46 protein-coding genes and 1 pseudogene (2 of these 47 cut by a window edge) are annotated in these 57671 nt (G+C 55.3%); 7 read left to right on the top strand and 40 right to left on the bottom strand.

Going from position 1 to position 57671, the window contains the following annotated elements:
• Both FHU12_RS26055 and FHU12_RS26050 read right to left on the bottom strand, forming a co-directional pair.
• Positions 1-752 carry the 5' portion of a TIGR03756 family integrating conjugative element protein gene (locus FHU12_RS26055; RefSeq protein ID WP_260440761.1) on the bottom strand. It extends 184 nt beyond the left edge of the window, so only the first 752 of its 936 coding nucleotides appear in the window; it begins with the start codon at positions 750-752; the stop codon falls past the left edge of the window.
• 73 nt (positions 753-825) lie between these two features.
• Positions 826-1230, bottom strand: coding sequence for a TIGR03757 family integrating conjugative element protein (locus FHU12_RS26050; protein ID WP_099818033.1), 405 nt, complete (start codon positions 1228-1230; stop codon positions 826-828).
• Positions 1231-1405: 175 nt separating this feature from the next.
• Here FHU12_RS26050 and FHU12_RS26045 point away from each other — a divergent pair.
• A pseudogene (locus tag FHU12_RS26045) lies at positions 1406-1705 on the top strand (IS1 family transposase); the annotation flags it as partial.
• A gap of 122 nt (positions 1706-1827) precedes the next feature.
• Here FHU12_RS26045 and FHU12_RS26040 read toward each other — a convergent pair.
• The 4 genes from FHU12_RS26040 to FHU12_RS26025 all read right to left on the bottom strand — a co-directional run bounded on the left by FHU12_RS26040 (position 1828) and on the right by FHU12_RS26025 (position 15673).
• A complete protein-coding gene (locus tag FHU12_RS26040; RefSeq protein WP_260440760.1) occupies positions 1828-2283 on the bottom strand; it encodes an Imm63 family immunity protein in 456 nt (151 codons plus the stop codon).
• Positions 2244-13253 carry a hemagglutinin repeat-containing protein gene (locus FHU12_RS26035; RefSeq protein ID WP_141972661.1) on the bottom strand — a complete coding sequence of 3670 codons (11010 nt, stop codon included), beginning with the start codon at positions 13251-13253 and terminating at the stop codon, positions 2244-2246. The genes FHU12_RS26040 and FHU12_RS26035 overlap by 40 nt, the downstream gene beginning before the upstream one ends.
• 67 nt (positions 13254-13320) lie before the next feature.
• Positions 13321-14961: a ShlB/FhaC/HecB family hemolysin secretion/activation protein gene (locus FHU12_RS26030; protein WP_260440789.1), complete on the bottom strand. Its 1641-nt coding sequence runs from the start codon at positions 14959-14961 to the stop codon at positions 13321-13323.
• Between the two features lie 343 nt (positions 14962-15304).
• Complete coding sequence (locus FHU12_RS26025) at positions 15305-15673, bottom strand: hypothetical protein (protein WP_141972657.1); 369 nt, start codon at positions 15671-15673, stop codon at positions 15305-15307.
• 380 nt (positions 15674-16053) lie between these two features.
• Between FHU12_RS26025 and FHU12_RS27590 the strand changes: the two genes are divergently transcribed.
• The 5 genes from FHU12_RS27590 (at position 16054) to FHU12_RS26005 (ending at position 23731) form a co-directional block, all read left to right on the top strand.
• Complete coding sequence (locus tag FHU12_RS27590) at positions 16054-16326, top strand: restriction endonuclease (protein ID WP_304413825.1); 273 nt, start codon at positions 16054-16056, stop codon at positions 16324-16326.
• A gap of 26 nt (positions 16327-16352) precedes the next feature.
• A complete protein-coding gene (locus FHU12_RS27585; protein ID WP_376698871.1) occupies positions 16353-16535 on the top strand; it encodes a restriction endonuclease in 183 nt (60 codons plus the stop codon).
• Positions 16536-16699: 164 nt separating this feature from the next.
• Positions 16700-19291 (top strand): type I restriction-modification system subunit M, encoded by a 2592-nt coding sequence (locus FHU12_RS26015; protein ID WP_141972655.1) that lies wholly within the window; start codon positions 16700-16702, stop codon positions 19289-19291.
• A 1-nt stretch (position 19292) separates the two neighbouring features.
• Positions 19293-20531, top strand: a complete 1239-nt coding sequence (locus FHU12_RS26010; protein ID WP_141972653.1) for a restriction endonuclease subunit S — start codon at positions 19293-19295, stop codon at positions 20529-20531.
• Between the two features lie 14 nt (positions 20532-20545).
• The gene (locus FHU12_RS26005; protein ID WP_141972651.1) at positions 20546-23731 is read left to right on the top strand and encodes a type I restriction endonuclease subunit R; all 3186 of its coding nucleotides are present in this window, start codon (positions 20546-20548) and stop codon (positions 23729-23731) included.
• Between the two features lie 127 nt (positions 23732-23858).
• Here the strand turns inward: FHU12_RS26005 and FHU12_RS26000 are convergent, their stop codons facing one another.
• The 34 genes from FHU12_RS26000 to FHU12_RS25835 form a co-directional block, all read right to left on the bottom strand.
• Positions 23859-24263 carry an acetyltransferase gene (locus tag FHU12_RS26000; RefSeq protein WP_141972649.1) on the bottom strand — a complete coding sequence of 135 codons (405 nt, stop codon included), beginning with the start codon at positions 24261-24263 and terminating at the stop codon, positions 23859-23861.
• Positions 24260-27118 (bottom strand): conjugative transfer ATPase, encoded by a 2859-nt coding sequence (locus tag FHU12_RS25995; protein WP_141972647.1) that lies wholly within the window; start codon positions 27116-27118, stop codon positions 24260-24262. The genes FHU12_RS26000 and FHU12_RS25995 overlap by 4 nt, the downstream gene beginning before the upstream one ends.
• Positions 27118-27543, bottom strand: coding sequence for a TIGR03751 family conjugal transfer lipoprotein (locus FHU12_RS25990; RefSeq protein ID WP_141972645.1), 426 nt, complete (start codon positions 27541-27543; stop codon positions 27118-27120). Before FHU12_RS25990 ends, FHU12_RS25995 begins: the two co-directional genes overlap by 1 nt.
• Positions 27544-27692: 149 nt before the next feature.
• Positions 27693-29189 carry a TIGR03752 family integrating conjugative element protein gene (locus FHU12_RS25985; RefSeq protein ID WP_141972643.1) on the bottom strand — a complete coding sequence of 499 codons (1497 nt, stop codon included), beginning with the start codon at positions 29187-29189 and terminating at the stop codon, positions 27693-27695.
• A complete protein-coding gene (locus FHU12_RS25980) occupies positions 29182-30090 on the bottom strand; it encodes a TIGR03749 family integrating conjugative element protein (RefSeq protein WP_141972641.1) in 909 nt (302 codons plus the stop codon). Before FHU12_RS25980 ends, FHU12_RS25985 begins: the two co-directional genes overlap by 8 nt.
• Complete coding sequence (locus tag FHU12_RS25975; RefSeq protein WP_060558313.1) at positions 30087-30758, bottom strand: PFL_4703 family integrating conjugative element protein; 672 nt, start codon at positions 30756-30758, stop codon at positions 30087-30089. Before FHU12_RS25975 ends, FHU12_RS25980 begins: the two co-directional genes overlap by 4 nt.
• Positions 30755-31120 (bottom strand): TIGR03750 family conjugal transfer protein, encoded by a 366-nt coding sequence (locus FHU12_RS25970; RefSeq protein ID WP_049209666.1) that lies wholly within the window; start codon positions 31118-31120, stop codon positions 30755-30757. Before FHU12_RS25970 ends, FHU12_RS25975 begins: the two co-directional genes overlap by 4 nt.
• An 11-nt stretch (positions 31121-31131) precedes the next feature.
• Complete coding sequence (locus FHU12_RS25965; RefSeq protein ID WP_141972639.1) at positions 31132-31497, bottom strand: TIGR03745 family integrating conjugative element membrane protein; 366 nt, start codon at positions 31495-31497, stop codon at positions 31132-31134.
• Between the two features lie 63 nt (positions 31498-31560).
• Positions 31561-31803, bottom strand: coding sequence for a TIGR03758 family integrating conjugative element protein (locus FHU12_RS25960; RefSeq protein ID WP_141972637.1), 243 nt, complete (start codon positions 31801-31803; stop codon positions 31561-31563).
• Positions 31803-32132, bottom strand: a complete 330-nt coding sequence (locus tag FHU12_RS25955) for an integrative conjugative element protein, RAQPRD family (protein ID WP_141972635.1) — start codon at positions 32130-32132, stop codon at positions 31803-31805. The genes FHU12_RS25960 and FHU12_RS25955 overlap by 1 nt, the downstream gene beginning before the upstream one ends.
• A 238-nt stretch (positions 32133-32370) precedes the next feature.
• The gene (locus FHU12_RS25950) at positions 32371-32556 is read right to left on the bottom strand and encodes a hypothetical protein (protein ID WP_141972634.1); all 186 of its coding nucleotides are present in this window, start codon (positions 32554-32556) and stop codon (positions 32371-32373) included.
• A gap of 223 nt (positions 32557-32779) precedes the next feature.
• Positions 32780-33538, bottom strand: coding sequence for a TIGR03747 family integrating conjugative element membrane protein (locus tag FHU12_RS25945; RefSeq protein ID WP_049209670.1), 759 nt, complete (start codon positions 33536-33538; stop codon positions 32780-32782).
• The gene (traD, locus tag FHU12_RS25940) at positions 33519-35633 is read right to left on the bottom strand and encodes a type IV conjugative transfer system coupling protein TraD (protein WP_141972632.1); all 2115 of its coding nucleotides are present in this window, start codon (positions 35631-35633) and stop codon (positions 33519-33521) included. Before traD ends, FHU12_RS25945 begins: the two co-directional genes overlap by 20 nt.
• Positions 35630-36403 (bottom strand): hypothetical protein, encoded by a 774-nt coding sequence (locus FHU12_RS25935; protein ID WP_141972629.1) that lies wholly within the window; start codon positions 36401-36403, stop codon positions 35630-35632. Before FHU12_RS25935 ends, traD begins: the two co-directional genes overlap by 4 nt.
• Complete coding sequence (locus tag FHU12_RS25930) at positions 36400-37035, bottom strand: restriction endonuclease (protein WP_141972627.1); 636 nt, start codon at positions 37033-37035, stop codon at positions 36400-36402. The genes FHU12_RS25935 and FHU12_RS25930 overlap by 4 nt, the downstream gene beginning before the upstream one ends.
• A complete protein-coding gene (locus tag FHU12_RS25925) occupies positions 37032-37556 on the bottom strand; it encodes an integrating conjugative element protein (RefSeq protein WP_141972625.1) in 525 nt (174 codons plus the stop codon). The genes FHU12_RS25930 and FHU12_RS25925 overlap by 4 nt, the downstream gene beginning before the upstream one ends.
• Before the next feature lie 2 nt (positions 37557-37558).
• Positions 37559-38251, bottom strand: coding sequence for a transglycosylase SLT domain-containing protein (locus FHU12_RS25920; RefSeq protein WP_141972624.1), 693 nt, complete (start codon positions 38249-38251; stop codon positions 37559-37561).
• Entirely contained in the window at positions 38230-38940 is a 711-nt protein-coding gene (locus FHU12_RS25915; RefSeq protein ID WP_141972622.1) for a TIGR03759 family integrating conjugative element protein, read from the bottom strand. Before FHU12_RS25915 ends, FHU12_RS25920 begins: the two co-directional genes overlap by 22 nt.
• Positions 38941-38950: 10 nt before the next feature.
• Entirely contained in the window at positions 38951-39694 is a 744-nt protein-coding gene (locus FHU12_RS25910) for a hypothetical protein (RefSeq protein WP_141972620.1), read from the bottom strand.
• Entirely contained in the window at positions 39691-40335 is a 645-nt protein-coding gene (gene pilL2 / locus FHU12_RS25905; protein WP_141972618.1) for a PFGI-1 class ICE element type IV pilus protein PilL2, read from the bottom strand. The genes FHU12_RS25910 and pilL2 overlap by 4 nt, the downstream gene beginning before the upstream one ends.
• A 138-nt stretch (positions 40336-40473) precedes the next feature.
• The gene (locus FHU12_RS25900; RefSeq protein WP_084827542.1) at positions 40474-40908 is read right to left on the bottom strand and encodes a DUF29 domain-containing protein; all 435 of its coding nucleotides are present in this window, start codon (positions 40906-40908) and stop codon (positions 40474-40476) included.
• 78 nt (positions 40909-40986) lie between these two features.
• Positions 40987-41472 (bottom strand): single-stranded DNA-binding protein, encoded by a 486-nt coding sequence (locus FHU12_RS25895; RefSeq protein ID WP_141972616.1) that lies wholly within the window; start codon positions 41470-41472, stop codon positions 40987-40989.
• 72 nt (positions 41473-41544) lie between these two features.
• The gene (locus tag FHU12_RS25890) at positions 41545-42012 is read right to left on the bottom strand and encodes an STY4534 family ICE replication protein (RefSeq protein WP_141972613.1); all 468 of its coding nucleotides are present in this window, start codon (positions 42010-42012) and stop codon (positions 41545-41547) included.
• A 667-nt stretch (positions 42013-42679) separates the two neighbouring features.
• Entirely contained in the window at positions 42680-44719 is a 2040-nt protein-coding gene (locus FHU12_RS25885; RefSeq protein WP_141972611.1) for a DNA topoisomerase III, read from the bottom strand.
• 13 nt (positions 44720-44732) lie between these two features.
• The gene (locus FHU12_RS25880; protein ID WP_060558273.1) at positions 44733-45305 is read right to left on the bottom strand and encodes a hypothetical protein; all 573 of its coding nucleotides are present in this window, start codon (positions 45303-45305) and stop codon (positions 44733-44735) included.
• The gene (locus FHU12_RS25875; RefSeq protein ID WP_141972610.1) at positions 45302-46045 is read right to left on the bottom strand and encodes a PFL_4669 family integrating conjugative element protein; all 744 of its coding nucleotides are present in this window, start codon (positions 46043-46045) and stop codon (positions 45302-45304) included. The genes FHU12_RS25880 and FHU12_RS25875 overlap by 4 nt, the downstream gene beginning before the upstream one ends.
• Positions 46046-46449: 404 nt before the next feature.
• The gene (locus FHU12_RS25870; RefSeq protein ID WP_141972608.1) at positions 46450-47724 is read right to left on the bottom strand and encodes an STY4528 family pathogenicity island replication protein; all 1275 of its coding nucleotides are present in this window, start codon (positions 47722-47724) and stop codon (positions 46450-46452) included.
• A gap of 113 nt (positions 47725-47837) precedes the next feature.
• Entirely contained in the window at positions 47838-48101 is a 264-nt protein-coding gene (locus FHU12_RS25865) for a ParE family toxin-like protein (RefSeq protein WP_043143926.1), read from the bottom strand.
• Complete coding sequence (locus FHU12_RS25860; RefSeq protein WP_141972606.1) at positions 48098-48727, bottom strand: DUF2857 domain-containing protein; 630 nt, start codon at positions 48725-48727, stop codon at positions 48098-48100. The genes FHU12_RS25865 and FHU12_RS25860 overlap by 4 nt, the downstream gene beginning before the upstream one ends.
• A 205-nt stretch (positions 48728-48932) precedes the next feature.
• Positions 48933-49655: a DUF2786 domain-containing protein gene (locus FHU12_RS25855; protein ID WP_141972604.1), complete on the bottom strand. Its 723-nt coding sequence runs from the start codon at positions 49653-49655 to the stop codon at positions 48933-48935.
• On the bottom strand, positions 49655-51391 hold the full coding sequence (locus FHU12_RS25850) for a ParB family protein (RefSeq protein WP_141972602.1): 1737 nt from the start codon (positions 51389-51391) through the stop codon (positions 49655-49657). The genes FHU12_RS25855 and FHU12_RS25850 overlap by 1 nt, the downstream gene beginning before the upstream one ends.
• A 2-nt stretch (positions 51392-51393) precedes the next feature.
• Positions 51394-52743, bottom strand: a complete 1350-nt coding sequence (dnaB-PI, locus tag FHU12_RS25845) for an SPI-7-type island replicative DNA helicase (RefSeq protein WP_141972600.1) — start codon at positions 52741-52743, stop codon at positions 51394-51396.
• Positions 52736-53401, bottom strand: coding sequence for a hypothetical protein (locus tag FHU12_RS25840; RefSeq protein ID WP_141972598.1), 666 nt, complete (start codon positions 53399-53401; stop codon positions 52736-52738). Before FHU12_RS25840 ends, dnaB-PI begins: the two co-directional genes overlap by 8 nt.
• Positions 53398-54315 (bottom strand): ParA family protein, encoded by a 918-nt coding sequence (locus FHU12_RS25835; protein WP_141972596.1) that lies wholly within the window; start codon positions 54313-54315, stop codon positions 53398-53400. The genes FHU12_RS25840 and FHU12_RS25835 overlap by 4 nt, the downstream gene beginning before the upstream one ends.
• 2238 nt (positions 54316-56553) lie before the next feature.
• Between FHU12_RS25835 and FHU12_RS25830 the strand changes: the two genes are divergently transcribed.
• Positions 56554-57671 carry the 5' portion of a lysine N(6)-hydroxylase/L-ornithine N(5)-oxygenase family protein gene (locus tag FHU12_RS25830; RefSeq protein ID WP_141972594.1) on the top strand. Its footprint extends 178 nt past the window's final position, so only the first 1118 of its 1296 coding nucleotides appear in the window; it begins with the start codon at positions 56554-56556; the stop codon falls past the right edge of the window.

The following is a 57671-nucleotide window of genomic DNA, read 5'->3' as shown; positions in this document are numbered from 1 at the left end:
TCCTGAACGGCCCCTGGTGGCCAGTAACCTTCCGAGCGCTGGCCCATCAGGGGCTGGTAGACGTGCGGCTGACCAGAGCGCGTGATGATGTCCGCCACCCGCTGTGCCACCAGAGCCCCCGCCTTGTCGTCATCGACCTGAGTCACAAATCCCGAACGGGGGTAGACGTTGCCCCACATATTCGCGGCCGCCTGACTGCCGACCTCACGCTGACCAGGCACCAACGCTTCGGGATAGAGGGATTCCGGCATACCAGTACGCCATGCCAGGCTGTCCAGCGTGCTGAGGAAATACGGCACAAAAGGGGTCGCAGCACTGCGGCACGAATAGCCGGCAATGCTGCCGCCAATCAGGGTCGTCGCCGGATGACCAATGGCATCGGCATACTTGAAGTGAAGGTTGGTTTTACGCTGCCCGGGGGTTTTCAGCTCATTGTTGCCACCGCCGGCAGCAACACCGCCCAGTGCGCTGGTGATACTGCTTTCGAGTCCGCCGGCGGCCTGACTGACCATCGACATCTCACGCCACGGATTGCCTCCCGGGGTGTTATACGCCGACACCACCGCCTCCGGGATGAAATGGGAAACTTTGACCGAGGTTCTGACGGTGCATCCGCCCCAACTGCAGAACAACCAGTAGCAAATGCCGCTGACTCGCCAGCTGATGCAGGACTGTGACACGGCACTGGCAACAATCTGCGCGCTGTTGAGCGCGGCATTCGCCGCCGGCACACCGGCCGCAGACAGCATCATGGCCACACCGAAGGATTTAAGGGTCAGCCGGGGTTGTCCGGGTGATGCCAACTGCAAAGGAGATCGTTGCATATCACTGGCCCTCCAATGACTTCACGCGCAACGCGGTGGCCCGGGCGATATCGGCGGTGCCATACACCACATCTCGATCGTCAAACACGACCGCGGGGACTTTTTTGACGCCCAGTTCCCACGCGCGCACCACCGCGCGGTAAACCGTGGCCAGCTCCTCTTCATGCGCCTGCCATTGTGGTGACTGCAGTACGGCTTGCGCCTGCCGCTGCGCTTCATCCGGGTTCGACGACAGTGCGCCGAAGAGCTGCGTCTGCAACTGCTCCGGACCGTCAAGATAAATCACGGTCACGGAAGCATCATTATTCGTCGGGGGATGGTGGGAATCGGTATACAGTACCGTGCCGGCAAGCACCGATGCCGGCATCAGCAGAGGGAACAACGTCAGCAACGTGCTGATTTTCATGGCGTACACTCCTGCGTGGATAGAATCCACACAGGATGCTATGGAGCGCTCAGAAAGACAGCAAAGAAGTCTTTATTGGATTGCGATAATTTCCCTACCAAACGGCGGAATGAAGCTCTGCCATAGCTCACTCTCAAAGGCTATTGACTTGTACAGCTTGAATTTTCCAGCGGACAATGTACTGGCCCAGACTTTTGGCCCACGAACCAACGAAACCTGCCGCGAATTACTGACGCTGCTCAAGCCTTTTAACATTGGGATGATAACCAGCGACGACTGGGGGAGTTATGCCAGAAAGGTGCCGAAGGAAAAGCATCTGACCGGCAATATTTTTACTCAACGCATTGAGCGCAACAACCTGACGCTGAGAACCCGAATCAAACGCCTGGCCCAAAGAACCATCTGCTTCTCACGCTCTGTAGAGCTTCATGAAAAAGTCATTGGGGCCCTCATCGAAAAATACATGTTCTACTAATTGGAGTCATTACCAAAAATACATTGATTAAACTTACTGATTAGTAAATTAAACCATTTATCTACGGCGTCAGGGCCTTAGATATAGGAATCCCGGTCACATTGGCCGGGATTTTGTTACTTTTATTTAAGAGTATCGGTATACGGATTTTTAGCGAGGATATCATCAATTTCATCCTGAGCCTTTAATCTCCATTCATCACTAATAACACCCATAAGATCAAGCACTTTATTAAATGCAACTCGCCGCCCATCTCTGTTCTCAACATGATTTTCCAGTTCATATTGAAAGGCAACTTTATAAATAAAGTCAGACATAATCCAAAAAAGCAACTCATCTTTTGAATTCGTTGTTTTTCTAAAAAACTCCACCCCTCTCTCAGAGTATATATAATTGTACAACCCACCATCATAGGAAATATGTGGCCTACCATCACCAGGTGATGATGAGAAAATGTGCAAATCACTTTCAGGAATCCCCACACTCTTCCCTAGATCGTTTACCTTTTTTTGTATCTCAGAAAAAGAAAGCAGCATAATTACTTTATCTCCCGTAGATATCCATTTTTCACCAGCCAATCAACATTCACTCGTTCTTGCATGTTAGGTAATATTTGAATCCCCCCACCTGGTTCACCAAAAGCAGGAGCAATTTTTCCTTGAATGGCAGGCAATGGTTTTACTACCTCATATTCATAATATTTTTCAGCTTTAGCACCAGGCGCAAGTGCACGTTGTTCGTAAGGTGTTCCTTTTGGTGCAAGGAAAGAACCACCAGGCTCACCATATCTATCCAAGCGAGTGCCTACAGGTATTGTGGTTTTGATAGGATCCCCTTCAAATCCTAAATTCTTAGGCCAATCCCATCCCCCATTGGCATTCTTGAATTGATCATAATAAGAATACCCGCCAGCCTCAACATCGGTAACGGCACTTGAACTATTGGGGTTATTAGATGGTTTTTTAAGGTTTGGTGATTCAACTTTGCCAACAACATTGGCCGATGCTCCCTCTGAAGGAAGGATCTTCGCTGAAATTAGAGCGCCTGATAATACCCCAGCAAAACTCTCCAGTGCCTTCTGATCGCCATTGGCCGCTTTAATGGTTGTGGATTTAATCCCTTCCCACGCATCGCCATTCATGATGGCAGTCAGTGTGGCTGCCGCTCCTGCATCTTTTTTCGCTAAATCACTTTGGGCCTGACCGCAGTAGCTGCCTCCGGTTGCACAGGTCGCCAGTGCTGCTGTCAAATCGAATGCAGTATCCCCACCGAGCATCACGAAGTCACTGGTTTCACTGCTGGCATTAATCAAACCATTGACAAGCTGGGACGCGATATTTTCCCCCAGTTTATCCCTGACCTGAGTTTTCCACCATTCTGCGCTTTGTTTAACTGACTCCCGCGCTTTGTCCCCGGCCAGCGAGTTATTCTCAACCGCATTCTTGCCGGTCTGCGCCGCCGTCATGCCTCCTGCAGTATCGCCCGTCGCCAGCCCGCCTGCAAGTCCTGCCGCCAGTTGACTCAGGGCGCTCACCTGCTGTTTCTGCACGTCGCTCAGTTGCTCCGCCGTCTTGCCCGGGAACAGCTGGCCGCCTATGTAGCGCGCCGCCAGTTCACCACCGCCGGCACCCAGCCCACCGGCCAGCGCCGACTGGTTATTCAGTTGCGCGGTCACCGCGCCCAGAACAGCGTGCGCCATTGTGTTGGCAGCAACGTCGACTTCACCGGTCAGCGGATTGGTAGTCAGTTTCTTGATTTCCGTCGCCAGGTACGGCGAGGCCCCGCTCGCCAGCGCTCCCGCCAGGTTGTTGCCCGCCAGTGCCGTCAGCGCCCCCGTCACCGCCTGCGCCGCCTTCTGCAGGTCGCTGCCGGTGCCGTACTCCTTCATCGCCTTTTGGTAGGCGTCGGTCTGCTTCAGCGCCGTCTCGTTGCCCTTAAGCTCGGGATGCGCCTTCAGGGCCTCTTTAAGCCCCGCAAGGTCGCCCTGCGTGCGGATAACATCCATCGCCTGACCGCCGATTTCTCCTATCAGCTGCGCCTGTTTGAGCCGGTTCTGCTCCTTTTCCTTGTCAAAGATGGGGCTGATGCTGCCGGCGTTGGCGTTATCCGTATCCCGGTTAAGCTGCGCCACATCCTGCTGCTGTTTGTCGGTGTCGCGGATAAGCAGTGTACCCTCACTGACGCCGGCCTTGGTCGTGCCTTCGGCATGCCCGCTGTTGTTGGCGCCCGACAGCATGCCGCCGGCCATATTGGTCAGCAGGTCTTTGCCCACCGGTCCGCCGGTGCTGAGACTGCCGCCGCTGTGCTTCGCGCTGTAGTCCGCCTGGTTGTGGATGTCCGTCCAACCCAGCGTACCAGTCTCCAGACGGTTCTTGTCTTTTTCCGCGGTACTGGCTATCACCGCGCCATCAAGCTGGGTGTGTTCTTTAACCTTGATGTCATAGCCGCCCTTGCCTGCAAACAGCCCGGTCTGCTCTTTCACCGAGTCGAAGTTGCTGTGCAGCTTGTCCTGGCTGGCACTCAGGTTGACCGAGCCGGTCCCGGCGCCAATCGGCACACTGACGCCGCCACTGACGCTGCTCTGCTTCGCATCATAGCGGTCGCTGTCCTGCCGGCTGCCGAGTGTCAGGTTGCCGCCGACGTCGGCAGTAATTTTCTCCCCGCTGACCTGGGCGCCGGCAAGCGTGGTATCCCGCCCGCTGTGCAGCGTCACCGAGCCGCCGCTGTCCACGGTCGTCTCGTTCCAGGTGGTGCCGTTGCCACTCTCGCGCCCCTGGCCCTTGTTGGCGTTGGCGAACACGCTCACGCCGCTGTTCTGACCCACCCCGACGCTCACGCCCACGCTGCCACCCCGGCTACTGTTGCTGCCGTCGGTCTTTTGCGTGTCGTCCGCAGCCGTGAGCCGCAGGTCACGATGTGCGTCAAGCGTTGTCTCCCCGCCGGCCTTGAGCTGGCTGCCGGTAATGTGAATATCACCACTTTGCCCGGTGTGGTTCTTTCCGGTGGCGGTAACCGACAGGCTCTGCCCGGCGGTGAGCGTACTGCCCTGCGACAGGCTGCTTTCGGTGCGCGTCTCGCTTTTCGACGACTGGCTGCCCAGCGAGGCACTGACCCCAAGGCCGGCGGCCTTGTCGTCCCCCATCAGGTCTCCCTTGGCCTGCGCCTGTGCGGCCTGTACGCCGGACAGCGCCGCCTTGGTGTTTTGCAGCGCGTTCAGGCGTCCGTCGCCTTCCTTTCTCGCCTGCTGCGCCGAGCTGACGGCGGTGTTGAGCGCGCCACCCACGGTGCCCGACAACGCCACGCTCAGGCCGCTCTGCTTCTGCTCGAAGGTCTCCTTGCGGGTGCGCTGGTCGTAACCCGGGTCAATGGTCACGCTGTCACCGGTGAGAGCCAGGTCCTTGCCCGCCACCAGGTCGGCGCCGCCAATGTGCAGTTGGTTGCCTGCGGTGATGTTGACACTGCCCTGGCTGCTGCCGACGGTACTGACGCTCTGGCTCTGGGTCCGGCCTTTTTCGTCGATTTCATGTTTGCTCGACTGTTTGCCAATGGTGAACCCGATGCCACCGCTGCCCAGCAGGCCGCTCTTTTTCTTCTCTTCCAGCCGGTAGTGCGTGTCGGTCTCGGTGGCCGCACCGATGTCGACGTTACGGCCGGCCTGCAGGTTCACATCCCGGTCGGCGGCAATGGCCGAGCCGGAGACCGTCAGGTCGTTGCCGGCGTTGACGCTGACGCGCTCCCCGCTCAGCAGGCTGCCCTTCTCGCGGGTGGTCGCATCGTTATCGATACTGTGGCTGCTGCTTTTTTTCAGGAAACCTTTTTTCTGAGACCGCTCTTCACTGAAGGTTGACTCGCGTTCGGTGGCGGTATTGAGGGTGACATCCTGCTTCGCCTGCAGGGCAACGGCACCCTGTTCGCTGTGCAGGGTGCTGGCCGTGGCGGTGATGCTGCCGTCCTGCGCCACCACCGTGACGCCGCCCTGCCCGCTGAGAGTGCTGCCCACCACATTTTCCCGCAGGACTTCTTCGGCGCGCTCACCTCTAGTTTTCCGGCCGCGGCTCTCCTCGCTGGAGACGCGATGTTCGCTGTCGGTAGTATGGTTGAGGGTGACATCCTTTTTCGCCTGCAGGGCAATGGCGCCCTGGTCACTGTGCAGGGTACTGCCGGTGACCGTGACGTCGCCTTCACGCCCGATCACGGTCACGCCCTCGCGCCCGTTGAAGGTGCTGCCGGTGCTGATTTCGCGCTCGGTTTGTTCGATGCGATGGCTTTTGGTTTTGCCCTCGCGTTTGTTTTCGCTGTCCTGGTCCTGCGTGCGGGTGCGCGCGTCTTTAATGGTCACGTCCCGCGCGCTGACGCCAATACGCCCCGCTTTACTGTCAACCTGCGCGCCTTCGGCCAGTAGCTGGTTACCTGCCATCAGGGTAACGCCCTGGTCGCCGCCGAGCGTGCTTAATGTCAGGCGCTCTTCCTGGCGGTCGTTGCTGACTGATGACGTACGGCTGTTGGCCTCCAGGTGCGTGGTATTGGTGGTCTTGTCTGCCAGGAGATTGATGTTGCCGCCGGCCTGCACGCCAAGCTGACCACCGGATTTTGCCTGGCTGCCCGTGAACGTCACGTCTCGCCCGGCATTGAGCGTGAGGTTGCCGCCGGCGTTAAGTTCACTCCCCTTAGCCTGCTGCCATTCGCCGCTGACGTGCGCCATCCGGGAGCCGGCCGCTTCCGTGCCGCCGCGGGTACGGTTGCCCATAGAGCCCGAGATAACATCAAGGTCGGCGGTATGGCGGCTTTGCGCGGCGGTGATGGTCAGGTCATTGCGCGCGCTCAGGCTGAGCGTATCGGTCGCATCAAGCTTCGCCCCCGTGAGCGTGATATCGGTGCCGCGCAGGCGAATGTCGCCGGCGCTCATGGTCGCCTGGCGCAGCGCGTCCTGCAGGTTAGTGCTCATGGCCAGACTGTCTGCCTGCACGTCAATGCTACCGGCCTTGATGTCGCCGCCCTGATGCAGGAACTGCCCGGCGTCGACCGTCAGGGCTTTGTCGGCAAACAGGTTGCCGGCATTGGTGATGCTGTTTGCCGAGAGTTGCAGGTCGCCACCGCCGATCACCGCACCATCACCGGCCAGGCGCAGCGTGGTCTGTGCCAGGTACACCTTCGGTACCCACACCGTTTGCGGGCCGCCTTCCGTTTGCACCGTCTCGCTCACCAACCAGACAATATCTTGCTGCAGCGCAGCAATCTGCTCCGGCGTCAGGGCCACGCCCGGCACCAGATGGAAGTCCCGGGCGACTTTAGTGCCATTATTCATCAGTTGCTGGTACTGCGCCATTGCATCCCAGCCCTTGACGGACGGTTTGCCGGTGAGTTTCAGCACCTGCTCGCGCACCAAACGCTGCTCGTAAAAACCGTCCCCCAGGCGCTTATGGGCCTGCGCGGGGTCATACCCTACGCGTTCGAGCATATAGTCGCTGCTGATAAAGTTGTCGCGGCGGGTAAAGCGCTCGTCGGTCACCACCAGGAATGGGCTGCCGATCGCCGTATGTTGACTAAACAAGCCGTTATTGGGGATGGCGGTGGCCACATTGCCCAGATGCTGTAACTGCGTCAGCGCCAGCTCAGACGGCAGCAGTGGGCGCCCCAGCGGCGAAGATGGCGTGGCGCCGGGTTGCGTCATCTGTTCGCCCTGTGCCAACGTCGTATCGCCGTCAGGTCGGGCAGCCCCCTCTACCGTAAAGGCCAGCGGATTGCGCTCAAGCTCGGCGCGTTCGGCATCCACCGCCTTCAATGCCGCATCCAGTTGACTGATTTGCGCCTGATTGACCGTGGTGTTGGTGATGCGGGCGCCGTTGATGGTGACCGTGCCATTGCCGGTGATCACGCCGTCAACGGTTGCCAGCGCCGTGGTCTCATCATGGTTGTACGTCGGATACCAGTGGTGGGTATCTTTATCCATGTGGTCAACGATATGCTCCTGACGCCGTTCGTTGACCGAGTAACCGCGGTTGTCCACGCTGCCTCCGCCGTCCTGCGTCAGGTTGCCGTTGGCGGTGATAACGCTGGCGTCATTGAGCAGCGCGCCGGTAATGCGCAGCACCATATTGCCGCCCGCCAGAATACGCGCACCGATACCTTCACTTACCAGTTTGTCGCGCGTCACTGTACCAGTCGCGGTGCGTTCGCGCAGGTTGTTGTAATCGGTGACGAACGGCGCACTGTCAATATCGATGTGCTTCTCCGGGTCCCAGGTCATCACCTGCGTCCAGTCGTGCTCCCAGTGGAAACCGTTTTGGTACGGCGTCGGGATAGTCGCCAGCTGGTTTCCCCCCCGCGTCTCGTAGAACGTCATCGCATAGCTACCATCAGCGTTGGGTTTGAGCGCCAGGTAGTTGACCCACAGGTCGGTCAGTGTGCCTTTGTTGTCCTTGACCCGCACCTGCGCGCGTTTGCCCGCCGCATCAATGGCCAGCAGCGTGCCATAGCGGTTGGTTTGTGCCGCCGCATCATCCTGGAAGGTCAGCTGTTGGGTGGTCGGCGCCATAGTGCTTTTGTCGGGATTGACCGCCGAACCATAAGACCGCCAGTAGTAGTTGTAGCGGTGCCATTTGTAGTCGCTCTTCTCGGCGTCACGCTCAATCACCAGCCCTTCGCGCAGGTTGTCCAGGCGGCGGGCTTCGACGGTGGCGTCACCGTCCGCTTCGATAAAGCTCGCCCGGTTTTCAATCAGGTCGTCGCTGTGCAACTGCAGGTGGTCGGCGCTGTAAATCAGTGCGCCATCCCGGTTGGTCAGGCGCTCACCGGCCTGCAATGTCAGGCTTTGGGTCGCCGCCATCACTGCAGGCGCACCGTGGTTGTCAATAATGCGCCCGTTCACGGTGATGTCGTCGCCCATCAGCGCCGCGGCGTTGTCCAGGGTATCGACGTTCAGCGTCATACTGTCCGCTTCAATACGCCCGGTGTTTTGCAACGCTCCGGTCGTCAGCTGCAGCGTCTTGCCCACCAGGGTGGCCGGATTGGTGATACTGGCTGCATTGAGCACCAGATTGCCCGGCAGCAACCAGTCCGCCAGGTTGGTAAAGGCACCGCTCAGGGAGAACGTCACCGTGCCGTTACTGCTGACGGTATCACCGGCCTGCCGGGTGTAGTCCTGCTGCGTGGACAGCGTCAGCGCCTGTAGCCCCAACAGGGTACCGTTCTGGTTATCCAGGGTGCGCGCATTTGCTGTCAGTGCGCCGGCACTCTCCACGCGGCCGCCCTGGTTAAGTAGCGCCAGCGGCGAGTCGGTCTGTGACCGGTCAGCGTTGATATCGAGATTGCCGTCGGCCAGGATGCGTCCCTGACGGTTGTCTAACTGCGTGACTCCCGAGAGGGTCATCTGCCCGCTGCTCTGCAGGCGGCCTGCGGTATTGTCGATATCACGGGCGGTGATGTCGGTACGCGTAGTGCCCAGTATCAGCCCGCCGTCGCGGTTGTTCAGGCGATCGGCTCGCACATCAAGCGCTGACTGGCTGCTTATCGTGCCCTGACCGCTGTTATCGAGCGTCCCGGCCTTGAGCGTCAGGCCCTGAGTCGACACCAGTTGTCCACCCTGGTTGTTCACCTGCGTGCCGTCGAACGTGAGCGCCTCACCGCTGTGCACTTTGCCGTGCTGATTGTTAAGCTGGTCAAGTCGGTAGATACCCGCTCCCTGACTGATGAACGTACCGCCGGCGTTGTCCAGCTGCTTTGATGTCACCGTGATGCCGCCGCGGCTGCTGAATACGCCGCGCGTATTATTGATACCGGCGGCCGACACCTTCTGGTCGCCATTGCTGCGCACGGCACCGTCGGTATTCTCCAGCAAGCCAAGAATACGCAGCGCTACGTGTTGCTGGCCGTCTATCGTCCCGCCGGCATTGTTCAGCGTTTGTGCGTCAAGTTGAAGCGCCTCGCCACTTTGCACTTTCCCATCGCGATTGTTCAGCGCATCGCTCAACGTAAGGCGCTGTTGTTTCTGGCTGTAGAGCAGCCCGTCCTGCGTATTGTCGAGTGCGCGGGCGGCGATACGCAGCCCCTCGCCGGCCAGCCACTGACCGCCAGCGTTATTGATGGCACCGGCGTGTTCACCGTCTTGGGCGCCTGCGACAGTAAGCTGCCCCTGCGCCGAAACCTTGCCGTTGCGATTATCGATATTCTGTTTGATGCGCAGCGCCAGGTCGTGTGCCGACTGCAGTACACCTTTAGCGTTACCTAGCCAGTCAGCCGCAAGCTGTGCGGCCTGCAGGCTCTGCACGCTGCCTTCCGTATTGTCAAAACCGCCGCTGATCGCCTGCCAGCCGCCCTGACTGCCCATCCAGCCCCGCGCGTTGACTATCTCCTGCGCCTGCAGCATTTGAGACGACTGACTAAAAATACGCCCTCGGCTGTTATCCAACTTGCCGGTGAACTGCATGTCCAGGCTGCCCAGCGCGTTGATGGTGCCCTGGTCATTGCGCAGATTGGCGGCGCGCACCTCGGTGCGCCCATTGCCGGTAAACGTACCGCCCCGGTTGTCCCAGTCGCCGGTCAGGTTCAGGGAAAGCGCCTGCCCACCGAGCACCACACCGGCGGCGCGGTTGGCCAGCAGGCCTCCCTGCAAAGATAAGTCGCCGCCGCTCTGCAGCGAGCCGCCATCATTATCGAACAGGCTGGTTGCACCGCCGTTAACGGCAAGGGCCTGTTGCGCGGTCAGTTTACCGGTGCGATTGAGGATATTGCCTGCGGCGTCAAGTGTCAGGTCACCGCCGGACTGCAGATGCCCGCCAGTATTGTCGAGCGACTGCGCGCTGGCGGTGACCTGCCGGCCGCCTTGTGCGGTGCCGCCCTGATTGTCCCAGTCGCCATCGGTCTTGACGGTGAGTCTATTGCCGCCTTCAAGCCAGCCGGCGGCGTTGCTCAGCCCTTGCTTCGCCGTCAGGTTCGCATCCTGCCGGGCGACCACCTTGCCCTGAGCGTTATCGAGGCGCTGCACCGTTAGCGTGAGCGACTCGCCGCTGATTTCGCCCTCGCGGTTCACCAACTCAGCCGCACTGTTCAACACCAGTTGTTGCCCGCCCAGCAGTTTGCCGGCCTCGTTGCGCACGCTCCCTGCCGCTATGTGGGTTTGCCCGCTCCCAGATATCGTGCCACGGCGGTTATTCAGCTCACCGTCGGTCCGCACGGTCAACGCCTGGCCGGCGCCCAGCAGCCCCAACGTATTGTCCAGCCCCTGGCGGGCATGCAGGTCAAGCTGCTCTTGGCCAATCACCTTGCCTTGCGTATTGTCGAGCCGACCGGTGCTCACCGTCAGCGCCGCGCCGCTGATTTCGCCGCCGCGGTTGCTGGTGTTACCCGAGGTGGTCAGGGTTGATGCCTGGCCTGACAGCAGCTTGCCGCCGTCGTTGTTGAGGGTCGTTGCCGTTGCCGTGACGGCCGTTTCGCCTTGCGCCGTACCCCCGCGGTTGTCCCAGTCGCCGGTATGGATATCCAGCGCCTTGCCGGCACCAATGAGGCCGCGTTGATTATCCAGGCGGCTGGCCGTCAGGTCGAGATTGCCCTGACCGATGACCTGCCCCTGCGTGTTATCCAACCGCTGCGCCACCAGACGTACGTCATGACCGCTCAGGGTTCCGGACGCATTATTCAGCTCGCGGCCCGCCTCAAGCGTCAGGCCGTTCCCGGCCAGCAGGTTGCCGCCGCCATTATTCACCGCGCCATTAGCATGGAGCGTAAGGCCCGCCTGCGTTTTTACCGTGCCGCCCTGATTATCGAGACGCCCGGCATCGAGACGCAGGTCGCCGTTGCTGCCCACCGTCCCGCCGGCATTGTCGAGCAGGCCGCCGACCTGCCAGTGCTGCGCCGCGTTGCCCAGCGCAGCCAGGCGGCCACGCTGGTTGGTGAGCTGCCCGGCCGTGAGCACCAGATGGTGAGTCTCAATGCTGCCGTCGGTGTTATCCAGATGACCGGTCACCGAGAAGCGACTCTCACTGTCCTCGGTCTGTGTCCAGACGGCTTTCTGGTTGAGCAGGATGCCGGCATCCACCTGCCAGCGCCCGGCCTTGACGTTGGCCTGCTGCGCATCCACATTTCCCGTCGTGCTCACGGCCAGCTCACCACTGTCAACGGTGGACTGGCGCAGTGCCACGCCGCCTTCCCGCGCCGTCAGCGCGGTGCGGCCGGCTGCAACCCGTGCACCGCTGATATCCACCCGGCGCCCGGACGCGTTGACGTCTTTTTGACTTAGCAGACTGCCACTGGCGCGGATATCGCCCTGACTCTCAAGCTGCAGGTTGGCAGCCCGGACCAGCGTGCTGTCGGCATTACTGCCCGCCAGCAGGTGGCCATTGCTCTGGATGCCGCGCGCGGCGTTCAGGTGCACATCCCCGGCCGCCGCCAGCGTCCCGGATTGCGTCAGCATTCCCTCGCGACCCTGCACGGCCAGTTGGCCACCGCTGTACACGTTGCCGTGCGTCTCAATGTCACCTTTTGCCGCCAGTTGGATATCGCCGCCGGCCTGCGTGGCCGCATCCGGCGTATCAGACCGCCAGCTGAGCTTGCCTTCGCTGCTCACGGTCAGCGTTTTGCCCGCCCGGACCTGTCCGCCCTGATTACGCACGCCGACGCCGGCCTCGGTGCCAATCATGCGGATACTGCCGCTGTACATGCCGCCCATCTGGCCCATGTCGATGGCAAGCTCTGGTTTGGCGCTGCCGTCGTCCGAAAGCGGTGTCGCGGTTTTACCGTCCGCACTCACGCGATTGCGCCCGGCCACCACCGACACGCCTTCTTTAGCCCAGACACCGGCGTTGACTTCCACCGCGCGCGCCAGAATGTCGACGTACTCGGTATCATGACGGGTATCGCCGTTGAGCCCGCCGCCCTCGATGCGCACCACGCCGCGTTCGACCTGATAACCTGCTACGCTGCCATCGGCATTCAGTTGCGGACGCCCCGTGGTCAGCGTCATGCGCCCGGCGTTGATGGTGCCGCAGCCGTTGCAGACAATGCCGGCGGGGTTGGCCACAATCACCTGCGCCTTGCCGCCGGCCACTTCCATAAAACCGCGCAGCTGGCTGGGATTGTTGCTGTTAACCTCGTTGAGGATGACGCGCGCCGGCGCGGAATTGGGGTTGAGGTTGGGGTTACCCTGTATCATCCCGGCCATCTGGGTCGAGGTCATCACCGCTGAGTTATTGAGGATGGCGCCTTTGGCGTCGACATCGAACTGCTGATACTGGTTGTGCGAGACCCCAGCCTGGTTGGGTGCGGTGATGTTGACCTGCGGCAAGCCGTTCTGGGTATTGATGACCTCCGGCCGCTGGGAAGGATTGGCACCGCCGTCCGCGACAATGCCGTCTGCCATGACGGGGCCGGCGAACATCAACAGCCCAAGCAGCCACACTGACCGACGCACGGTGACCCACAGACGACTTCCACCTGTTATTCCTGAACCGATGCGTTGCCCCGGCTCGCTGCTGCAGCTGCGGGCCAGTTCGGACACCACCCGCAACTCCCCGTGGGTGCGGCTGAAGATAAGGCGATAGCAATGTTTGTTCATAGGTCACATCCGTGAGAAAAGTCAGTCCGTTCAGGTCAGCGCAGCAACGCTGCCGGTATCGCGATGTTCAAATTTCCAGATTTACGCTAAAACCCGCGGTCGCGCCGGAGGTGTGGAACCCCGCAGGCTTGTAGAGCGGAACGCCGGCAAACAGGTCATAGCTGAATCGCCCCCACAGCGCGCCGCGCACGCCGAGCGCGCTGCCCGCCAATTGATGGCCAACCAAGTGGCGGGTGTTTGGGCCGTCCACCCGACCGTAGTCGGCGGCCAGATACAATTCATGCCCGCGAGAAAACACGTTCCAGGCGATTTCATTGCGCCACAGCAGGCCCTTTTCGCCGGACAGCATCTGTTCGCCGTCAAAGCCGCGCACCGAGTAACGCCCGGCAATGGCCATCCGCTCTTGCGGCGTCAGCGCATTCGGGCTCCACTGGCCCCGCACGCTGGTATAGACCCGCCAGGGCTGCTCGCCCCAGGTGAAAGGCAGGTTGAACCCCACATCCCCGAGCAGCATACCGGTACGCGCCGAACCGTCATGATTGACTTCCTCCGGCGCACGCAGCGCCCCGAGGGCGCCGGTGCCGCGGCGCCAGCTGATATTCGCATCCAGCGTATTGCGCCCGAGGTAACTACGCTGGTTGACTCCAATTTCCCAGCCAGCGGTGCGCCGCTTTTGCTGGGTCAGCTCGACGTCATCCACGTGGTTAGTCGAGTGCTTGCGGTAACCGCGCAGGTTGAGCGTGGTCTTGTGGGATTGGTCGCGGTACAACAACCGGGAGACGGTCAACTGCATGTTGTCGCTCTTGCCGCTGTAGCGCAGCACCTCATTGGCGTTGGGGATGTTCTGATGGTAGGTGTAGTCGTTGTAATTGGCTGAGAAGGCCCAATATCCCACCGGGAAGAAGTAATTCAGCGTATGTGAACGGTTGCCGAACGGCCCGTGCTGAAACACATCCTTGCCGATGTTGGCGTAGAACAGGTCATTTTGCGCAAACGGCGCATCGAGTGCCAGGGTGGCCGAACCGAGATAACGTCCGGTACTCTTGGAACCGCTGTCGTCCAGCCCCAGGCTGAGCCGCACCGGCCGCCCCTCGTGCCAGTTGACCTGCAGGTCACTGGTGGCTTCCTGCTCACCGGGAACGATTTTGATGTCAGCACTGGCGCTGGGCACCCGTCTGAAGTTCTCCAGCCCCTGTTCGATATCACGCAGGTTGAGGATATCGCCGCGCGAGGCCGGAATAGCGTTCCACAGCCGCCCCCGCCAGGAGACCGGCTCCTCAAAGCGAATGTCGCCAATGCGCCCGGGTTGCAGCGTGAGCACCAACACGCCGGTGGTCAGGTCCTGCTCCTGTGCCATCACCCGCGTGGTGACATAGCCTTTGGCCAGTATGGCGTTCTGCACTTTATTGATGGCAAGCACAATACCCTGACCGCCCAGACAGCGACCTTTGGCATCCGCAGCGGCGTCCAGCGCCCACTGAAAGCGAGCGGCCGACTCCCCGACCAGGGTAAGCCGGTTGATGGTGAAGCAGGGGGACTCATTGACCGGGTAATCCGGCAACACGGCCTCGGGGCGGGAAAGACGCGCATCGGCCTGTGGGGCATTTTGCTGTTGCAGGGCGCGCTCGCGCGCCTGCTGGCGCTGCTGCTCGCGGGCATCAATAGCTGAAGCGGCCCGCTCAGGGGCATCAGAGGGCGTGGCGGCCATACCCGGGAAAGTGCCGGTGAAGAGAACACCCACGAGAACGCGGCTCAACGCCGTGGATGTGGATCCGTGCGAAAGAAAAGTCCTTTTCATGAACATCCATTTCATAAAGTGTCAAGATATGTAATTTTTGGCGCATTATCCACCCGCAAGATCAAAAAGCAAGCAAATCGTGTTTTCGGGAGGAATGATATTGCCTGCGTTGTCAGTTGAGTCACACACAATCCTACTGTGCGGTCAACTGTGCCACGTGGTACATCCTGCAGCGTATAAACACGCTGATTTTCTTCGGCGTCACGGTGCTTAGCTTAGATTCAGGATCTAAACTTAATTCGATACATGATTTTTAATCATCACGCTCCAAAAACTCAGCCCCCAACCATGCAGAAGTACCATTACGCGTTTTTCCCACATTCAACAAAAATACTTGCCCATCCAGCCCACCTTCAGAAAAGTCAATACCACCATCTTTTGGGGTATAACGACGGGAGCCATTTTTCGGTCGAAATGCCGAGAGACGGTATCGTTGGCCATCATCCAGGGAGGTAAAATAACAGACAAGGTGGCCGGAGGACGTGGTATTCGACCAGACTTTGAAATCGAGTCGAGCGGCCCAGTCGCCGACAGGTACGGACTGCCATGCATAGCTACCCGGATCCATTCCCGCATCCAGTGCACCGTTAAAGCTAAAAGCACGAAGAACGCTCTCATTCATAAAGCCGCCTTAAATCATGGAGGAAATAATACTGACTATCAGAGAGACAACAAACAGAAGGATCAGGAGCCCAACAAGCACCATAATAAAATAACGCAATCTGACCAGCAAAACGCCAATGACATTAAAGGGGATCAGGGTAACAGGGAAACCAATCATCTTATGCCACAGAACCATTGCCAGCAGCCAATTGGTTTACAAAACCGTACCGGATGGGCTCACAATCGTTCGAAACGTACTCACTGCAGCAGAAATTGAACATCTCGCTTTGGCTTACACCAACGTCAAACTTCAACAAAATAGTGATGCGGTAGATTTGGCCCCGGTTACAGACCCCCTTCTCACCCAACCGATGTTAACAAACAGCCCAGACGACCGCCTTGAGCAATCAATCAAAGATCCACGATGCGGTTGCATCGGAACGGCTGGAGAACCTAAGCCAGGTATCTCAAGGCCGCTTCGAGGTCATCGTACTGGATGTGCTGCACCGTTTAGGTTACGGCGGCCATCACGATTCAGAGCGTGTCGGCGGCAGCGGTGATGCTGGAATTGATAGCGTTATTTCTTTAGACAAGCTCGGTTTAGAAAAGGCGTGTGTGCAAGCCAAACGCTGGCAAAACACCGTAGGCCGCCCTGAGTTGCATGCATTCTAAGGTGACCTGGTGTGGCAAAAGGCTAAATTAGGGTATTCATTACGACCTCTGGCTTTACTAAGCATGACGTTGCCTACGCGCAATCGATAGAAGGCATGGTACTTATCGATGATAATCGGCTAGTTCATCTGATGATGGACAACGAGGTGGGTACCAGTGTGACGCTAATGAAGGTTTCTAAACTCGATAGCGACTATTTTGATTGGTGATGAACCAGATGAAATGGCAGTCTTGGTAGGAATCGAGATTGTAGAACTACTTACTGCAACGGACTCGTAAAGCCCTGCAGCTAGCAAGAAGCTCTTATGAAACGTACAATCAAAACCCTAAAATAGACTTTTTCGAAAATGAATTGCTTTTAACAGGACTTATTGTGAATAAACAACAACTTGCTGCAAAAATCTGGGAATCTGCCAACCAGATGCGTTCTAAAATTGAAGCCAACGAATACAAAGACTACATACTCGGCTTTATCTTCTACAAGTACCTAAGCGACCAGCTAGTGCAGTTTGTCACCAGACAGGGGATGACGTCTGAAGACATCAAAACCCTCAATGAAGAAGACACCGACACAGTTGAATACCTGCAAAGCAACCTGGGCTACTTTATTGCCTACGATAATCTTTTTTCTACATGGATTGATCCAACATCCGAATTTGATGAATCTAACGTGCGGGATGCGCTCTCGGCCTTTAGCCGTTTGATTTCGCCAACTTACAAAAAACTGTTTGATGGTATTTTTACCACCTTAGAAACAGGATTGAGCAAACTTGGTGAAAGTGCAGGCAAACGCACCAAGGCCATCAGCGACTTACTGCACCTGATCAAAAGCATTCCCATGAATAGTAATCAAGGGTATGACGTACTGGGCTACATTTACGAATACCTGCTTGAGAAATTTGCTGCCAATGCGGGTAAAAAAGCCGGTGAGTTTTACACGCCTCATGAAGTCTCGGTACTCATGTCAAACATCATCGCCCACGAGTTAAAACACAAAGATACCATCAAAATTTACGACCCAACTTCAGGCTCGGGTTCGTTGCTGATCAATATTGGTGAGGCGTTCGAGAAATACGCTAAAAACAAAGACAGCATCACCTATTTCGCCCAAGAGTTAAAAGCCAATACCTACAACCTAACCCGTATGAATCTCATCATGCGCGGTATCAAAGCCAGCAACATCAAAACTCGTAATGGCGATACCCTGGAAGAAGATTGGCCGTATTTTGATGACAGCGATCCTCAAGGTTCATACTACGCCTTACATGTCGATGCCGTGGTATCCAACCCGCCTTACTCACAAAACTGGGACCCCAGCTTTAAAGAGAGCGATCCTCGCTATTCACGTTTTGGCCTGGCACCTAAAACCAAAGCTGATTTTGCTTTTTTACTGCACGACCTCTACCACCTAAAACCCGATGGCATTATGGCTATCGTCCTTCCGCATGGTGTCTTGTTCCGTGGCGGTGAAGAAGGTCAAATTCGCAAGCAACTCATTGAGCAGAATCATATTGAGACCGTTATCGGTTTACCGGCCAATATCTTTTTTGGCACCAGCATTCCCACGGTGATTTTAGTACTCAAACAAAAACGCCAAAACACCGATGTATTGGTAGTCGATGCCTCCAAACACTTTATGAAAGAAGGCAAAAACAACAAACTGCAAGCGAGTGATATCAAGCGCATTACTGATGCGGTGATTAACCGAGAGAGTATCGACAAGTATTCACAACTGGTGAGCAAAGAAACCCTGCGCGACAACGGTTACAACCTCAACATACCGCGCTATGTGGATTCCTCTGCGACGGCACAAACCTGGGATTTACATGCCACCATGCTCGGCGGCATTCCCAACAGCGAAATTGCCGAGTTAAATAGCTTTTGGCAAACCTTCCCACAATTACGCAGTACCCTGTTTACACCAAAATCCGCCTCTTACAGTGAGCTGGCCATTGACAAACAAGTAGTCAATGCCAGCATTAGCGGGCATCCGCAAGTGTTGGAGTTTATCAGCGCCTACAACCAGACCTTTAATGGCTTTGATGATCACCTAAACACTCAGTTAATACAAAACTGGCAAAGTGTAAAGCGTAACCAGCAAGAGGTGGTATTAAGTACCGAGTTATTTACCCGCTTAGCCCCCATTGCCTTAATCGACAAATACCAGGCTTACCAATTTCTAAACAATCAATGGCAACTGATCAGCGCCGATTTAGAAATGATGCAAACCGAAGGCTTTGCTGCCACCAAGCAAGTTGATCCCAATATTGTTATAAAGAAAAAAAACGGCAATGACACCGAAGTACAAGAGGGTTGGAAAGGCCACATATTGCCCTTCGATTTAGTGCAACAAACGTACTTAAGTGATGACTTACAAGCTCTGGCGGATAATGAAACCCGACTGGCAGAAATTGCCAGCACGCTGGAAGAAATTTTAGAATCGCTAACCGAAGAAGAAAAAGAACAGGATACGGTCAAAGAGAGCAAAGACGGCTTTGCGAGTGCAGAATTAAGCAAAGCCGCCAAAACCTTCCTGAAAGAACAAAAAGACAGCAAAGTTAAATTTGCAGAAGAAAGCTATGAAGCCAAAGTTATTCGTGCGAACAAATTAATCGATGAAGAAAAAGCCCTGAAAAAAGCGGTCAAAGATGCCGCCACTTCCCTGCACTTAAAAACCAAAACTACCATCGAAGCCTTAACCGATGAACAGGTAAACAACCTGCTGTACCTTAAATGGATTGCACCATTAAGCGCCGAACTCGCCGGCATGCCAGATGCCGTGATTAGCCAGCTCTCCAGCCAGGTACAAGCCCTGGCTGATAAATACGCCGTCACCTATTCGCAGATAGCCCATGAGATAAAAACCACCGAGCAAGAGCTAGCGGAGATGACGGGCGAGCTCACGGGCAATGAGTTTGATATGCAGGGCCTAGCAGTACTCACTAACTTACTGAAGGGTGAATAAGATGAGTGTGGATAACAAGGTGCCAGAGATCCGCTTTAAAGGATTTAGTGAGAAGTGGCAGGAGAGAGAGTTTTCAAACATCGCTACCAGAGTATCAACACATCATCAAAGTACATGTCTACCTTGTGTTGAATACGAAGATATAGTCGCAGGGAAAGGCAGATTAAATAAAGATATTCATCAGAAAAAATCCTTTAAAACCGGCTTAAAATTTGAAGCTGATGATGTTTTATTTGGAAAATTGCGCCCCTATCTGAAAAACTGGTTTTTAGCTGACTTTGAAGGGCTCGCAGTTGGAGATTTTTGGGTGTTACGTGCCGACAATGTTGCAAGTACGTTTTTATTTTCTTTAATTCAAACCAATGAATTTGAATTGATTTCAAACCTTTCAGCAGGCTCGAAAATGCCTCGTTCTGATTGGGGACTTGTATCTTCCTCTTGCTTTTTTGTTCCTAAGAATATTTATGAAAGCAATGAAATAGGCAACTACTTCCAAAAGCTCGACACGTTAATAAACCAACACCAACAAAAACATGACAAGCTCAGCAGCATAAAAAAGTCCATGCTGGAAAAAATGTTTCCCAAACAAGGTGATACCATTCCAGAAATTCGCTTTAAAGGGTTTAGTGGGGAGTGGGATAAGAAACCATTTGGAGCTTGCTTTGTTAACGTGCCGAACAATACTCTTTCAAGAGCTGATTTAAACTACAAAACTGGATTGGCGAAAAACATTCACTATGGCGATGTACTAATTAAGTTTGGTGAAGTTCTTGATGCACGCAATGAGTTGTTACCATTTATTACGAACGATAGCATAGCCAATAAACTAAATAATTCCGGTTTACGAGATGGTGACATTATCATTGCTGATGCTGCCGAAGATAACACTGTGGGAAAATGCACAGAGTTATTCAATATAGGGGATCAGTTGATTCTTTCTGGATTGCACACGATTGCCGTTAGGCCTATTTTCCCTTTTGCCTCCAAGTATCTTGGTTACCATTTAAATTCATCTTCATACCATGACCAGCTTTTATCATTGATGCAAGGCACAAAAGTTTTATCAATATCAAAGGCCGCAATAAAGGATACGAACATTGCGTTTCCAAAGAGCTTGGAAGAACAAGCCGCAATCGGTACCTACTTTCAAAATCTCGATAGCCTAATCAAGCAAAACCAGCAACAAATCACCAAGCTTAATAACATCAAGCAGGCCTGCTTAAGTAAAATGTTTGTCTAACAAGGAGCGCCATCATGACCACCTTTAAAACCGAAGCGCAATTTGAGCAGGCCTTTATTGAGGCACTTACCCACAAGGGATGGGAAACAGAGATACTCAAAAACAAAACCGAAGCCGATTTACTGCAAAACTGGGCAAACATTTTGTTTGAAAACAATCGCCAGCGGGATCGTTTAAACGATGTTCCGCTTACTGCGACTGAAATGCAGCAAATTATTGAGCATATCAAAGAGCTTAAAACCCCGCTCAAGCTCAACGGTTTAATTAATGGCAAAACCGTGGCAATTAAGCGTGATAACCAAGCCGATGCTTTGCATTTGGGTAAAGAAGTCAGCTTAAAAATATACGATCGCCAGGAAATTGCTGCTGGCCAAAGCCGTTACCAAATTGTGCAGCAACCTAACTTTGAACGCGACAGCCCTTTGCGTAACGACAGACGCGGTGATGTGCTGCTACTGATTAACGGTATGCCGGTGATCCATGTGGAACTAAAGCGCAGTGGCATACCGGTTAGCCAGGCTGTCAACCAAATTGAAAAGTACAGTAAAGAGGGCGTATTTAGCGGTCTGTTTTCCCTTATCCAAGTGTTCGTGGCAATGGAGCCAAATGAAACTAAATACTTTGCCAATCCCGGACTAGACGGCAAGTTTAACCCCGACTATCAGTTTAACTGGGCCGATTTCAATAACGAACCCATGAACCACTGGAAAGACATTGCCTCTACCCTGCTTTCTATCCCTATGGCGCATCAGTTGATCGGATTTTATACCGTCGCCGACGATACCGACGGCGTGCTTAAGGTAATGCGCAGTTATCAGTATTACGCCGCTAATGCGATATCTGACAAAGTGGCCAAAACCAACTGGCAGCAACTGGGTAGCGCGGCCAATAATCCCGATCGCCTCGGGGGATATGTGTGGCATACCACGGGTTCGGGTAAAACCATGACCAGCTTTAAATCGGCGCAGTTGATCGCTCAATCCAAAGATGCCGATAAAGTAATTTTCTTAATGGACAGGATTGAACTGGGCACCCAGTCGCTCATGGAATACCGCAATTTTGCTGGCGATGGCGAGGACGTTCAAGCCACCGAAAATACTCACATACTCATTACCAAACTAAAAAGCACCGCCCCAGCCAATACCTTAATTGTTAGCTCCATTCAAAAAATGAGTAATATTTTTGAAGCGGAAGATGGTGAAGGCGTGACCACAAACACCGCGGATATTGAAAAAATCCGCGCTAAACGCTTGGTGTTTATTGTCGATGAGGCGCACCGCTCCACCTTTGGCGATATGCTGATTACGATTAAACGTACCTTTCCGCGCGCCTTGTTTTTTGGCTTTACTGGGACACCGATTCAAGAAGAAAACGAAAAAAACGGCAATACCACCAGTACCGTATTTGGCAACGAGCTACACCGCTATAGCATTGCCGATGGCATACGCGATGGTAATGTACTCGGTTTTGACCCTTACAAAGTACCTACATTTAGAGACAGTGACCTAAGGCAAGCGGTGGCGTTAGAGCAAGCCAAGGCCGGTTCAGTTAACGAGGCCATGGATAATCCTGTCAAAAAGAAAAAATTTAACCACTTTATGAATGATGTACCTATGGCTGGCCATAGAGATGCTACAGGAAAATACCACAAAGGCATTGAAGACTATGTGCCTAAAAGCCAATATTTAAGCGATACTCACCAAACTAAGGTGGTGGAAGATATTCTGCATAAATGGGACGTGCTCAGTCAAGGGACTAAATTTCATGCCATTTTGGCCACTAACAGCATTGCCGAAGCCATTGACTATTACCGCAGTTTAAAAGCCGCCAAACCTGAACTTAAAGTATCGGCTTTGTTTGACCCAAATATTGATAACGACGGCAGTGGTGACCGTGACCCCACCTTTAAAGGCGATGGCCTAGACGAAATAATGACCGACTATAACGCGCGTTATTGTCAAGATTTTGACTTTGCCCGCCATGCGGCGTTTAAAAAAGATTTAGCGGCACGCCTTGCCCATAAAAAGCCCTATGAGTGCATTCATACCGAGCCTTCAAAGCAATTAGATTTACTGATTGTTGTAGATCAAATGCTCACTGGCTTTGACTCTAAATGGCTTAACACCTTGTATTTAGATAAGGTAATTAAATACCAAAATATTATTCAAGCGTTCTCACGTACCAACCGCTTGTTTGGTCCGGACAAACCCCACGGCATCATCCGTTATTACCGTTATCCACACACCATGGAGAAAAATATTAATGATGCGGTAAAACTCTATTCCGGCGACAGACCTATCGGCTTGTTTGTAGATAGGTTAGAAAGCAACCTTAACGCCATGAATGAATTAGTGTTAGAGATTACCGGGCTGTTTGTCAGTGCGGGTATTGAGAACTTTGAAAAACTGCCAGAAGATATAGAAACCTGTGCCCAATTCGCCAAATTATTTAACAACTTTAGCCACCACCTAGAAGCGGCTAAAGTACAAGGTTTGCATTGGGAGCAGTCGATCTATTCATTTACTGAAAATGATGTAGAACATGAGGTAACGCTGTCCATAGACGAACAAACTTATCTGAGCCTGGTTCTGCGTTACAAAGAGTTGGTTGCCAAGGGTGATGGTACTGGCGTAGGTGGCAGCGATGTGCCTTTTGATATCAGTGGCTATTTAACCGAGATAGATACCGGAAAAATCGATGCCGACTACATGAATAGCCGCTTTGATAAATACTTAAAAGAGCTGAACAAACATCAAGGTTCTGCGAACATTGAAATCACATTAAATGAGCTGCACAAGTCGTTTGCATCACTCACCCAAAGCGAGCAAAAGTACGCCAAGCTCTTCTTACACGACTTGCAGCGCGGTGATGCGCAATTAATTGAAGGCTATACTTTTAGAGACTATATCAACGCCTACAAAGACAACGCTGAAAATGCACAATTAAACGCTGTTGTTGATGCTCTTGGTTTAGATAAAAAACTACTCATAGCATTAATGACTGATAGTGTTAATGATAAGAATCTCAACGACTTTGGTCGTTTCGACGCATTAAAAGAATCGGTAGATAAAACGAAAGCCAAGGCCTACTTTGAAAAACAAGACGGCATAACCATACCTCTATTTAAGCTGCATATTCGCATTGATCAGTTTTTAAAGCAGTTTATTTTTGCACAAATGGATGATTTCTTAAGTGACTAAGATATTGTTAGTGATGTGATAAACGTTTATCCCTCAGCATAAGTTTTCCCACACTTATGCTGAGCTTTCTCTTTCGTGAAATATTTTATCATGATGAAATTGATAAAATTTGTTGGGATTGTTTTAACTAATTGACCCTAAATCGATCGCACAGTTCGCTTAAATGGAGCAGCAGATACACCACATCCGCGGCATCCGGTACGGTGACATACCAGCGCGGGTGATCGTACTCCTCCGACTGCGGCCACAGCGTACTGCCGGTCACCGAGATCAGAACATCGATGCAACGCCCCAGTCGGCCCTCGAGATGCAACGCCACGCTGGTACGACTCCCGATGCGATGCGGGTGGGCCGTAAGTTGGACCGGCCCCAGGAGTCGATCGCGGATAGCCGCACAGAACGTCTCAAGCCGCCGCGCATCTGCTTCGCTTAAGGTGGCCACGCCCTGCGGAGGGAGGGTAAACAACGACGGTTCACGACAGACCTGGCCATGCGGTCGAACAACCGGTTCCGGGTATTTCAGGGTCATCATGCTACCGCTGCCTCCCCGTTAGCCGCCAGGCCGCGCAGACGGTCAAGCTTTTGCGCTACCCTGCGCGCCGCCTCGAGCTCGCTGCAGCCAAATTCCTGCATCAGCGCGCGGCGCTCGGCCTTCTCTTCTTTCTCCGTCATCCCCAGCGCCAGGTACAGGCTCGGCGGTACTGCACGGAACAGCGCCTCGAGTTTTTTCGACAGCACCACACCTTCGGTATAACAGCCGGAGAGTTTGCTGGCTGACAGCAGCACCGCCTTTTGCTCCTCGGTCAGCGCCTTGAAGCGGGCAATGTCGTTGACCTCCTCCGGCGGCATGGTCAGACAGACCCACCACTCCGCCATGTTCAGCATCTTCTCGGCAATGTCCGGGAAGTCTTTCAGGTTCTGTGTTGCCAGCCACAGCCAGGCCCCGAGCTTACGCCACATCTTGACGATTTTGGTCATGTACGGTGCCAGTAGCGGGTTCACCGTCACAATGTGCGCCTCATCCACCGCGAACACGATATCCCGTTCCGAGTACTGGTCTCGTTCGGCAATGTTGTTGATGGTATTGGTCAGGCTTACCATCGTCAGCGCCATCTGCGCCTCATACCCCTCACGCGCCAGATGCCCCAGGTCAATCAGGGTCACATCCGCCTCTGGCCACAGGCTACCTTCGCGGTTAAACAGCTCTGCTTCGAAGCTGCCGGCCTGGGTAAACATGCCCAGCGCTTCGGCCATTTCGGCCGCTTTCGCCCGACGCTGTGGATTGCGCTTTTCGTTGGCGGTGTCGTTGGAAATAGCGTACAAGGCGTTCTGCAAATCAGACGGTAGCATCTGGCGCTGCTCGTCATAGGCGCTCTTCGCCGCCATCAGCAAGGCTTCACGGATCATTGCCCGGTCAGCCCGTTTTAACTCCGCTTCTTCCTTCTGGTCACCGCCGGTGACCATCATGCGCGCCGAGATCTCCATTTCCCCCAGGTAATCGCGTTTATCCTCATCGTCGTCATCCGCATCGATATCACGCAGCTCACTTTCATCCAGCTCCAATGAGCTCAGTTCCTCGATAAGCTTATGCGCGAAAGAGAACGGCGGCAAAGACACGCCACTGCCCGGTTTGATGCTGACTTTATTGACCGTCAGCCCCTGGCTTTCAAAGTAATCAGCCAGCAGCCCAAACGAGTTCCCCGCCTCGGCAACGAACAGACGTGGGCGATGAACCGCCATGGTTTGCGTCAGCGTGGCACACAACGTCGCCGATTTCCCCGCGCCGGTCGGACCAAAATACAGCATATGCGCATTCTGGCTGCGGTCATGTTTGTTAAGCGGATCAACCGTCAGAATATCGCCCCCGCGGTTGAAAAAACTCAGGCCTGGATTGCCCGTTCCCGTTTCACGACCGGTAACCGGTAGCAGGCCGGCCAGATGCTGTACCCAGGTCAGACGGGTGTACCAGTGTTTCTTGTCGGTCTCCGGGTTAAAGCACATCGGCAGCGCGCGCAGGTAGGTATTGAGCGGCGCCACATCAAATTCCGGGCGAACCGGCTGCAGGCCGGCACCAAGCAACACGTTGGTGAGCTCGACACGCTTGTGATTGAGCGTGGTCAGGTCGCCGGCACGCAACAAGAAGGTGATGCCGGCACGGTACAGCTTGTGACGATTACCCAGGTATTCCTTGACCTGTGCCACGTCCTGACGTACTCGCCCGGATTCGGTATTTTCGCCGACGGCATTTTTCGACAGCTTGTTAAAATCGTTTTCCAGCGTGTCCTGCGGCTGCACCACGATGGTCATGCACAGCATCGTCCCTTCCGGAAACATATCCATCAGCGCGTTGATTTTTTTCTCGCCACGCTTCATCTCTCCGGTGATGGTGCCGGGCTCTGGCGGGCGGCGCAACTTCTCGACCGGGATCGCGCAATGCGCCTGATTATCGAACCACCACACCCCCTGGTCCGGATCGGACACGGGCGGGGTGAACAGCAGGGTTTCGGCAAAATCATTCTGCACCGGCATTGCGCCTTCCGGCGTATCACGGCTGTCAAAATAGGCGGCGTCACGGTACAGAACCCCTTTATCCACCCACTCCGGGCTGGGGTTAAAATGACGCAGCAGCCAGTCGTGAACCTGGCCGCCATTTTGCCGCACACACACCACACCTGCCCCGTTCAGCGCCCCCGTCACGCGCTCACAGGTCTGATTCAGCATGGCGATAGGCGGCATTGGGTCGGTGTTGCCCTTGCCAATCCAGCGGTACACCACCATGCGGGTCCGGCGTTGCTGCCCACGCCATGGCTGATCGGTGATCAGTGTGTCCTTGAACAGGCCTTCCGGACGGGCAATACCGCGCAGATGGCGCTCGGTTTCTTTCAGCCATGACTCAGACAACTGAGAACCCTGCGCATGCGGCTTGATATACCCTTTTAGCCGGTCAAGGTACGCATCGACGTTGTTCTCGTCCTGGCAAAAGAACTGCACGACCCAGGGGTTTTCATCATGTTCGTCAAACGAGTCCTGCAGGGCATCCTCCACCGTGTCGCGCATCTGCTCCAGGCGATCGTCTGTGCGTCCCTCGGTGGCCACCGGTGTGATATCAAAAACGGCCCCGACGGACACCCCGTCATCGAGCAGGATACACTGCTCGCGGTCGAGAAATTCCGCCCAGGGCAGGTAATCAACGATGGACGGATTGGCGTGATACACCTGCTGCTCCTCCTTTACCGTCATCTTGCCCTGGCGCCGTAATGGCTCACGGCCGTCGACGGACAATGGCACGCCGTCCTCGGTGGCGATCACCGTGTCCTGGACATCCGTTGCCGGCACTGCCGGCTTCTTGCGCGTCAGGCGCTTTTTATCAAACAGGGAAAATCGCATCAGTAGGCCTCCGTCCGTTCACCCGGCATCGCATACTGCACCTGACTGTAGAACGGGAACACGGTGCTGTAGCCCGGCACCGGCGCGTTGCCATCCGCCAGGTGCGGATACACATACATCACCAGGTCGGGATTCGGCAACCGTGGGAACTGCTGGCTGATTTCGCTTTCCTGCGTGCGGCTGTAGCTGCGATCGCTTGCGGCTGTTGCCTGGCTTTCGTTCTCGGTGAGCGGCCGGCGCAGGCTGTCGCGCGCCGCCACCGCATTACGCGCTGTACCGCCACCGTCTTCACCCTGCCACAATTCCAGCATCGAGCTGTCGCCCGGTGGCAGCATTTCCTCTTTCGACGTCGAACAGCCGGCCAACGCCATGGCGCTGACAATGACAGCGGTCGCTAGGACCCGGTTAAACAGATTTTTCCGCATGATTATCATTCTCTTATAAGCAAACACAGCAGGAGCAGCACACCTAACCAAAACGCGCTGCAGGACAGCAAGACCAGCGCCCAACTCTGTGGGCGACTCATCTTTTCACATTGACGCCACAGCATGCTTCTCCTCCTCTGAATGACGTGTTAATCCAGTCCGCCGGTGCTACCGTCTTCGCCAGGCAGGCTGAAGTCGTAACGCACCTTGCGCCCTTTGGTCTCAAAGTCGATCGCCAGCTGGCGGGTAATGTGCACGGCCAGTTTCTGGCCCGGGGGAACGTACACGGCGTCGAACATCATGCCGTAGCGCTCACGCACCCAATCGGCGGTCTCTTTCATCCCGCCTGACAGCGCCTTGCCCAGCACGGCCTGGCCGGCATTACCGGTCATGGTCGAGGTGATGCCATTCACATTGTTTTGCGTGGTGTATTGCCCCTGGCTGATCCCTTCCCCGGCGGCGCTGGCGGCCGACAAGGCGGCGATAGTCGGCAGGTAGGTCGAGGCATTGGACTTACGCTCTCCACCGATGCACGGGATGCCGTTATCATCAGAGATCCAGCCAATGCCGGCGGTGGTGCTGACGTCTTTGCCATTGTTACCGCTATTGTTGTTGCTATTGGCCTTCATATTGGTGTCAGGATGCGGCAAGGTGCGTACCGTCCCGTCCGCAAACACGAAGGTGATGCTGTTGACCTGGCCACGCACGCACGACAACGTCCAGTCGCCGCTGGCCGTCCCGGAGACAATCGCCCCTTCCACGTCCGGCAGCTCGATGCCGTTCGCCGTCAGGTTGTCTTTGCCAATCATCAGCTTAAATGGGTAGGGGTCGGTCACCGTGCCGTTGATCGGCACGCGGCCCAGCAGCGCCGTCATGGACCTACTGCCCACCAGGGTGGAGTTCTCGGGCAGGGTAAACACCGGCTCGGCGCTCTCCTCCGCCCCTTTTTCATTGGTATGCCCTTTCACCTGCTGCTCATAGGCAGCTTTTTGGCGTGTGATGGCATTGTCCGACAGGAACGACGTCGGGAACTGCGGGCCGTCTTTGGCGCTGTTCGGATTACGCGGGTCGGGTTCTTTCATGTCCTTTGGCCCGACCCACATCAAGTCATCCTGGCCAGGGGCGGCGCCACCTTCGCTCGCGCCCATGCCATCCAGCCCCAGACCGAGCGGGATATCACTGTCATTCTTCGCCTTGTCTTTATTTCCGGCCAACTGCTCGGTCAGCGTCTGAATTTTCCCCATCAGCGTCTGCTGCTCCTGCTGGAGCTGCTGCTGGCGCTGCTCGGCCTGCTTCTGAAAGCCGGCCACGGCCTCATTGACCTGGCCGGACACATTGGTATTACGCTTGCGCAGCGCTTCGTTTTCTTTCAACACCTTGTCGATGTTGCTTTGCAACTCGGCCTGCTGGGTTCGGGTAGTACGCAGGGTGCCCACCAGGGTACGCAGGGTATCTTCCGGGGTATCCCCCTCCACGCCCAGCGCCCGCAGCTCTTCCGGCGACATGCTGGCCAGAACGTTATGCGCCTGCTGAGTCTCCTCCTGCGTTTTACCGCCGCTGCAGGCTTTGAGCCCGACGACAATGGATGCAGCCAGCACGCCGAACACAATCACTTTCGGCAGCATGTTGGATTTCACCTCAGCCATGATTAGCCCCCTTCTTCACCGCTTTTACGGCCTTGCGAACCACCGACGGCTCCGCGATAAACGCCCCGTCCGGGCGACCGGACGTGACCAGATACAGCGTTGTGGTGTCTTCCGGGGTCCCCACCGGGCCGAGATAGCGGTGCTGGAACGTCGCCGTCACAAACTGCCCCTGCAGTACCCGGGGATCGAGCGTGATTTTGCGGCTGGCGGTGTTCTGCACTTTCAGCGCCACCACGTTGCGACTGCCAATACCCCAGCCGCCCAGCGGCGTGATGGTCACCGGCTCTGACGGGTACAGTGTGGTGATACGTTTCGGCAAGTGCGGGTTGACCGGATGAATGCCTGGCACCGCTTCAACCGTGCGCATCGGGCCGTACAGGCTTTGTGCTGCGTACCGTGTCAGGACGACCGGCAGCGGCGCGTTGTATTTGACTTTTTTACGCTTCGCCTGGGTGCCGTTATCCGCCCCGGGAGCCGCGTTGTTTCCCCCTGAAGCAGCAGACGTGTCATTACTGCTGCTGACCGATGTCACGTCACCGCTGTAGACAATGCGCACCGGTTCGGCCGAGCCTTTGTCCGATGCCGTCACATCAAGGAGAATGACCTCCCCGTTTTCCACGTCCTGCAGCTGCAAACGCGTTGGCGGGAAAGCCGCATCGGCTTTCAGGTAAACCGCACCGCCGCTGCTTTGTACCCGCAGCTTGCCGTTCAGCGCCGGCGGGAATCCGACGCGGACATTTTTATCGGCAAACAGCACGCGCTCCTTGCCGACGGCCAGCGGAACTTGCAACGGGATACGCTCCCATTTCATCAGCTCTTCCGCCTGGGTAACCGGCACGGTGAACGTCGCCGCCAGGGGAAGTACACTCAGGGAAAGCGCCAGAACACGTGCTTTCATCATTGGAATACTCCTTTTTTCTCAGGCGCGGGTTCCGCCGGCGCCGCAGCCAGACGCTGTGGCATGCTGTCGTAACAATCCAGTGCCAGACCAAACTCATTACGTTCCGGATCCCCTTCTGCGCGCACCACTTTGAGCGGGTAACGTGTCAGTGCGCGTTTCACCGGTTCACCGGCGAAAGACTCGTCCGCCACCAAATCCAGGCGCACCACCCAGTTATCACGGCCTTTGACCGTCACCGGACTCTGGTTATAGCGACCGTTGTAGCCATGCTCAGGGATTTCGAACACCACGCGCGTTCTGCCGGCGAGCTCGCCACTTTCGCTACGCTTTTTGGCGTCTGCCTTCAGGAAACGTGCGCAGGAATCCGTCAGATAAGGAGACAGCGCGGCAATTTTGGCCGGGTAATCGACATCACCGTTCTTTGGCCAGGCATTGAGTTGCTGGAAGATATAAAAACCGAAGCTATAGACCGTGGACGGTGGCACCTCCCACCAGGCACGGGTAGAGCCGCTGCGCAGGTCGGGGGGATTATGGATAGTCAGGTTAGCCGGCGCCCGCATCCAGCCGATGCTGGCTACCAGAAGGAAAACGACCAGCACGCCACAGGCAACACGCAACGTGAGAATATGCTGATCGCGGTTTTTAACCGCATGTCTGAAACGGCTCATTTGGACCTCTTAACAACGCGGCTGCGACGCAACGACCAGCCCTGTTTGTCGATAATCAGGGTGGGATCCCCCCACCCCATGCGACGTTTACGCGCCTCGAGGCGCTGCCAGATATAATTCTCCGGTTTACCGCGCTTAAGGCGCGTCAGCCGGCTGCCTCCAAACCAGATGACGAGAAGCGGCGTCACCAGCATGCCGGTGGGTATCACGACCCAACCGGCAAGAGGAAGAAACGGCAACGACACGAGCAGACCCAGTCCCACGCCCGCCAACGCCGCCAGTCCCATCTCCGGGGTGGTAAACCCCCGGAAGACGACAGGCTCGGCGTTAAGACGGTCAGGTAAGAATCGGATAGTCTGCATGGCGGATAACCTTAGAACAGGATTTCGGCGGACTTGCCGACCAGCCAGATAACCGCAACCAGCAGCACAATACCGACCACGATAATGGCGCCGAACTTACCCCAGTTGGATTTACCTTCGCGCACCTCATGGAAGGTGGAGATTGCAGAGTTTGCTACCACAAGAAACGCCACGGCGGCAGCGACCAGCCCCAGGATGACGATACCGTCCTGAATGTAACCTTTGAGGGTATCCATCAGTCCACCGCCACCACCGGAAGACGGCGGCTCAACGCTCGGCAGTGCAGCCTGCGCCGGTTGACTGGCGGCATAAGCCAGAGAAGTCGCTACCGCGACACGCGCAGAAAAATGACGGAAGAAACGAGATACAGCATTCATAAAGCATTCCTTTTTGCAGAGTGAAATTAATAACGTGAAAAACGGTCCAGCGTCTCACCGGGGTCAGCTGGCAAACATCCAGGTAACAACGAGCAGCAACAACACGAGCCTGACGGCAAACTGCACCATCGCTGCGTTTCGAAGCTTTTCGTTGCTCCACCCCTTCCAGATATCGGTCAGCGCCCAGGCTGCCCAGACAAACAGCACCGCGAGCAACCCGCCGATGCAAATCAGCGACAGGATATTGACTTCAACACCGCCGCTGGCCGCCTTGAAGGCCTGCTCCTGCGCATCGGTCATGGCCATCAGGGGCGCTCCCGACGGTAATTGCCGGCCACCGCACTGCCATCTCGTGGTTGTGCGCGCGAGGGTTCCAGGTAACGGTCAATGCCGGCATTGATGGTCTTGAGATCGGCGGTAGCGCGGGCATAGTCGAAGAAGAAACGACCGCGCTCCGACGGGTCAGCCTGAACGGCGGCAACACGCGCACGTTCAAGCGCTTCCTGCACCTGGATCAGCATGCGCTGGGCAGAAGCCAGCTCATCTTTTTCAGCAGCAAAGGCAGGCAGTGCGGTCAGCAAAGTCAGCCCCAGCACACAGCCGGCGCCGAGACCACGAACAACGGGGATAGGCATACACAAGCACTCCTTGATGATTTAGGGTGCTCTCAGGGTGCGACAGATGGGGCGGGAGGTCAGCGGATAACTCTTTATGGAATTTTGATAATTTTTAGCCAGGGGAAGCGCATGAAGCTAAATAAGCGGTCTGCAGACACTATTGTTGTACATCAACAGCAACAAGAGAAGGGGGTATCAGTTTTGCACCGTTGGTAACACCAACGGCAGTAATACCAGTATCAGAATCAGCCCGACCTCATAAATGCATCACGACACTGAACAGGAACATAGATCCCCCAATACACAAGATCGCAAATACTTGCAGGACACGTAACCAACGTTGAACAAGGTTTTCCGGAGGGGCTTTCTCTAAAATAGGTTTAAGCAGTGTGGCTAGAATAACAGCCTCAAGAGCAATAACAGCGCAAATATACAGATTCATTCAACACCTCGTTTTCGATTAAATCGCAGAGCAACAAAAATATTTAGGGGACATTCAGAAGACAATAAATGGTTTGAGCAAGAACGGCAGCACGTAACTCGTTATGAAACTTGGATGGTTTTTAAGCCTAGAAATACTGCCGCGCCGCACAGCGGCTTGTCTGCTGACGGCAGCGCACAAAAGCCAGTTTTGTACGCCGCCGTCCAGCCTGGATTTCAGGCACCTACAAATATTTCTTAAACGACGCTGTCGTCACTGTCACCGCAATGCCGAGCAGGATAGCGGCCGGCAACAACAGCAGATTGGGGTATACCGCTGTTGGCCAGGATAGATAAAGCATGCAGGGGATATACACCGCCGGTTTCACCATTCGCTTGGCGTGGTGGTACACAAAGCTCGACTCATAGCCGGCACCGTAGCGCCGAATATCACGCCGCCCCAACCCCTCGGTCAGCGCAACCAGGACCACCAGGATAAACAGTGGGATGGACAGCACTAAAATGGTCACACGTACCAGGGTGATCACGGTAACGTACACCGTCGCCATCAGGTACTCTTTAAGCGTGGTAGCCAGCCAACCACTCCAGCTATTCAGCTCTCTGGCAACCGCATTCTGGCTGTGTACCTGCGTGTCATACGCCTGCTTAATCCAGTCCAAAAAGCCGCTGTCCACGAAGGTCCATTGATACGCCATCATAATCCAGCGGGTGACGGTCACTGACGGTTCAGACAACAGCAGGCTGCGTGTAAACTCAGAAGACAGGTATCCCAACTCGGTGTTCATCACCGCTTCACTGTGCGACGCGCCAAGCTCTGGCCAGAAGAATGCCATCCCGACATATTCGATCACCAGGCTCACCAGCAGCGAAGCCAGGAACATCCCGATCAGCATCCAGGGCCAGCCCCACAACACATTGTAAAACAGCCCATGCTTACGGGGTTGTACGGGCTGCTGAGGCTGATTATTCACCGCTTGCGACATTCAGCCCCCCTTGGATAGCAATATCCGGCATTACCGTGCTGGCTGACCACCAGGACTCACTGGTGCGGTAGTTGCGCTGCATCTCCTCGGCAATCTTTTGCAGGTTGGCCGGCATAAGCGCATCATCCCTGTCGCCGCTGGGTAGTGGCATCCGAATTTTCCACAGTTGACCGCCTTCCAGCAACGCGAACGCCTGTCCTTTCGGGAGGTTAATCACATCCGCCGGGGCAAGCAGTGGGGCTTTCACAGTCCCGACACGGTCCTGGGTATTGGAGGTAAAATCCTGTCCCTTCTCCACATCGGCCGTATCGGCATGCCCTGATACCAGGGTTTTGGTGTAGATATCCACTTCCGGCAACTGTGTGGTGAGCAACTGTGCGGTCCGGTTCTCACGCACACGAAGCATGATCAGGGTATTGAAGTTACCCGTCACCTGAGCCGCCTTGGCGGTACTGCCGATGCGCGCCTCGATATCCGACTCGGTTTGCGTGTAGGCCGTCACCTGCATACCGGCCCCGCCTCCTTTGTTGATAAGCGGGATAAATTCGTCCCCCATCAGTTCGTTGAACTCGTCACAGTGCAGGTTGATCGGCAGTTTGCCGTCTGCCCGGGTCGGCAACCCGCCATGCATGCCGTGTTTATAGATATGACCGGCCACGGACACCAGATCGGCAAACATGCTGTTGCCGACGGCAGAGGCGACCACCCCGTCCGACAAGGCATCCAGCCCGACGTAAACAATGCCGCGCTTGCGGATGACCTGCTCCCAGTCAAAAATGGGCCGCGGGTCAATCATATCCATATAGTTCGGCGCCAGGAGCTCGGCGGTCTTGCCGGTAGTGAGTTTTTCCAGCAGTGGCAACAGGGACGCCACAATTTTATCGAAGTAAGTACGATCATAACGGACGGCTGAGCGCAGGCCATCAAGAATGGGGTCATACAGCTGCTTGCCGGCCTCGGAACTCAGCGCCATTTCCACCGCCATGATTTTTATCGCGTTCGGCTGGCCCTGCATATTGCGCGGCACATCGTCCTCCGTCAGCACCTGCAGGCTGTTGTCGATTTGTTGCTGCAGCGCCGGCATACGCGCTTCAATCACTTTCTTCGCGTAGGTCTCGTACAGCTCACTGATGTTGTTCACGTAACGGGTGATCAACTGATAGTCAGGTCGCTGCCCCAGCGCAACCAAGGCACGCGCCACAATATTGACGAATCGCCAGGCAAACTCACGGAACGCCGCACTGTTGCCCTCTCCGCTCAGTTGCCCGGAAATACGCCCGGCCACCTCCGACACGCGTTCAAAGCGCCCGACGGCGTTATAGCGTGCCGAGATATCCGGCCAGCCCAGATGGAAGATGAACAGCTCATCTCCGCGGCCGGCTCGGTGCGCTTCAGCCCAGACCCGGCGAAGCAAATCCGCATCGCCTTTTGGATCAAACACAATGGTGATGTCACCGCGGCGAATATCCTGGGTGATCAGCAGTTCCGCCAAGCGGGTCTTACCGACACGGGTAGTGCCCAACACCAGGCTATGCCCTACGCGTTCGCCCAGTGCCATCGATACATCGAGCTCATCGGGTTCAATACCATGGATCGCCGGGTTCCCCCCGACCGGTGGCAGCGGCCGCACCGGATTGAGTGGAGAATCCTTGCGCAGCAGCTGGGACAACCACGGCAGGGTATATTCGGTTTTAAGCTCCAGTCGGCGCGCCACCTGGTACATTTTTGGCGGCTGAACATATTTTTCCACTTCCGGCCGACGGGTATCCATCAGGCGCTGGGTGTGCTTTTGCTGCCAACGGAAACCCCGCCCCAGGAACAGCCGCTGCCGGCTAACCGGGATCTGTGCGCTTGTCATGACATAGCGCGGTAACCGACGCAGATTACGGCGATAACGGACCACCCGCAGGCCCTGCCGTGCTCGTACCGCGGACAGCACCGCAAACCCGCCGGCAGTGACATAACTCACCGACGGCGCCAGTGCAACAGACCAGGGAGCAACGAAACAAATCACCGCGGCAGCGCCGGCAACGATCGCGGTATTCAATTCTACCGCCGGGCGCAGCAGCGCTTCCATCACATGACGGTTACTCATGCCCCCTCCTTGCCTGGCGCAAACAGGCGCTTCCACCAGGAAACTGTCTTCGATGTGGCACCCGGTTCGAGGTACCGGATTTCAAGCTGGCGACGTAACTGCTCAGCGTCCCCGGCCTGATGCAGGACAAACCGCTGCTCCCCGTCATTACCGGTCGTATCATCCAGCGTCACCGTAACATCGGTATGCCAGGTATCCACTTTCCAGCCGGGAGTATCATCACGGGAAACCGACACCCGGCGTGCTGACAGTGCCAGATACACGCCCCGCGACCGCAATACCGACACCATCGCTGACAGGGCCTCACACGCTGTCATAAAGGCGTGGTCGACCTGATACTGGCTCAGAGAGACATTGTGTAGTTGCGTCACGCCATACCCCAGCAGATGGAAATAAAAACGCGCCAGGCAGCTGCGGTGATTGCCATCCGCGCTAACATACCAGTCCAGTCCGTCCAGGCTGACAAAACTCATTCCGTTATGGGGTTGTGTGGCTTCGGTGTAATAATCCGGGTTGCTTTCAATAAGCGGGATGTTGATATCCATGCGTTTGCCCCGGTGCAACAGGTCAAGCCAGCTCATCCCGGCATACTGCGGATGGTCGGTGCCCACGATACGGAACACATTAAGGCTCCCCCGATCAGTCCAGTAATGACGGGTGATAAAATCTTCGGCCTGCCGGTACCCAACCCGACTCCAGGGCTCAATCTGCGTATCGGCCCAGGCCGGCTTATTCGCTGACACGCGCTCAATAAAAGGCTTGTCGTTCATGGCACTCTCCCTTCAGAGACATGGGATATACTCCGTTTGGTTACCGTATTTCCGGATAAAAAAGACGTCCACTCCGCATTGCCCGCAAGCAACGCCAGCAGCTTTTGGCCGCTGACCAGGTGGACGTGGGGATGGTTCTGCAACAAAACCCGGCTCAGTTGACCGGTACGGCCGGTATGAATGAAAAAACCGTCGCAATGGTGATGTCTAAGCAACGCACCAAAACGCGTGATATGGGACGGTGTGATCGTCCGGCCGTAACGTTTAGCCTGGATGAGGTAGGTCTTGCCTTCGATAATGACCTGACCGTCCAGGCCGCCGTCGCCGCTGTAGGAGGTATTGCGGATAACGGCATAGCCCTGGCGCTCAAACGCCAGGAGCAACAGCTCTTCGAAAACATAGGGATTGATTTTGCGCAGATAGGCCAGACGCTGACCATCACCACCCAGCAGCGGTAAGCGCGCCAGTACCCGCGTGGCCGTCGCCTGATATCGGCGGTGGCGCCGACGGCTGGCTGTCTCCCGGCCACGGCAGTTCAACCCCACCATAACAGCAACAAACAACACAATCAGCACAACCGTCAGCACAGGGTTCACCATCAATACTGCAGTGATGTGTTGCGCCGATATCATGGTGTGACCTGCTGGAACAAACCGATATCAGTGATGAGTACCGGGTAATTCGACAGCTGCAGCCGGCGCGCCAACTCACTGCCGGAGGCCGGCGCCATCGGCACCCCCGGTGCCAGCTCACGCAGCGCCTGCAGGGCAGGCAGGTTGCTGACGTTAACGACGAGGCCCGCAGCATGCCGGGATTTGAGTTGTTCCGCATTCGCCTGCAGCCAGAGTCGGCTGGCATCGTCATCACCCACAATAAACAGCGCACCAATCCCGGGCAGTTGCAGCGGGCGCGCCGCTACCACACCCGGGGTCAGTTCCGGTGTCGTCACCGGCAATACGGCCACTTCAACTTCATCAGCAGATACAGGGGCTTGCGGCATGACCGGCGGCGCTGCCGCGTCACCCTGCCGATTAATCCCCTCAAAATAAGGTGATACGTCATCGCCACCGATATCAGCGATGACATTCAGGTTGGCCAATGCCGTGGTGGTCACCAGACTCAGGCCGAACAGCAGAAAATTCATTTTTTTCATGATTATGGGTTCCGTGGTTCAATCCAGGTCAGCGCCACCGTTTGTGCCGGTAACACCGTAGCCGTGGGGGTTGTACTGGTCACCCGGAGCGGGGCGGAACCACTACCGTTCAGGCGTGCCAGCTTGCCGCTCACAATGGATTTATACCGGGCTGCAGGCGCTCCGCCGGCGGGATGGTGATAACACCCGGCGGCAACCAGCCAGCTCCCAGGGTTGCGGTCATAGCATTCTCGCAGGATGGCCGCTGCCGCGTTGAGGTTGGTGTAAGGGTCAAACGCCTCCCAGGTCGACGTGAAGTGATGGCCGTTCCAGCCCAGATTGACCTGGGCAATCCCGACATCGATGCGCTTGCGAGGATGTGTTTTCAAAAAACGCTGCAGTGCTTCCCAGGCTTGCAGGCGGCTGGCGTAACGATACCCTTTGCCGGCCACGTTAATGGTCCAGGGCCAGGGACGTTCCACATCCGGGGCCGGGCCGGCCCCGCGGGTCACCAAGATGATGCTTTTCGGCGCCATCGATGTCTCTGCAAGCGCCACCGAATACAGGGACTCCGGCGGCACCCCGTGACGCAGCGCCACCTCCCGGTAACCGGAAGGCACCTGTTGGGTAGCAGCATGAACGACACCACCGCTCACAACGGTGAGGAGGGCAAGCAGGGGCAACAGCCCCCGGGTCAGAATGCGGCGAGTGTCCATCCGTTCTCCCCTTGTTGCAGCACCACCGGCATCAGGCCGTTGCCGAATTTCATCCAGCGGCCACCATCATGATTGAGCGTAATTTGACGTGCGCGCACCTTGTCGACGGGAATGTGATGCGCCCGAGCCCACTCGCGCAGCAGACTGTCATTACCCTTGCTGTCAACCAGGTAAATGTCGACCGGCCGGTTATCTGCCAGCACCGCCGCCAGGCGTGCATCGCACTGCCCGCAGTCCTTCGCTTTCACGAACAGCGCCAATCGCCCGCCGGTGTCATGTGCGATACCGGCCGCATTCCCCATGTTCACCGGCAACACACCAAGGCGCTGCCAGGCCGCATCCACCTCACGCTGGAACCTGAGTTCTTTCTCGGTGCGGGCGAACTCCTGCTTTACCCACAGCTGCGCGTACTTTTTACGCTCGGCATCGCTCTGTGCTTCGATGCCAAGGGCAGTTAGCGGATCAAGCCCCGGAGACTGCGTCCCGCGAGGGCCATCCATCAACTGCTGATAACGCTGGTACTCTTCCCCACTGAGGCCCCACTGCCTGCCCTGCTGCGCCGTCTTGTTCGCCTGGCTCTGCTGAATCTCACTCAGAGTAGACTGGCTGTTCTCAATCGTCGTCTGCTGCGCCGCCTGTGATAACGGGCTCAGCAGCATCAGGGAAATTACGCTGTATTTCAGTTTCATCACGCTCTCCTTATTGGGCGCTGACGGTCTGCAGGCGGCCGTTCACACGAAACGTCGCCTGCCCGTAGCCGGCACGGACCAGGGTCCAGCCGTCGACTGACTCCCCTTCCCCGATTAACCGCACCTGCGACAAATCGCTGAACCCCTGCGGCGCCACAGCCGCAAAGGCCGACGTCCCGCGCTGCTCCACCTCAGTCAGCACGAATGGTGCCTTGCGCGCCACACGAGGTACCGCATTACGCGGGGAGGGTTTAATTGGCGTGGGCTTGTGCTTTGGGGTGATTTTGGCGGTCGCTGAAGGTGCAGCGGGGACGTCCGTTGAGGGGGCTACAGTCGGTACAGGCTTTTCAGTCGCTGACTTTTTCACAGACTCAATGCTGTCTTTCAGCGCATTTAACTCAACCTGTTGAGCCTGCAGTTGCTGCTCAAGTTTCTCCGGTAGCCCGGTGGTTAACGTCAGCGTCCCAACCTGCCGTATGAGCAAGTCCTGACGCTCAGCCAGGCTCTTAAGCTGTTTAGCATGCGCCTGCAGCTCAGCGGCCATAGAGCTCATGCCATCCTGCGGCGCCAATGCTTTCTGTGCCTGCTCAATCAGGGCAATACGCTGGTCGACATGCCTGATAGTCCCTGAGCCGACAAGGCCTGCAACCAGGACAAAGACGACGCCGGCCGTTGCCCCCCAGAAGGTCTTGCTGCGTAGCAACCCTTTTTTTGCCGGTGTCATCGGCACCATTTCGTCATTATGCTCAGTCATTTTTTCAGCCACCCGCCGGTTGTCGGTACCGCGTTAACGGGCTGAGGTGCAATGACCGTCGCAGCAGGATGCGCTGAAACCGGTGCTGAAACCGCCCTGGCCGGAACCACCGTCACCGGCGGCAACTGTGTCGCCGGCAACTGATACCCGTCACGCAGGCTGTGGCAGACAACACGTTGCACGTCGTCTACCTCGAGCTGCCACGCGGGGCCTGCCAGTACCTGCAGCGCGGTACGCAAACGCATCGGCCCCAGTTGGTACTGCACCGCCGGCAGCGCCTGGCGGTACAGCACGCCGTTTGCCGGTCCAGTCGCGCACAGTGAATAGCCCGACTGGCGCAGCGCATAACGCAACGCGTCAGCCACCGTCGGTTTTACTGACGCTGGAATACGGATATCGATGATTTGCGAGAGCGGATCGCGCTGAACGGCCGCCGGGTCAGTGCTGACCAGTAAATAACGGTCATAGCGCACGACCTCCGGCACCTGCCCGTAAGCATCCGGGCTGACCGGCTGAACGTTGCGGGTAACGGTAACCGAAGGCGTGACAGGGGAAATATCGCGCTGCTGCAGTGGCTGCTGAGTAACGCACCCGGTCAGCATGAGTGCTGCCAGGGAAGAGACGAGAATTGTTTTTTTCATCCGGAAGATTTCCTGTTCAGTGACAATTGGCAGGTGTCACTGTGCGGTTACCGTCCGGGAGGCTCAATTAACAACTCTTTATTGCAAAATAAAAAAAAGCGCCAACCAAGGGTCGGCGCTCATACTGTCTTTCCCGATTTACTGCTCTGGGTAGAAGTCTTCATCCAGGATCTGAACCGAAGACCAGACACAATTCTCAGGAAAACCATCGAGGCCAGTTTCTTCTGCCGCACTGGCGACAGCATCAGACCACACCTCTTCGAGCCATTCCGCGTCTGCAAGGCAGACTTTCAGGCTTGGCGTCTTGCGTATACGCAAGCGTACTGATTTACGCTGCTCTTTTATTGTTCGCTGCCAGCTTGAGCCACGACGCCCCGGCTGAAATTGCCACTTCAGAAGGTGAGCCAGTAAAACCGCCATCCGGCTGGCCAGTTCGCGCTTTTCACTCTTGCCCACGTCCTCAATCTCCTCGGCAATGTTTTCAATATCCAGTTGGCTAAGTTTACCGGCACGCAGTAACGCCGCCTGTTCATTCGCCCAGGCGACCACGTCGGTATCGTAACGAGTTCCCATGGGAGCCTCCGGTATAGTAGATAGAAAAACTGCACACAGCAGACGCTAGGTGCAGTATGTCAATGAATGCCATCCAGGTCAAAATGGGATGTCATCATCAAAGTCCATCGGCGGTTCATTGCCGGCAGACGCCTGAGGGGGTGTACCACTGTGGGTCGGTTGCTGAGGTTGCCCCCAACTACCAGACGCTGAGGGCCACGGGTTATCGGTCTGACTACGACCACCCAGCATCTGCATCGTGCCGCCCACGTTAACGATTACCTCAGTAGTGTAGCGATCCTGGCCGCTCTGATCTGCCCATTTACGCGTGCGCAAAGCGCCTTCAATATAGACCTGCGAACCTTTACGCAAGTATTCGCCGGCAATTTCAGCGAGTTTGCCAAACAGCACCACACGGTGCCATTCGGTTTTTTCTTTCTGTTCGCCGGATTGTTTATCACGCCAGGTCTCGGATGTCGCAAGCGACAGGGTGGCAACCGCACCACCATTTGACATGTAACGGACTTCAGGATCCTGGCCAAGGTGACCGACAAGTATGACTTTGTTTACGCCGCGAGACGCCATAATCAAATCCTCATAGGGAATAGAGTTAGAAAGGGAAAAACGCCCCGAAAAATCGAGGCGTAAAGGGCGTTATCAGAAAGAGTTTTCCGCGTATTGTTGCTGTGCGGAACCTTGCTGAGGCGGCGTAGAGTCGGATTTCTCAGCCTGATATACCTTTTCCTGACCGATTTTGATCCAATCGACCTTGATAAGGCGGGCTTTGAGGCTGACGCGCTGTTCACCGGCATGTTCGCCGCTGTTGAGCGTGAAGATGTCCGTCTTGGGATTGCTGAGCACAAAACCAATCAGGACCTTTTTGTCTTCATCAACCGATTTTTGACAGCGGTTGATCAGGCTGCTCGCTTCTTTACCGGCGACCGTCACATCGAAACGCGTGTAACTGGCGTTATCGGTAGGACCGGAGAGTCCATTGACGACACAGCTGATAAAGGTGCCATTCGGGCCATTGACTTGACGAATGTTGCTGAGGTACCCCATGCCCTTGATAGTCAGGTTGAAGTATTCAGTTTTAGTAGGTGCTTGCTGAGATTGGGTAGACATGATGTTTTCTCCAGGAGTAAAGATTCGGTGACGGAGAAATACACCTTCCCGACGGGAAAGTGTTTCCCGTCGGGAGTCTGCAAAGTCGTACGTCAGTGCAGACTGTCTTGATTGTGAAATGGACCTTCATCACCGCTAAGTGATCCCCGTTCTCAAAGGCTAAACGGTGTTACCGCCACGTGGGCTTCCTCTTTCAGGCTACGAGGCTATTGGCAGTCACCCGAGGGCGTTTCTCACAGACCGCTGAAACTTTGGCTGGCACTCACCCGAAGGCGCTTCTCACAGAGTGCTGAAGCATTGGCTGGTTGTCCGGAGACAACAAGTAAGCCTGTTCATTTTTAATGCAAGCATCGAGAGTGTCAACCGCAATATTCCGTTTTGAGCACCATAAAATAAAAACGGCGTTGATCCGAAAATCAACGCCGCACGGCCGGTACCTGAGCCTTCAGTAAATTCTGTCAAACTCCGGGGAGGAACCTAGTCTCCCGACGCATTTTTCACGGAGTTGCCTGCGTCTTGACAGCCAACCTGAGTGTGGAGGCCGCTGACCGAACTGAAGCAGAAAAAAACCATGGAAGAATTTTCCCACCACCGCAGTTACGGGGTACCCTGCATCAAAGCCCGCCCACATTAGCAAAACTTTGAGCTATGTACATCAGACAATCTCTTACTCCGCTCCGGTTGATTTATTTTTAGCCGGTGATTTTGCTTTATAGCGCTTTGCCTTACGACCACCTTTTGCATCAATGTTGATAATGCCCTGGCAAGTGGGGTAATTACTGCAGCCCCAGAAGGCACCACCGCCTTTCTTGCCTGCACGCCGGCGCATCGTCCCACCGCATGTCGGGCACGGCGGTGAAGGAGGCGCAGTGAACTTCACCGCCTGCGTCTTCCCTTTCTCCACCAGATGGCCCGTCCACTGTGCCTGGCGACTCATGAACGTCTCGAGTGTCATCTGGCCCTGGGCAATCTCGTCCAGTGCCTGCTCCCACAGCGCCGTCATCCCGGGGTTGGTCAGCGCTGTCGGTAACGCATCTATCAGCTCGCCGGCAATCGGCGTGGAGAGCAGGATTTTTCCCTTCTTCTCCAGGTAGCCGCGTTTAAACAGCGTTTCCAGGATACCTGCGCGTGTCGCTTCAGTACCCAGTCCCGCGTTCTCTTTCAGCACCTTCTTCAGTTGCGGGTCACTGACGAACGCCGCAGCATTTTTCATGGCGGCGATCAGTGTCCCGTCAGTAAAATGCCCCGGGGGCTTCGTCTGCAGCGTTTTAAGCTCCGCGCCGGCAACCGCGACGGATTCATCTTTTACCAGCGCCGGCAGCCGGACATCATCCGTGTCGGCCGACTCATCTTTCGCCTCGCTCACGTCATGCTGGAACAGGGCTTTCCAACCTACCACGGCCTCGACTTTGCCGCGGGTGCGGAACAATTGTCCGCCGATATTAAAGGTAGCCTCAGTCACATCCACTTCATGTAACGGCAGGAACTGTGCCAGGTAATGCTGACGGATCAGCTGATAGACCTTCAGCTCATCGGCAGACAGCTTGCTCAGGTCGAACGGCTGCTTGGTCGGGATAATCCCATGGTGCGCCGTGATTTTTTTGTCGTTCCAGATGCGGGAAACAAAGGCCCTGTCGAGCCTGGCCACGTTTTCGCTCTGCGTTGGATCCGTGCGGGTAACCGCACTCAGCACATCGGCAACCTCTTCCCGCATCGATGTCGGCAGATAGCCGCAATCCGTCCGGGGATATGTGGTCGCCTTGTGCGTTTCATACAGCGACTGCGCGATACTCAGCACCTGGTTTGCGCTCATCCCCCACTTGCGTGAGCAAGCCTGCTGCAGGGTGCCCAGGTCAAAGGCCAACGGCGCGGACTCTTTCTTTCGCTCGGTCCCTACCTCAAGCACAACGGCATGACCTGTTTGCTGACACAGCTGAACGACGGCCTGCGCCACATTCTGTTGAATACAGCGCTTCTCTTCATCGCAGTAGTTGGCAGCCGGCACCCAGTTCGCAGGAAAAGTAATGCCATCCTTTTGCAGGTTCGCCCTGACTTGCCAGTACGGCTTGGAAATAAAGTTGGCGATTTCGCGGTCACGGTTCACGACCAGCGCCAGCGTGGGGGTCTGTACCCGCCCGATAGACAACACCTCGCCGTATCCCTGTTCCCGCGCCTTTAGAGTATAAAGTCGGGTCAGGTTCATCCCCGTCATCCAGTCAGCCCGGGCACGTGCCAGGCCGGCCTCATACAGGGATGCAGTCTTCTCGCCAGGGAGTTTGTTTGCCAGAGCATGCCGGATACTGGCCTCGTCCAGCGCAGACAACCAGAGCCGTTGGACCGGGCCGGTAAAGTGACAATGCTCCAGTAATTCCCGTGCGATCACTTCCCCTTCACGATCCGCATCGGTCGCAATCACCACAGAATCAACCTGCTTGAGCAACCCACGGATGACCGCAAACTGATCGGCAGTGTCTTTTTTTACCGTCATTTTCCACTGAGCAGGCACGATAGGCAGTACAGACTCCCGCCAGGGGTTACCGAACTGTTCACCGTAGGTCTCCGGCTGAGCCTGCTCCAGCAGGTGCCCTATTGCCCAGGTGACGATGACGCCGCTACCCGCCAGATAGCCCTGCTTACGCTGGGTCGCCCCGAGAATGGCGCCGATATCTTTACCCTGGCTGGGTTTCTCACACAGGTAGAGCTGCATCAGATAATCTCCCTCAGCCCTGACCTTTGGCAACCTGCTGCAGCTGCGTCATCAATCTCCCAAGGTAAGCGTCGGTCAGGTGCGACGCATCCGGTGAGCTGTATGTCACTTTCAGACGGCTGCCGGCGCCGGACTTGACCACTTCGAGCTCAAGGCGATCATTGCCTTTCCATTCCTGCCCCATCTTGTAATAACTGCCCCGATTTGCTGACCAGACCGGGCGTGCTTCATCAATGGAGCTCGCACTCCAGTCACCGTGCTGATCACGCTGGCGCAGACTTTCAAGCTCCTCGGAGGAGATGAACTGATAATGACTTTTCAGCCGCGCCGCCGCGGTATCAACATCCACCGGGAGGCTATACGTATGTTGCACGTCCTGCCGGGGCCCCGAAATACCGGCCCGGGTCATCCAGGGCATGCTACCCTCACTGGAGCCGCCGCTGCCACCGGTTGCCAGCGAATGGGCAGCGTCACTGATTTTTTTGTTCCATTCACCCAATTCGGTGCCTGCGCACCCCGTTAACAATAACGCGGTGCAGAGTACACCTGGCATCAAAAAAGACGTTACCTGTCGATTCATAATCATGATTTAGCTCCTTTTTTTGAAGAAGTGGACGATGTTGGCACAGAAGTTTTATTGAGTGGGGGCGAAAAAGCGGAACGCGATGTGCCAGACATAATGTCTGCGTCAGGTTCCCCCAGACGCTTGACCGCCTCCATACCAACCGGCGTTTGAAGGCGAATATCATCACGCGTTACAGCTACAGATCGGTACTGCTGCACAACCCCATAAACCTGCCGTACCCAATGCCCCCCCTGGCTCAGCAAGTCATCCCGCTTTTGACGAGAGATCAACCCATAGTGCCATGCCTGAAATGCTTTCATCGCAAGCTGATCAAATCCAACGAGTAACCAGACACAACGATACCCGAGCGGAGTACGACTAAATACACCGATATTCAGCGGTGATACTGATGAGACTTCTGACATCGAGACCTGACCCGGCAAGCTGGATAAGACGTTATCAAGTTCTGCGACTGCACTCTGCAATCGCGCGGTGCCACGTTCAATAGCCTGCTCCAACGACAACATCGCGCCATCGGCATAAGGGTTGTCAGCGTTTGAATCAGCATTAATTTTCCCTGCTCGGGCGATGACCTGAGGCATGCTGACTATTGGTGGTTTATTTGACTCTTTCTCACGCTGCCGTCCCTCCCATAACAATATTGCATATTGTGTATGCAACTGGACGGTTAACGTCGATTTCAGCGCCCCGGCTCGCGTCTGTGCAGGCTTGTGCTGGGTATTCTCTGTTGAATCTGCCATTTTGATCATCCTTCTAACTACTGGGAGTATGTTTGGCTTGAAATAGTCTCGACTTGGGCATAACGCAGCAATTCAAAACTCTTTTTCTGTACGAAATGAAAAAGAGTGCCTTAGTTAGTACCTCATTCGATTCTCCCCACAAAGCCGCAGCCTAAGTAGTGCGTTTATTATCCACTACTGATGCTGCAAGAACGGACTTTTTATTAACCACCGCAGACACTGCTAACGGCGGTTACTTTTTAATCACTGTTGACACTGTCAACAGTGGCTACTTTTTAATCACCGTTGACACTGTCAACAGTGGCTACTTTTCAATCACCGTTGACACTGTCAACAGTGATGACTTTTCAACCAATGCTAGTAGTGGTCTATTTTCGAACAACTTGATTATCTGCACTCTCGACTCATTTTTTTGCCCGCATCATTTGCTGGCGTAATTTGGCCACAACACCGCTTACATGGTCCCGCGACGCCAGGTGTTGACGGACCGGACCTGTTGGTTTAGCTGGCGCCGCAGAACAAGGTATTTGGCGTCGCGGTACAGGCCTGGCAGGTTCTGGGGATTTGGCACTCGCATACAACTCACCATTTCGGGCCCGTTTGATCACCGCCAGCAGCCAGCCAGTGGGATTATTCAGGGTGCCTTTGACCATCGCCTGCTCAAGACTCTCCAGCACCTGACGGGAAACCTCTGCAGGCAATGCTTTAAGCTGGACACCAATCTGGCGCTGATCATCCGTAGCGATGATGTTTTGCAGTTCGGCCGGTAACTCAGGTACGTACGTTGTTTTATTCACACTCTGTGTGAAAGAACGTACGTTACAGTTCGGTTTCGTTGATGCACCGTAAGTTACTGATTTCACCATGAGTTCGGAAAGCGAACCCGGTGTTTTGCCTCCCTGTTTTACACTGAGTTCGGTATCCGAATCGGGCTTAATTTGACTCAGTTCGGTATCCGAACCCGGGGATTTTTTACTGAGTTCGGCGTCCGAACTGGGGATACTCTCCTGTCGTTGAGACACTCTGGCAGCCATCTGTTGCGGGGTTTGTGGCGACCCCAGCCGTTCAGCAATCGCCGCCATCTGGGAATGCTGATGACGCATTGTCGGATCATGCTGAATATCCGACAGTACCGACCAGGCCGTCTGGCTGACGGTGCGGTTTTTATGCGCACAGCCCATGGCGACCGTATCCAGCCAGGTCGGATCCAATGTCTCCGCATCACGGGCCGAGAGTGGTTCATCATGTTGGGCATAGATGTTGCCCTTCACCCGCCCCTTGTCGTCACGCACACGCCGGCACAAACTGAGCCAGCCAGTCAGGCGTAACATCAGCAGCACGCGGCTGACGGTCTCGCGGGACGCCTTACCGTTAAACGGCGAGGCGAGCTGCAGCTGCAGTTCGTCATAGGTCGGGAACACGGCGCCCTGGTTCTGTTGTGCGTACAGGCGGATCATAATCCACGCGGTTTTATCAAGCGGTGACAGGCGGGTGTCCAGAAGCAACCGGCGGGGGATGGAGTCATGCACATTGCCCATGTACAGCAGGCCGCTGCGCAGATTCGTGACATCGGGACTCCCCGCGTGCTTTTCCGCGCCTATTCGTTCCGCCAGGCGGGCATTCATTTGTTCGAGCGTAAAGGTGATCAGGCTGTCATCAGGTGTGTTGTTTATGCTCATCGATTTTGCGCATCCTTTAACGCTGCCCCCGCCCACAGGGCGAAAGCATCAAGCGGTTGTTGGCCTAACGGCACTCAGGCCTGTACCCGATACCAGGTACAGGGTCAGTGTCATCACTTCCACAGTTCGTTGTTGTAGCGTTCATGGGTCAACAGCTCCCAGTCATCACCACTGTTTCGGCTGAGCAGTCGCCAGCTGGTACCGATATCAATCTTCATCCAGGCACGCCCGGGGGCGTGCTTGCCTTTGACATGAAGGTGCTTGTAGTTACGTTCCCCGCGGCGGAAACGCCTGACCTGCTCCTTCGCCTTTCGCTGGCAGGATGGCGGCGCCGAACGGGGGACCTGCAAACCCGGCATTAACATCACAGGCTTCATGCCAGCCTCCTTGTATTTCCTCCCGGCGTAGCGCGTTGCGTACGCACGGCCTGAATGGCTTTTTTGGCGACCGCCGTCTGAGGGGCATCAAAGCTGCGAACGGCATTCCAGACAGCCGTCAGAGAAACATCCATCTGTTCGGCGGCCAGCATCATGACGTCCAGTCCATCGGCACTGGAGGCGTCATCGATGTCGGCTTTTTGCCACTGGCGCCACAATGCCGCGTTCTCGTCGTCGCTGAGCGCTGCACAGCGCCCCTGGCGAATGTTGATACCGGTCATGCGTCGGCGGGCTGCAACTTCAACGGTCGAGAGACCAAAATAGTGCTGCATCATTTCGATAGAGCCTCCCAACGCCAGTGCACGGTCAATCCGCTGCATACGTTGCTGCTCACGGCGCGCATGTTGCAGCATCAGAGAAAAATTCTCGTGATGGATTTGGAAGGTCAGCACCGATACCGAGCTGTTCATGAGGTAATGCAGATCTTCAATGGTCAAACCGTGCAGCAGTTGCATCTCCTCCGTGGTCAGCCCCAGAGATTCACAGCGGCGGATATAGCCTGATTTAAGTTCCATTACGAGCTGAGTGAGCAGGCTGTTCGTCGCCTGAGACAAGCTATTACTCATAGTGCCCCCCCCTGGATTTTGGAAAAATATCTCGAAAAAACAGCAAACAAGCATGCCAGCAACACCATGGAAACGAACAGGAATGGCAACGCTGAAATGAAGTTTTTGCCCTTGTCCTTAAACCACGTTCTGGGATCAGGAACGTCGCGCATAAACAGGAACCAAAAAATGAAGGACAGCATTGTGATAAGGAATAGATAAAGGTTCATGAATTGCGTCCTCCCTGATAACCAATGCCAGTGGTCACAGCCCCCTGAACACCCTGGTGTAAACGGGCGTTCTGGCCTGCTTCGAATCCACGTAAACGGGCAATATCATCACCGCGGCAGGTTTTCGGGGCGCGCGTTTGCAACTCCCCCATCTTTTGGCTTTCCAGCCAGGCTCCCATCAGCTCGCATTCCTGTTCTGTCACGGTAAACGTCGTGATGACTCTCCGGACGCCGGCAACCCAGCCGGCACGAAACTGCTCAGCTCGGGCACGCCGCGTGCTCATTTTCAGGCGCTTATTCTGGGTTTTCAGGTAGTCTGCAGTCGCATCTTTCAACTGCCGGCTCAGCACATCGAACGCATAAGCCGCAACGGTCGGCCGCTCACTAAAACCGTAGAACGTCACGTTGCGGCGCGGGCCCGACGCGGTATCCCGCCAGGAAAAATACAAACGGCATCCAAAGGCGCGGGCAATCGCCCACGCCAGCCCGGACATCCATTCAGGCAGTTTTTGTTTCGCTTCGGAAGGCGCTCCCCGGCTCGGTGCCGTCTGAATAGATGACAGGCTGGCTTCCAGCTCGCTGATACCGTATTTCTCCATCAGTTTTTGCGCCCGGGCTAACGCCAGTCCAGCCTCATGCGCATTACTGTTGCTACGGGCCAGCTCAAGCAGTTTGCGCACCAGTTTCACCAGGCGCACCTGTCGTTGTGAATGGCTCATCAGGCTGTCTCCTCTGTTGCAGATAAGTCACGCTGCAGTTCACGCAGACGGCGTAAGACGCGAATAAGGCGCATCAATTTCACGGCATGAATATCGTCAAGCAACGGCCAGTCAGCCGCATTTTCCGACCCGATGAGGGCTTCATTGAGCGAGCTGGATAAGGCGCCGTCCGGGTTGTTGCCGGCAAGGGTCAGGAGTAACGCGGTGAAGCGAGAGGGACGTTCGGCAGTCAATGCGTAGCCGGCAGCCTGCAAGTCGGCTTTGTCGGCTTTGATTTCAGCCTCGCAGCCCGCCACTTCGGCCAGTTCAAATGCCAATCGGAAGGTGATCACCTGCAGGTGCTCGATATCATCCTGCAGGGCAGAAATAGCCCAGATGGAGGAGACCGGCTCAAGTCCTACCTCGGCAAAAGGCACCTCTGCAACAGGGGTTACACCTTGCTTTGGCTGTGTCACGTTATTGCTATGAGGGGCTGTCGACTCATGAAGGTCCGGCATGGGGACGGTGGTATTCTCACCGTCTAAAACCGTTTCAACGTCCCCCGACAACACAGAAGGCGCACCATATAAGTCAGGCTGAGTTTCAACACGGCGTTCAGTTTTAGTTGCAGGCGTTTCCTCTTCCTGGGCGTTCTGTGATCCATCATCGGCATCTCCCGTTGATTCATGCAACGCGCTGTCCAGCACCAAAGAAGAGCTTTCTCCCTGTACTTCAGGTATCGTCGGTCCGCCGATATTTCCCTGCTGCAGTGCTGGCGCCAGTTCGACAGTATTGCCCTTGCCTGACAGCTCAGGCGTTAATGCCGGTTCAGGCTCACCGAGGTGCTTGCGCCGGTTTTGCTCTTTGGGATCGAGCTCCAGTAGCCAGCGGTCATAATTGAGCAACGGATGTGGCAACGCGTTAATGAGGGCACCGATCAACTCATCACGGAACATATCCAGTGAATACAATTCAGGATCATTAAATTGAGAACATACCCTACCGAATACCGACTTAAATGCCTCTTGAGATCCCCCCTCTATTACAAAATCCAGCCAGGTCTTTTCGGCATGAGCACGCAATGCAAGTAAGTGCTGAATCTGAGGGCGCCCCAAACCTGATTCAAGAAGTGCTGGCATATAAGGGTGCAGATACTGGACGGTGTCCTCCATCCGACTAATGTTAGAACTATGGACTGGATAGCCAGACTCCCCCAACAGCGTTGAAAGCTCACGTAAAGAGACTGTTTTACCCAATTGCTCTTCAAAAAGCGTGCGTGCCTGCTTGATCCCAAACGCTTTTTCGATAAACGTCAGATCTCCACGCACTTCATTTTCAGCCAAATGACCAATGACACAGGACAGCCGACCTGGCCATGGCTTGAACACACAAGAAAAGCGGTAGAATCGCTCTTCTCCTGTTTCTTGCCAGAGCTCGGAAAGGATCGCATAACGCGTATTCCCCCCATCACTGAAGAAGTACCCCAGCTCAGGGCGCTCCGGATCACGAGTTACTTTTGGCACCGTGTCCAAACCCCGCCCCCGAATTGACGCTTTAATATCATCATATTTGGGGTTGCGGGTGGTACGCGGGTTATCCGGATTCGGGTTCACTTCATCCAGGGTCAATACCAACGGCATTTCACTGACAGGGGTTTCCGCCAGCACAGGGGCTAAAGGTTGCGTGCCTGCTGCAGTCTTGCCCTGCTGGAGCAGAGCACTGTTCAAATCGAGGATCTTGGTTTTAGGACGCGCCATGGTTACGCCCTCCCCGCATATTGGTCATATTGACCGTCTTGGAGGTCGCTGAACGCGGTGAATTGCCCTTCAAACTTGACGCGAACGGTACCCGTTGCACCCTGCCGCTGCTTACCAATGATAATTTCTGCCGTGCCGGCATCATCAGACTCAGCGTGATAGACCTCATCACGGTAGATGAAAACGATCACATCGGCATCCTGCTCCAGCGCGCCGGAGTCTCGCAGGTCACCATTAAAGGGGCGTTTGTCAGCACGGCTTTCCAACTGACGGTTCAGTTGAGATAGCGCAACAACGGGACAATCAAGTTCTTTGGCCAGTGCTTTCAGACTGCGGGAAATTTCTGAAATTTCCTGAGTGCGGTTTTCCTGGCCAGGGCAACGCATCAGCTGCAGGTAATCAACCATGATTAAACACGGATTACCATACAACCGGGTATAGCGCCGTGCCCTGGAACGCAGCAGTGCGGGGGTCAAATACGATTCATCGTCAATAATCAGGCGGTTTTCCAATGGCAACAACCGCTCCATCGCTTTGGAAATACGCGCCCAGTCTTCATCATCCAACTGGCCGCTGCGCAGCCTTGAAAGTTCAACCCGCCCGTCAACAGCAATCAGGCGTTGCAGCAACTGCTCGCGCGGCATTTCCAGGCTAAAGAAGAATGCCGGTTTCTCCGTGCCACGAAGCGCGCCAGTGTAAGCGCTCAACGCAAAGGCGGTTTTACCCATCGACGGCCGTGCGGCAAGCAAAACCAAATCTCCCGGTTGCAAACCACACGTCATCACATCAAGCTCAGAGAAGCCAGTCGGGGTACCGGTGATCCCATTACCGCCATTCACCGTCTCCAGATAGGTCACGACAGCATTCAGCCCATCGGTCAGGCTGACATTCTGCTGTGAGTGGGTTTGCTCAGAGAGCTGGAACAATTGCTGTTCAGCCCTTTCGGTCAGGGCGGCAGAATCTGCGCGGGGATGAGCAGCATCAGCGCTCAATTCACGCCCGAGCTGCAACAGGCTACGCAGTCGACTGCGTTCAGCGACAATCCCGGCATAGGCGACAATATTGGCTGCGCTCGGTGTGTTTTTAGACAACTCCGCCAGATAGGCAAAACCGCCTACCTGTTCGAGCTCACCGTTTTGTTCCAGTGATTCATGGAGCGTAATCAGATCAATCGGCTGCTGAACAGCCATTAGGCGAACCATGGCCTGGAAAATACGACGATGTACCGCCAGATAAAAATCACGATCTCCAACTAATGGCAGAATGTCATCCCACCGCTCGTTATCCAGCATCAAGCCGCCGAGAACGGCCTGCTCGGCATCCGAAGAATAAGGAATATGCATATCAGCCATGACGCACCTCCGATCCTTCACCGTCAGTTGTTAACGGGTGCTTAAGAAAAGTCGGACAGCATGAACATACCCCCATCCCGGTTTCACGATTGACCTTGAGCCAACTGCATGGCTTGCTGTTTTTATCCAGGCAAGCATGACCATCTGTACAACCGCACCCTACGCAAGTTGCCTCTTTTAGGTGCGTATTCTCGGCATCGGCGCCACAGATGTGTTCAAGTACCGCGGCGGCCTCATACGGAGCCTCGGCTATTTCGTGAAGACATTCAGCATCATAGAAGCTGGCAGCATGATTGGTTTTTGCCATCATCAACGCATGCATTTTCAGCATGCGGCGCAGCGCATTCTCCGTGGTTTCCAAATTACGGTTAAGCACATTGACGTAAGCCAGTAGCTGTGGTGCTGCAGCGGCCAGATAACCATTAGCCCGTTGCTCCTCAAGACTCACATCACGGCTCCCACCGTTATCCGACCAGTGCTCAAGCCCAAGTTTTTCCCAGTCTGGAACAATCGCGACATTAGGGATTTCCACATGCTCGAAGCCGTTGACATCCACGACAGTGACGCCATCGCTATAGAGTTCAAGAACCTGCCAGGGTGCAGGTGCGGCTAACTCGCGCTGTTCATTAAGAAAGGTCACTAGCTGTTCAATATTCATTGATTTGCCTCCTTACGCAGAACGTCAAAGTCGGCAACCCAGTGAGGGAACAACTCGCGGGCCAGCTCATACATAGTGTCCGCAGCAGCGAGCGTTGATGTGCGTGTGGTGGTTCTTTCAAGACGATGAACAGGTTGGCCGGAAGCATGCCCCATTTTGTAAATTTCAAGCTTGGGGATGATGGTGTCGAGAAGGGAGACGTCGAAGGTATCTGCACGCAGATACTGCCCGTTATCGATAATGCCGCGCAGACTGTTCAGGGTCTGCCAATCCAGATTCGTGTACTCCATGCAGTTCGTCAGAATACGGACACGCGGTAACGCAATGCCGTAGCTGGTCAGCGGCAATAATCCTTCCATCAACCCCAATGTGCCACGCAGAAACTCACGCGTATCCGGCAATATAGGCTTGATAACACCGACAGCGAACTCCGTACTGGCAACCAGAATCAGTTCTAGCATCACAGACGCCGCGCCTTTGGAGTCAATGATGATGACGTCGTACTCGTTGAACAAAGGGTGTTGCAGAACATTCTTCAGACGCATACGACCATCAGGGGCATGCAACATGGCAGAAGATAAACGGTCGTGGGGATCGTTGGAAACGATGACATCGAGATTAGGGATAACAGAACGGGAGATGATTTCTTCGGGTTGGTTGAGATCGACAGTCTTCATCAACAGTTCATACAAACCGTTGGGTGCCTCGTATTCCAGGGAGAAAATGCTGCTTGCGGTGGGTTGGGAGTGGTCACCATCGATGAGGAGAGTTTTTTTACCTGCATCGGCAAGGAAGCCGGCAAGGTTGGCACTTTGCGTGGATTTACCCTCTCCGCCTTTGGTTGAAACCATAGGCACGATTTGAGGCTTGGTACTGACAGAAGCAGTAGTGGCTTTTCTAACGATATTGTCCATGTGTACACTCGAATTTAGTTGATTCGAGCATAAACACCATAGAAAACCACAGCTTACCCACTTTTTACATCTTGTTACCAAGGACACGGGGATTGAAAATCCCCGTGTCCTTGGTTCGATTCCGAGTCCGGGCACCATATTCAGAATAACCCGCCTATGGCGGGTTTTTCGCTTTCTGGGGTGCGGACTCTCCATCGAACTGCGTTCGATTATTCGGCCCAAAGGCCTCACCCTACGGGCCAGCGCTGAAGCGCTGTTCAACGCGGCGAAAGCGCCGGTTGTCCGAGTCCGGGCACCATATTTAGAGAACCCAGCCTATGGCTGGGTTTTTGCTTTTTGGGGTACGGACTCTCCATCGAACTGCGTTCGATTATTCGGCCCAAAGGCCTCACCCTACGGGCCAGCGCTGAAGCGCTGTTCAACGCGGCGCAAGCGCCGGTTGTCCGAGTCCGGGCACCATATTTAGAGAACCCAGCCTATGGCTGGGTTTTTGCTTTCTGGGGTACGGACTCTCCATCGAACTGCGTTCGATTATTCGGCCCAAAGGCCTCACCCTACGGGCCAGCGCTGAAGCGCTGTTCAACGCGGCGCAAGCGCCGGTTGTCCGAGTCCGGGCACCATATTCAGAATAACCCGCCTATGGCGGGTTTTTCGCTTTCTGGGGTGCGGACTCTCCATCGAACTGCGTTCGATTATTCGGCCCAAAGGCCTCACCCTACGGGCCAGCGCTGAAGCGCTGTTCAACGCGGCGCAAGCGCCGGTTGTCCGAGTCCGGGCACCACTATTTAGAAGAACCCGCCTATGACGTTTTTTTTCTTTTAGGATTTACACTACCTGACCGTACAGGTTCTGATCGCTAAAACGACGCCTGCATTATTAGAATATTTTTCAGCCGGTAAATAGCGTGCAAAATTTCAGCTATATCTGCAAAGCCGGCGGCCAAAAAGGGGAATATTCCAGCATTAATTTGGAAATTGCATTGCCCTGCCAAGCGTGAATTTATCGGCGCCGAGCACCCTATTAATGACGTCCTTCAGACCGAAAAAGTGTTAACGGAATGCCGTAGGCAAGTTAATCAGGACAATAAAATTAATTGTTTGCAGATAAGTTGGCATACTAATAATCAAAAAGAAATCCAATTACATTATTCTGTATCTCGTAATAATGAAGGAATTATGGCATTCCCTGGATTGCATGAGATTTTAGCGCTGGCAGCATAGCACGAGTTTCGATGTAATTTTGCCGGGTGAGGTATTGAATGAGATGCTGATCCCCGCCAGATCTCTGCCACTACCATAAGCATTTCGACTTTCAAAAACGCAATCCTATTCATTCCTGTGATCCGGCAACTGTTTCGCCCTGTCTGAAGAGTAAGAATGCGTCGAATTAACTGAGGTATTTTTGTTGTCGTGGTCGGTTAACGTGCACCAAAATGATTGCCGGATAGGTCTTGCTCACTTCGCCGTCGTGGCCAGAATCTTTCATTCCCAGCTCAAAAAAACCTCCTTTCCTGACAAACCTCGTCCCGCGCAAGTTCAACAAACGGTAAACCAGGTAGTTAACGCAAATAATTCGCGTACATCGGTTTATGCCACTGAGGGTAAAATCTCACGGTGATCAACGGTAACAACACTGGGAAGCGTGCGCCCGCTCCGAAAAAACGGGTTTAACCCCTTCCGTAGAAAACCGTATAATGCATTGAATAAATTAACAAAAAACAACTTAATCAACCGATTTCATAATTTCACTTCCGATTTCATCTTTGCAAAAAGCGCCCGGCTTTTAATATCACGTTATTTCACCTTCTCAGCGCCTATTTTAGGGTTATTCTAAGCAACGGAAACCCGATCCCGGAAATGCAAAACGAACGCAGGCTGGCACATACACCAGAAACCAGAAATCAGATGAGAACCCATACGATGAGTAGCCGCTTCAGGCGATCGTTTTCATGGCGTCGTGGCTCAGGGATATCGGATTTTTACTTAGGAATAGTCATTAAAACCACATGCAAGCTTTTATAGGGATTTTCATGGAAAGAAATTTGCCCGTAGCCTTTACCTGATGTGCTACCTAATTCTAAACGGGCATTTAAAAATTCGGTATTTCTGGCCCGTACACATTTTAATTCAATTTAATTCGTGAAGCTTACTTATAAGAAAAAGGCAGCCTGGTTGCTATAAGCCACCCTATCTGCAGCCGTATTTCTGGGTATTATTCTCATTATACTGGAGCTTATTAATGAATCAGCGTTTGGATATCATCGGTATTGGCCTTGGTCCGTCGAATCTTAGCCTGGCGGCCTTAGGCAGTGAAATAGAGGGGTTTACGGGGCAATTCCTGGAGCGCAAACCTCATTTTTCCTGGCACCCAGGGATGATCCTGGCAGATTGCAGCATGCAGACCAACTTTTTAAAAGACTTGGTGAGCGCGGTTGCTCCCACCAATCGCTACAGCTTTCTCAACTATCTGGTAAAAAACAGGAAGTTTTATCGTTTCCTGACGACGGAACAGCGCACCGCATCGCGTGAAGAGTTCGCCGATTACCTCACCTGGGCCGCCGGCGGGATGGGCTCGTTGGCATTCAACCAAGACGTTCAGCGGATTGAGTTCGACGATCGACAGCGCCAGTTCGTGGTGACCACCTCGAATAAGGTCTTCCACGCCAGGCACGTAAGTATCGGTATTGGCAAGAAAATAAAGCTGCCTGATTGCGTGACGGCGCAAAGCGATCGCTGTTTCCACGCCAGCGAAATGATGCTGCGCAACCCCGATCTGACCGGCAAACGCGTGGCGATCGTCGGCGGCGGCCAGAGCGGCGCCGATCTGTTCCTGAATATTTTTAAAGGGGAATGGGGGCAACCGGAGCAGCTCGACTGGATATCGCGCCGCAACAACTACAATGCGCTCGATGAAGCGGCCTTTGCCAACGAATACTTCACGCCCGATTACGTCGAGAGCTTTTACTCACTGGATAGCGCGGCCAAACGGCATATGCTGGCCGAACAGAAGATGACCTCAGACGGTATCACCAGTGAGTCGCTGCTGGCGATTTATCGCGCCATGTACCACCGCTTCGACGTCCTGCGCGAGAAATTATGGGTGCGGCTGCTGCCCAGCCGTTCACTGACGGCCGTGAAACACACGCTGGATAACGCCTACCAACTCGAAACGCGTCATCATCTCGATCACGGCGAAGAAGCCTTCAAGGCGGACGTGGTGATCTTCGCCACCGGTTATCAGACGGCCACGCCAGAGTTCCTTGAGCCTCTGGCCCACCGCTTGCTGACCACTGCGGATGGCGAATACCGCATCGCCCCAGACTTTACCTTTGAGTGGGAAGGCCCGGCGGAGAACTG

Source organism: Serratia marcescens, assembly GCF_006715005.1.
Lineage (GTDB): Bacteria > Pseudomonadota > Gammaproteobacteria > Enterobacterales > Enterobacteriaceae > Serratia > Serratia montpellierensis.
Note: the sequence above shows the minus strand (reverse complement) of the source record. Positions and strands in the feature narration are given on the sequence as shown.

What these genes read in the sequence shown, in the direction of transcription:
- FHU12_RS26050 (WP_099818033.1), bottom strand. Translation starts at nt 1,230, where the DNA reads ATGAAAATCAGCACGTTGCTGACGTTGTTCCCTCTGCTGATGCCGGCA.
- FHU12_RS26035 (WP_141972661.1), bottom strand. Translation starts at nt 13,253, where the DNA reads ATGAACAAACATTGCTATCGCCTTATCTTCAGCCGCACCCACGGGGAG.
- FHU12_RS26030 (WP_260440789.1), bottom strand. Translation starts at nt 14,961, where the DNA reads ATGGCCGCCACGCCCTCTGATGCCCCTGAGCGGGCCGCTTCAGCTATT.
- FHU12_RS26025 (WP_141972657.1), bottom strand. Translation starts at nt 15,673, where the DNA reads ATGAATGAGAGCGTTCTTCGTGCTTTTAGCTTTAACGGTGCACTGGAT.
- FHU12_RS26010 (WP_141972653.1), top strand. Translation starts at nt 19,293, where the DNA reads ATGAGTGTGGATAACAAGGTGCCAGAGATCCGCTTTAAAGGATTTAGT.
- FHU12_RS26005 (WP_141972651.1), top strand. Translation starts at nt 20,546, where the DNA reads ATGACCACCTTTAAAACCGAAGCGCAATTTGAGCAGGCCTTTATTGAG.
- FHU12_RS26000 (WP_141972649.1), bottom strand. Translation starts at nt 24,263, where the DNA reads ATGATGACCCTGAAATACCCGGAACCGGTTGTTCGACCGCATGGCCAG.
- FHU12_RS25995 (WP_141972647.1), bottom strand. Translation starts at nt 27,118, where the DNA reads ATGCGATTTTCCCTGTTTGATAAAAAGCGCCTGACGCGCAAGAAGCCG.
- FHU12_RS25990 (WP_141972645.1), bottom strand. Translation starts at nt 27,543, where the DNA reads ATGCGGAAAAATCTGTTTAACCGGGTCCTAGCGACCGCTGTCATTGTC.
- FHU12_RS25985 (WP_141972643.1), bottom strand. Translation starts at nt 29,189, where the DNA reads ATGGCTGAGGTGAAATCCAACATGCTGCCGAAAGTGATTGTGTTCGGC.
- FHU12_RS25980 (WP_141972641.1), bottom strand. Translation starts at nt 30,090, where the DNA reads ATGATGAAAGCACGTGTTCTGGCGCTTTCCCTGAGTGTACTTCCCCTG.
- FHU12_RS25975 (WP_060558313.1), bottom strand. Translation starts at nt 30,758, where the DNA reads ATGAGCCGTTTCAGACATGCGGTTAAAAACCGCGATCAGCATATTCTC.
- FHU12_RS25970 (WP_049209666.1), bottom strand. Translation starts at nt 31,120, where the DNA reads ATGCAGACTATCCGATTCTTACCTGACCGTCTTAACGCCGAGCCTGTC.
- FHU12_RS25965 (WP_141972639.1), bottom strand. Translation starts at nt 31,497, where the DNA reads ATGAATGCTGTATCTCGTTTCTTCCGTCATTTTTCTGCGCGTGTCGCG.
- FHU12_RS25960 (WP_141972637.1), bottom strand. Translation starts at nt 31,803, where the DNA reads ATGGCCATGACCGATGCGCAGGAGCAGGCCTTCAAGGCGGCCAGCGGC.
- FHU12_RS25955 (WP_141972635.1), bottom strand. Translation starts at nt 32,132, where the DNA reads ATGCCTATCCCCGTTGTTCGTGGTCTCGGCGCCGGCTGTGTGCTGGGG.
- FHU12_RS25950 (WP_141972634.1), bottom strand. Translation starts at nt 32,556, where the DNA reads ATGAATCTGTATATTTGCGCTGTTATTGCTCTTGAGGCTGTTATTCTA.
- FHU12_RS25945 (WP_049209670.1), bottom strand. Translation starts at nt 33,538, where the DNA reads ATGTCGCAAGCGGTGAATAATCAGCCTCAGCAGCCCGTACAACCCCGT.
- traD (WP_141972632.1), bottom strand. Translation starts at nt 35,633, where the DNA reads ATGAGTAACCGTCATGTGATGGAAGCGCTGCTGCGCCCGGCGGTAGAA.
- FHU12_RS25935 (WP_141972629.1), bottom strand. Translation starts at nt 36,403, where the DNA reads ATGAACGACAAGCCTTTTATTGAGCGCGTGTCAGCGAATAAGCCGGCC.
- FHU12_RS25930 (WP_141972627.1), bottom strand. Translation starts at nt 37,035, where the DNA reads ATGATATCGGCGCAACACATCACTGCAGTATTGATGGTGAACCCTGTG.
- FHU12_RS25925 (WP_141972625.1), bottom strand. Translation starts at nt 37,556, where the DNA reads ATGAAAAAAATGAATTTTCTGCTGTTCGGCCTGAGTCTGGTGACCACC.
- FHU12_RS25920 (WP_141972624.1), bottom strand. Translation starts at nt 38,251, where the DNA reads ATGGACACTCGCCGCATTCTGACCCGGGGGCTGTTGCCCCTGCTTGCC.
- FHU12_RS25915 (WP_141972622.1), bottom strand. Translation starts at nt 38,940, where the DNA reads ATGAAACTGAAATACAGCGTAATTTCCCTGATGCTGCTGAGCCCGTTA.
- FHU12_RS25910 (WP_141972620.1), bottom strand. Translation starts at nt 39,694, where the DNA reads ATGACTGAGCATAATGACGAAATGGTGCCGATGACACCGGCAAAAAAA.
- pilL2 (WP_141972618.1), bottom strand. Translation starts at nt 40,335, where the DNA reads ATGAAAAAAACAATTCTCGTCTCTTCCCTGGCAGCACTCATGCTGACC.
- FHU12_RS25900 (WP_084827542.1), bottom strand. Translation starts at nt 40,908, where the DNA reads ATGGGAACTCGTTACGATACCGACGTGGTCGCCTGGGCGAATGAACAG.
- FHU12_RS25895 (WP_141972616.1), bottom strand. Translation starts at nt 41,472, where the DNA reads ATGGCGTCTCGCGGCGTAAACAAAGTCATACTTGTCGGTCACCTTGGC.
- FHU12_RS25890 (WP_141972613.1), bottom strand. Translation starts at nt 42,012, where the DNA reads ATGTCTACCCAATCTCAGCAAGCACCTACTAAAACTGAATACTTCAAC.
- FHU12_RS25885 (WP_141972611.1), bottom strand. Translation starts at nt 44,719, where the DNA reads ATGCAGCTCTACCTGTGTGAGAAACCCAGCCAGGGTAAAGATATCGGC.
- FHU12_RS25880 (WP_060558273.1), bottom strand. Translation starts at nt 45,305, where the DNA reads ATGATTATGAATCGACAGGTAACGTCTTTTTTGATGCCAGGTGTACTC.
- FHU12_RS25875 (WP_141972610.1), bottom strand. Translation starts at nt 46,045, where the DNA reads ATGGCAGATTCAACAGAGAATACCCAGCACAAGCCTGCACAGACGCGA.
- FHU12_RS25870 (WP_141972608.1), bottom strand. Translation starts at nt 47,724, where the DNA reads ATGAGCATAAACAACACACCTGATGACAGCCTGATCACCTTTACGCTC.
- FHU12_RS25865 (WP_043143926.1), bottom strand. Translation starts at nt 48,101, where the DNA reads ATGAAGCCTGTGATGTTAATGCCGGGTTTGCAGGTCCCCCGTTCGGCG.
- FHU12_RS25860 (WP_141972606.1), bottom strand. Translation starts at nt 48,727, where the DNA reads ATGAGTAATAGCTTGTCTCAGGCGACGAACAGCCTGCTCACTCAGCTC.
- FHU12_RS25855 (WP_141972604.1), bottom strand. Translation starts at nt 49,655, where the DNA reads ATGAGCCATTCACAACGACAGGTGCGCCTGGTGAAACTGGTGCGCAAA.
- FHU12_RS25850 (WP_141972602.1), bottom strand. Translation starts at nt 51,391, where the DNA reads ATGGCGCGTCCTAAAACCAAGATCCTCGATTTGAACAGTGCTCTGCTC.
- dnaB-PI (WP_141972600.1), bottom strand. Translation starts at nt 52,743, where the DNA reads ATGGCTGATATGCATATTCCTTATTCTTCGGATGCCGAGCAGGCCGTT.
- FHU12_RS25840 (WP_141972598.1), bottom strand. Translation starts at nt 53,401, where the DNA reads ATGAATATTGAACAGCTAGTGACCTTTCTTAATGAACAGCGCGAGTTA.
- FHU12_RS25835 (WP_141972596.1), bottom strand. Translation starts at nt 54,315, where the DNA reads ATGGACAATATCGTTAGAAAAGCCACTACTGCTTCTGTCAGTACCAAG.